The organism is Streptomyces sp. NPDC002884, from assembly GCF_040295245.1.
Lineage (GTDB): Bacteria > Actinomycetota > Actinomycetes > Streptomycetales > Streptomycetaceae > Streptomyces.
Map to the genome: position 1 here is coordinate 460,367 of NZ_JBEOVB010000005.1, position 57,053 is coordinate 517,419.

General features: G+C 70.9%; 49 protein-coding genes (2 of these 49 running past the window's edge). 20 read left to right on the forward strand and 29 right to left on the reverse strand.

Features of this window, described 5'->3' with window-relative positions:
- Positions 1-62, reverse strand: the beginning of a protein-coding gene (locus ABT070_RS14335; RefSeq protein WP_351759658.1) for a carbohydrate ABC transporter permease. Its footprint begins 811 nt before the window's first position; only the first 62 of its 873 coding nucleotides appear in the window; its start codon is at positions 60-62; its stop codon lies off the left edge, out of view.
- A 38-nt stretch (positions 63-100) separates the two neighbouring features.
- Positions 101-1,093 (reverse strand): ABC transporter permease, encoded by a 993-nt coding sequence (locus ABT070_RS14340; RefSeq protein WP_351759435.1) that lies wholly within the window; start codon positions 1,091-1,093, stop codon positions 101-103.
- 270 nt (positions 1,094-1,363) lie between these two features.
- Between ABT070_RS14340 and ABT070_RS14345 the strand changes: the two genes are divergently transcribed.
- On the forward strand, positions 1,364-2,356 hold the full coding sequence (locus ABT070_RS14345; protein WP_351759438.1) for an acetylxylan esterase: 993 nt from the start codon (positions 1,364-1,366) through the stop codon (positions 2,354-2,356).
- Positions 2,357-2,741: 385 nt separating this feature from the next.
- Here ABT070_RS14345 and ABT070_RS14350 read toward each other — a convergent pair whose 3' ends face one another.
- The gene (locus tag ABT070_RS14350) at positions 2,742-3,806 is read right to left on the reverse strand and encodes a lytic polysaccharide monooxygenase auxiliary activity family 9 protein (RefSeq protein WP_351759441.1); all 1,065 of its coding nucleotides are present in this window, start codon (positions 3,804-3,806) and stop codon (positions 2,742-2,744) included.
- A 239-nt stretch (positions 3,807-4,045) separates the two neighbouring features.
- Positions 4,046-5,386, reverse strand: coding sequence for a DUF3500 domain-containing protein (locus ABT070_RS14355; RefSeq protein ID WP_351759444.1), 1,341 nt, complete (start codon positions 5,384-5,386; stop codon positions 4,046-4,048).
- Between the two features lie 181 nt (positions 5,387-5,567).
- Between ABT070_RS14355 and ABT070_RS14360 the strand changes: the two genes are divergently transcribed.
- Positions 5,568-5,723, forward strand: a complete 156-nt coding sequence (locus tag ABT070_RS14360) for a hypothetical protein (protein ID WP_351759447.1) — start codon at positions 5,568-5,570, stop codon at positions 5,721-5,723.
- A gap of 197 nt (positions 5,724-5,920) precedes the next feature.
- On the opposite strand, the gene ABT070_RS14365 is transcribed toward ABT070_RS14360, so the two are convergent.
- From ABT070_RS14365 to acnA, 3 genes are all read right to left on the reverse strand, one after another.
- Entirely contained in the window at positions 5,921-7,405 is a 1,485-nt protein-coding gene (locus ABT070_RS14365; RefSeq protein WP_351759661.1) for a sensor histidine kinase, read from the reverse strand.
- Positions 7,406-7,548: 143 nt separating this feature from the next.
- The gene (locus ABT070_RS14370) at positions 7,549-8,274 is read right to left on the reverse strand and encodes a response regulator transcription factor (RefSeq protein WP_351759450.1); all 726 of its coding nucleotides are present in this window, start codon (positions 8,272-8,274) and stop codon (positions 7,549-7,551) included.
- A 371-nt stretch (positions 8,275-8,645) separates the two neighbouring features.
- The gene (gene acnA, locus ABT070_RS14375; protein WP_351759453.1) at positions 8,646-11,363 is read right to left on the reverse strand and encodes an aconitate hydratase AcnA; all 2,718 of its coding nucleotides are present in this window, start codon (positions 11,361-11,363) and stop codon (positions 8,646-8,648) included.
- Between the two features lie 917 nt (positions 11,364-12,280).
- Here acnA and ABT070_RS14380 point away from each other — a divergent pair.
- From ABT070_RS14380 to ABT070_RS14390, 3 genes are all read left to right on the forward strand, one after another.
- A complete protein-coding gene (locus ABT070_RS14380) occupies positions 12,281-12,481 on the forward strand; it encodes a DUF4236 domain-containing protein (RefSeq protein ID WP_351759456.1) in 201 nt (66 codons plus the stop codon).
- 64 nt (positions 12,482-12,545) lie between these two features.
- Positions 12,546-14,075 carry a UDP-N-acetylglucosamine 1-carboxyvinyltransferase gene (locus ABT070_RS14385; protein WP_351759459.1) on the forward strand — a complete coding sequence of 510 codons (1,530 nt, stop codon included), beginning with the start codon at positions 12,546-12,548 and terminating at the stop codon, positions 14,073-14,075.
- A 242-nt stretch (positions 14,076-14,317) separates the two neighbouring features.
- Positions 14,318-14,716: a TOBE domain-containing protein gene (locus ABT070_RS14390; protein ID WP_351759461.1), complete on the forward strand. Its 399-nt coding sequence runs from the start codon at positions 14,318-14,320 to the stop codon at positions 14,714-14,716.
- A gap of 168 nt (positions 14,717-14,884) precedes the next feature.
- Here the strand turns inward: ABT070_RS14390 and ABT070_RS14395 are convergent, their stop codons facing one another.
- Entirely contained in the window at positions 14,885-15,412 is a 528-nt protein-coding gene (locus ABT070_RS14395) for a molybdopterin-dependent oxidoreductase (protein ID WP_351759664.1), read from the reverse strand.
- Positions 15,413-15,652: 240 nt separating this feature from the next.
- Here ABT070_RS14395 and ABT070_RS14400 point away from each other — a divergent pair, with 240 nt between their 5' ends.
- From ABT070_RS14400 to ABT070_RS14415, 4 genes are all read left to right on the forward strand, one after another.
- Entirely contained in the window at positions 15,653-16,039 is a 387-nt protein-coding gene (locus ABT070_RS14400; RefSeq protein WP_351759464.1) for a TOBE domain-containing protein, read from the forward strand.
- 59 nt (positions 16,040-16,098) lie between these two features.
- Entirely contained in the window at positions 16,099-16,926 is an 828-nt protein-coding gene (gene modA / locus ABT070_RS14405; protein ID WP_351759466.1) for a molybdate ABC transporter substrate-binding protein, read from the forward strand.
- Positions 16,923-17,783 carry a molybdate ABC transporter permease subunit gene (gene modB / locus ABT070_RS14410; protein ID WP_351759468.1) on the forward strand — a complete coding sequence of 287 codons (861 nt, stop codon included), beginning with the start codon at positions 16,923-16,925 and terminating at the stop codon, positions 17,781-17,783. Before modA ends, modB begins: the two co-directional genes overlap by 4 nt.
- Before the next feature lie 140 nt (positions 17,784-17,923).
- On the forward strand, positions 17,924-18,997 hold the full coding sequence (locus tag ABT070_RS14415; protein ID WP_351759667.1) for an ABC transporter ATP-binding protein: 1,074 nt from the start codon (positions 17,924-17,926) through the stop codon (positions 18,995-18,997).
- 196 nt (positions 18,998-19,193) lie between these two features.
- Here ABT070_RS14415 and ABT070_RS14420 read toward each other — a convergent pair whose 3' ends face one another.
- Entirely contained in the window at positions 19,194-19,622 is a 429-nt protein-coding gene (locus ABT070_RS14420; RefSeq protein WP_351759471.1) for a DUF6299 family protein, read from the reverse strand.
- A gap of 229 nt (positions 19,623-19,851) precedes the next feature.
- Between ABT070_RS14420 and ABT070_RS14425 the strand changes: the two genes are divergently transcribed.
- Entirely contained in the window at positions 19,852-20,055 is a 204-nt protein-coding gene (locus ABT070_RS14425; RefSeq protein WP_351759473.1) for a DUF5999 family protein, read from the forward strand.
- 306 nt (positions 20,056-20,361) lie between these two features.
- On the opposite strand, the gene ABT070_RS14430 is transcribed toward ABT070_RS14425, so the two are convergent.
- Both ABT070_RS14430 and ABT070_RS14435 read right to left on the reverse strand, forming a co-directional pair.
- The gene (locus ABT070_RS14430) at positions 20,362-20,763 is read right to left on the reverse strand and encodes a RidA family protein (protein ID WP_351759475.1); all 402 of its coding nucleotides are present in this window, start codon (positions 20,761-20,763) and stop codon (positions 20,362-20,364) included.
- Positions 20,760-21,896 (reverse strand): acyl-CoA dehydrogenase family protein, encoded by a 1,137-nt coding sequence (locus tag ABT070_RS14435; RefSeq protein WP_351759478.1) that lies wholly within the window; start codon positions 21,894-21,896, stop codon positions 20,760-20,762. Before ABT070_RS14435 ends, ABT070_RS14430 begins: the two co-directional genes overlap by 4 nt.
- 375 nt (positions 21,897-22,271) lie before the next feature.
- Between ABT070_RS14435 and ABT070_RS14440 the strand changes: the two genes are divergently transcribed.
- From ABT070_RS14440 to cysC, 3 genes are all read left to right on the forward strand, one after another.
- On the forward strand, positions 22,272-24,071 hold the full coding sequence (locus tag ABT070_RS14440; RefSeq protein WP_351759481.1) for an AMP-binding protein: 1,800 nt from the start codon (positions 22,272-22,274) through the stop codon (positions 24,069-24,071).
- Between the two features lie 15 nt (positions 24,072-24,086).
- Complete coding sequence (locus tag ABT070_RS14445) at positions 24,087-24,914, forward strand: PaaX family transcriptional regulator (protein ID WP_351759484.1); 828 nt, start codon at positions 24,087-24,089, stop codon at positions 24,912-24,914.
- A 108-nt stretch (positions 24,915-25,022) separates the two neighbouring features.
- Positions 25,023-25,664, forward strand: coding sequence for an adenylyl-sulfate kinase (gene cysC, locus ABT070_RS14450; RefSeq protein WP_351759487.1), 642 nt, complete (start codon positions 25,023-25,025; stop codon positions 25,662-25,664).
- A 75-nt stretch (positions 25,665-25,739) separates the two neighbouring features.
- On the opposite strand, the gene ABT070_RS14455 is transcribed toward cysC, so the two are convergent.
- On the reverse strand, positions 25,740-28,079 hold the full coding sequence (locus tag ABT070_RS14455) for a bifunctional salicylyl-CoA 5-hydroxylase/oxidoreductase (protein ID WP_451100214.1): 2,340 nt from the start codon (positions 28,077-28,079) through the stop codon (positions 25,740-25,742).
- A gap of 2 nt (positions 28,080-28,081) precedes the next feature.
- The gene (locus tag ABT070_RS14460; RefSeq protein ID WP_351759492.1) at positions 28,082-28,909 is read right to left on the reverse strand and encodes an enoyl-CoA hydratase family protein; all 828 of its coding nucleotides are present in this window, start codon (positions 28,907-28,909) and stop codon (positions 28,082-28,084) included.
- 312 nt (positions 28,910-29,221) lie between these two features.
- Here ABT070_RS14460 and ABT070_RS14465 point away from each other — a divergent pair, with 312 nt between their 5' ends.
- Positions 29,222-29,680 (forward strand): ATP-binding protein, encoded by a 459-nt coding sequence (locus tag ABT070_RS14465; RefSeq protein ID WP_351759670.1) that lies wholly within the window; start codon positions 29,222-29,224, stop codon positions 29,678-29,680.
- A gap of 197 nt (positions 29,681-29,877) precedes the next feature.
- Here the strand turns inward: ABT070_RS14465 and argF are convergent, their stop codons facing one another.
- A complete protein-coding gene (gene argF / locus ABT070_RS14470) occupies positions 29,878-30,891 on the reverse strand; it encodes an ornithine carbamoyltransferase (protein ID WP_351759495.1) in 1,014 nt (337 codons plus the stop codon).
- Between the two features lie 122 nt (positions 30,892-31,013).
- Positions 31,014-32,237 (reverse strand): arginine deiminase, encoded by a 1,224-nt coding sequence (locus ABT070_RS14475; protein ID WP_351759498.1) that lies wholly within the window; start codon positions 32,235-32,237, stop codon positions 31,014-31,016.
- 208 nt (positions 32,238-32,445) lie between these two features.
- Between ABT070_RS14475 and ABT070_RS14480 the strand changes: the two genes are divergently transcribed.
- Positions 32,446-33,615 carry an SPFH domain-containing protein gene (locus ABT070_RS14480; protein ID WP_351759501.1) on the forward strand — a complete coding sequence of 390 codons (1,170 nt, stop codon included), beginning with the start codon at positions 32,446-32,448 and terminating at the stop codon, positions 33,613-33,615.
- The gene (locus tag ABT070_RS14485) at positions 33,612-34,523 is read left to right on the forward strand and encodes a diacylglycerol kinase catalytic domain-containing protein (RefSeq protein ID WP_351759504.1); all 912 of its coding nucleotides are present in this window, start codon (positions 33,612-33,614) and stop codon (positions 34,521-34,523) included. Before ABT070_RS14480 ends, ABT070_RS14485 begins: the two co-directional genes overlap by 4 nt.
- A 306-nt stretch (positions 34,524-34,829) precedes the next feature.
- On the opposite strand, the gene ABT070_RS14490 is transcribed toward ABT070_RS14485, so the two are convergent.
- The 9 genes from ABT070_RS14490 to ABT070_RS14530 all read right to left on the reverse strand — a co-directional run bounded on the left by ABT070_RS14490 (position 34,830) and on the right by ABT070_RS14530 (position 45,828).
- The gene (locus ABT070_RS14490) at positions 34,830-37,448 is read right to left on the reverse strand and encodes a polynucleotide kinase-phosphatase (protein WP_351759507.1); all 2,619 of its coding nucleotides are present in this window, start codon (positions 37,446-37,448) and stop codon (positions 34,830-34,832) included.
- A complete protein-coding gene (locus tag ABT070_RS14495) occupies positions 37,445-38,914 on the reverse strand; it encodes a 3' terminal RNA ribose 2'-O-methyltransferase Hen1 (RefSeq protein WP_351759509.1) in 1,470 nt (489 codons plus the stop codon). Before ABT070_RS14495 ends, ABT070_RS14490 begins: the two co-directional genes overlap by 4 nt.
- A gap of 461 nt (positions 38,915-39,375) precedes the next feature.
- On the reverse strand, positions 39,376-40,317 hold the full coding sequence (locus tag ABT070_RS14500) for a DUF4232 domain-containing protein (RefSeq protein WP_351759512.1): 942 nt from the start codon (positions 40,315-40,317) through the stop codon (positions 39,376-39,378).
- Between the two features lie 167 nt (positions 40,318-40,484).
- A complete protein-coding gene (locus ABT070_RS14505) occupies positions 40,485-41,408 on the reverse strand; it encodes an LLM class F420-dependent oxidoreductase (RefSeq protein ID WP_351759514.1) in 924 nt (307 codons plus the stop codon).
- Between the two features lie 95 nt (positions 41,409-41,503).
- Entirely contained in the window at positions 41,504-41,983 is a 480-nt protein-coding gene (locus ABT070_RS14510; protein ID WP_351759517.1) for a DUF6099 family protein, read from the reverse strand.
- Positions 41,984-42,248: 265 nt separating this feature from the next.
- Complete coding sequence (locus ABT070_RS14515) at positions 42,249-42,578, reverse strand: nucleotide pyrophosphohydrolase (protein WP_351759519.1); 330 nt, start codon at positions 42,576-42,578, stop codon at positions 42,249-42,251.
- Positions 42,575-43,753 carry an AAA family ATPase gene (locus ABT070_RS14520; RefSeq protein WP_451100202.1) on the reverse strand — a complete coding sequence of 393 codons (1,179 nt, stop codon included), beginning with the start codon at positions 43,751-43,753 and terminating at the stop codon, positions 42,575-42,577. Before ABT070_RS14520 ends, ABT070_RS14515 begins: the two co-directional genes overlap by 4 nt.
- A 458-nt stretch (positions 43,754-44,211) precedes the next feature.
- Positions 44,212-44,601: a cell division protein SepF gene (locus tag ABT070_RS14525; RefSeq protein ID WP_351759522.1), complete on the reverse strand. Its 390-nt coding sequence runs from the start codon at positions 44,599-44,601 to the stop codon at positions 44,212-44,214.
- A gap of 711 nt (positions 44,602-45,312) precedes the next feature.
- The gene (locus ABT070_RS14530; RefSeq protein ID WP_351759525.1) at positions 45,313-45,828 is read right to left on the reverse strand and encodes a YceI family protein; all 516 of its coding nucleotides are present in this window, start codon (positions 45,826-45,828) and stop codon (positions 45,313-45,315) included.
- A 112-nt stretch (positions 45,829-45,940) separates the two neighbouring features.
- Here ABT070_RS14530 and ABT070_RS14535 point away from each other — a divergent pair, with 112 nt between their 5' ends.
- Complete coding sequence (locus ABT070_RS14535; protein WP_351759527.1) at positions 45,941-46,498, forward strand: MarR family winged helix-turn-helix transcriptional regulator; 558 nt, start codon at positions 45,941-45,943, stop codon at positions 46,496-46,498.
- 401 nt (positions 46,499-46,899) lie between these two features.
- Here ABT070_RS14535 and ABT070_RS14540 read toward each other — a convergent pair whose 3' ends face one another.
- Positions 46,900-48,582, reverse strand: coding sequence for an MFS transporter (locus ABT070_RS14540; RefSeq protein WP_351759530.1), 1,683 nt, complete (start codon positions 48,580-48,582; stop codon positions 46,900-46,902).
- A 435-nt stretch (positions 48,583-49,017) separates the two neighbouring features.
- Between ABT070_RS14540 and ABT070_RS14545 the strand changes: the two genes are divergently transcribed.
- A complete protein-coding gene (locus tag ABT070_RS14545) occupies positions 49,018-49,803 on the forward strand; it encodes an LmeA family phospholipid-binding protein (protein ID WP_351759532.1) in 786 nt (261 codons plus the stop codon).
- 42 nt (positions 49,804-49,845) lie between these two features.
- Here the strand turns inward: ABT070_RS14545 and ABT070_RS14550 are convergent, their stop codons facing one another.
- Positions 49,846-50,490, reverse strand: coding sequence for a TetR/AcrR family transcriptional regulator (locus ABT070_RS14550; RefSeq protein ID WP_351759535.1), 645 nt, complete (start codon positions 50,488-50,490; stop codon positions 49,846-49,848).
- A 361-nt stretch (positions 50,491-50,851) separates the two neighbouring features.
- Positions 50,852-52,135, reverse strand: coding sequence for a multidrug effflux MFS transporter (locus tag ABT070_RS14555; protein ID WP_351759537.1), 1,284 nt, complete (start codon positions 52,133-52,135; stop codon positions 50,852-50,854).
- Between the two features lie 64 nt (positions 52,136-52,199).
- On the opposite strand from ABT070_RS14555, the gene ABT070_RS14560 reads away from it, so the two are divergent.
- Positions 52,200-52,709, forward strand: coding sequence for a MarR family winged helix-turn-helix transcriptional regulator (locus ABT070_RS14560; RefSeq protein WP_351759540.1), 510 nt, complete (start codon positions 52,200-52,202; stop codon positions 52,707-52,709).
- A 102-nt stretch (positions 52,710-52,811) separates the two neighbouring features.
- Here the strand turns inward: ABT070_RS14560 and ABT070_RS14565 are convergent, their stop codons facing one another.
- Both ABT070_RS14565 and ABT070_RS14570 read right to left on the reverse strand, forming a co-directional pair.
- On the reverse strand, positions 52,812-54,152 hold the full coding sequence (locus ABT070_RS14565; RefSeq protein WP_351759543.1) for a class I SAM-dependent RNA methyltransferase: 1,341 nt from the start codon (positions 54,150-54,152) through the stop codon (positions 52,812-52,814).
- 134 nt (positions 54,153-54,286) lie between these two features.
- Positions 54,287-56,380, reverse strand: a complete 2,094-nt coding sequence (locus tag ABT070_RS14570) for an APC family permease (RefSeq protein ID WP_351759545.1) — start codon at positions 56,378-56,380, stop codon at positions 54,287-54,289.
- Between the two features lie 413 nt (positions 56,381-56,793).
- On the opposite strand from ABT070_RS14570, the gene ABT070_RS14575 reads away from it, so the two are divergent.
- On the forward strand, positions 56,794-57,053 hold the 5' end (the start) of the coding sequence (locus ABT070_RS14575) for a potassium channel family protein (RefSeq protein WP_020125146.1). Its footprint extends 409 nt past the window's final position; 260 of the gene's 669 nt are visible here — the first part of the coding sequence; its start codon is at positions 56,794-56,796; its stop codon lies off the right edge, out of view.

The following is a 57,053-nucleotide window of genomic DNA, read 5'->3' on the forward strand; positions in this document are numbered from 1 at the left end:
ACGGTGAGGATCACGCCGTTCACGCCCTGGAAAACGCGGTAACCACGCGTCGGCTGGTTCACCGAGGTGCGCGGACGCGGAGCGCGGGACGCCAGGAGGCTCACCACAGACCCGTCCCCACCGTGCGGCGCGACAACTGGTTCGCGCCGGTCACCAGCACAAGACCGATGATCGCTTCGAACAGACCGATCGCGGCAGCGTAGCTGAAACTGTTGGACTCGACGCCGGCCCGGTAGAGGTAGGTCGAGACCACGTCGGCCGTCGGGTAGGTCAGCGGGTTGTAGAGCAGCAGGACCTTCTCGAAACCGACCGCCATGAACGTACCGATGTTCAGGATGAGCAGCGTGATCATGGTGGGGCGGATACCGGGCAGGGTGACATGCCAGATCTGCCGCCAGCGGCTCGCGCCGTCGATCCGGGCGGCCTCGTAGAGGTCCTCGTCGATCGTGGTGAGCGCGGCGAGGTAGAGGATCGTGCCCCAGCCGGCGGTCTGCCAGATCTCCGAGCCGACGTAGATCGTGCGGAACCAGCCGGGTTCCTGGATGAACCGGACCGGATCGTGGCCGAACCAGTCCAGCACATGGTTGACCGGACCGTCCGTGGCCAGCATCTGCATGGTGATGCCCGCGACGATCACGATCGACAGGAAGTGCGGAAGGTACGAAACCGATTGCACGAACCGTTTCAGCGAGCGTCGGCGCACCTCGTTGAGCAGCAGTGCCAGGACGATCGGGATGGGGAAACAGAACACGAGCGTCAGTCCGCCGAGCCACAGGGTGTTGCGGAAGACCTGCCAGAAGGTGGGGTCGGTCAGGAACATCCGCACATAGCGCAGCCCCACCCACTGCTCCCCCAGGATCGACCCACCGGGTTCGAAGCGGCGGAACGCGATGACGTTTCCGATCATCGGCAGATAGCGGAAGACCAGGAAGAACAGCAGCGGCAGCACGGCCAGCGAGTACAGCTGCCAGTCCCGGCGCAGGGCTCGCCGCCAGCCGCGGCGCGCGGTGACCGGACGCGCGGGGCGGTGCCGGGTCCCGGGCGGCGGGTCCTGGGTTCCTGGGGGTGGGGCCGATGTGGTGGAGGTGCTCATGCTCGGGCCTCCCGGGGCGTTCTTCGAAACGCTCGATTCGCAACGCGTGCTCTCGAAACTTTCGTGCCCTTACCGGTAACTCTGCGGCAACGTAAGGGTTCATGGAAAGCGCTGTCAATGGGTGCTGCACGGCGGACCGGTGGGACGGCGCACGGCGTTGGATCCCGTCACCTGCGGGGTAGAAGGGGGAAGTTGAGTGCTACCGTCCCCGCAAATTTCTGGCTGACCTACGCAACGATCGTTCGCCCTCAACCTCTGCGAGGTGCCCTCGTGCCCGCGTTCGACCTACCGCTGCCGGAGTTGGAACGACACCGCCCCGAACCCGACGAGCCCGCTGACTTCGACACGTTCTGGAGGGACACCCTGAACGAGGCCGGGCAGCGGGCCCCACTGGTGTCGGTCCACCCCGTCGAAACCGGTCTCTGCCTCACGAACACCTGGGACGTGACGTTCCGGGGCTTCGCGGGGGATCCGGTGCACGCCTGGTTCAGCCTGCCGGCAAGCGCTCGGGAACCGCTTCCGGCGGTTGTCGAATACGTCGGCTACGGGCGTGGCCGCGGCCTCCCCCACGAACGCCTGACCTGGGTGAACGCCGGTTACGCCCACCTGCTGATGGACAACCGCGGCCAAGGCGACCAGTACGGCAGCGGCGGCTCCACCCCCGACCCGCACGCCACCGCGCCCGGCGGCCCCGGTCCCGCCGTTCGCGGCCTCCTCTCCCCGCACGACCACCACTACCGCCGTCTGATCACGGACGCGGTGCGAGCGGTGACGGCGGCTCGGGCGCTCCCCGGTGTCGACTCCACCCGCACGGTCGCCGTCGGCAACAGCCAGGGCGGCGGACTCGCCCTCGCCGTCGCGGGCCTGGTCCCCGACCTGGCCGCCGTCCTGGTCACAGCCCCGCTCCTGTGTGGGATCCGGCGCGCCCTGGACCTCACCGACATGGGCCCCTACGGCGAGATCGCCACCTACCTCTCGGTCCACCGCGGCGCCGAGGAGGCCGCCTATCGCACGCTCTCCTACCTGGAAGGCATCTCCTTCGCCCGTCGCGCCCAGGCCCCCGCGCACTTCGGCACAGGCCTGCGCGACACGGTCTGTCCGCCGAGCGGGGTGTACGCCGCGTTCAACCGGTACGGGGAGCTGAGCGGTGGCGCCGGTCCCCGGAGGGAGATGCACGCGTACCCGTTCAACGGGCACGAGGGCGGCGAGGCAGAGCAGGTGGCACGCCAACTCCTTTGGCTGGCCGCAACGTTGACCGATTGACGTCCGCGTCGGGCCGCCACCCGCGCGCGACAACCGGAGCCCGTGCGCCACGGCGGATTCCGGGCCCTGCTGCGGAGCGAGGGCTCCATGTGTCAGGCCGAGGCAATCACACATCAGCCTGCGCGAGAGCACACTCAGACCCTTGGGCGACGACAGGCACTTCCCGGCCAACCGCATCCAACTCGGTTGGCTCCTACACGCGTTGACCCGGTAGGGTCATCCGTACGACATCGAGACAACGTTGTCGAACGCGTTCCCTGTCCGTGACACCGTCCGGGCGGGGACACCCCGGACCGCCCCGCTCCCCCCTTGGGGCAGGCCCGGCTCGCGGGCCCGGTGGAGGTGCGGCTCGCCGCCCACCGGGCCCGCCCTGAGCTGCTCTTGCTCAACCGACCCTGCAGGGAAGGCTCGTGGCACTGTCGCCGCCCGAACCGGAGACGACGTATCCGAACGTCGTACTCTGGCCCGGACTCAACGAGCCGTTCCAGTCGGCGTTGTGGACCATCACCGCCTGTCCGTTGTACGTCGCGTTGCCGCTCCACAGACTGGCCACCGACTGACCGCCCGGCAGCGTCCAGTCGACCATCCAGCCGAGCATCGGGACGTCGCCGGAGTTGGTGACGGTCACCTCGGACTGATAGCCACCCGTCCAGCTGTTGGTGGTCCGCCGAGTGGCGGTGCAGGTACCGGGAACGGGCTCGGTCGGGTTGCCCGGTTCATGGATGCCGGTCACCTCGCCGTTTCCGCCGTCGAAAACGACGTCGGAGCAGGAGTAGAAGGTCTCGGCACTGTCCGACCGCTGCCAGACCATGTAGATGATGTGCTGGCCGGACTTGTTCGCCGGGAGTTGGCCGGTCCAGGAGTAGTTGGCCTCGACCGTGCCCGGACTGCCGTTGAGCGGCGGGTGGTCGACGGAGAGGAAGGGCTGGCTCTCCATCGCGTCCCAGGTGAGGGTCTGGGTCGGGTCGAAGCCGTCCTTGGTGACGTAGACGTAGAACCAACCCGGATGCGCCGCCCAGGCGTTGTAGGAGAAGTCGACGCTCGCGCCCGAGGTGAGATGGGTGAGCGGCCAGTCGCTGCGAGCCGCGTTGAAACCGGTGAAGTTGGCGTTACCGCCGCTGCACAGCTGCCCGTCCGGCACGAAGCCGCGGGTGCGGCCCGCCCCGTCGGAGCGCAGCACCGAGAACCAGTTGTAGAACGGCGTGGTACCGCTTACCTGCTGCGCGTTCTTGCAGGCGGGGTTGACCGGCTTGATCTCACCGGTGTCGGTCAGCCCGTCCTGCCAGCACAGGAAAGTGCGGCTGCCGGGTTTCATGGGGGTGCCGTGGGCCTCGGCCTTGCCGCCGGTCGTGACGATCAGGCCCAGAGCGGGGACGGTGGCCAGCAGGGCGAGGAGGACGAGGAGGAGGGCCCGGGTGCGTAACCTTGACTTCGATTCTGACGTGATCATGACAGATTGCATGGCAAATGAGTCCGCCTTCCGTGTACGGACCGTGCGTGCATGGGGTGCACTGCGGATGCGGGTGTGGGGGCGTGAAGTGGGAGCCTCCCGGACCCGAGCCCGACAGGTTCCGGTCCGCCGGACGCGAGCGGATATGGGAGCGCTCCCACCTCACCTGTGGCGGAAGGTAGCGCCGTACGGCCCATTTGTAAACGGGCTCGTACGGCGCTGCTGCGATCCGTCGGCCGTCAGTGGTGGTGCGGCGACGTCTGAAGGTGCCGGCGCAGCAGCTCCTTGCCGTAGTCGTTGCCGTTGGGTGTGCGAACGACACAGTGCAGATGCTGTTGCGTGGGGGCCCCGCCGTTGGTCTCGCCGTAGAGCGAACCGAACGCGAACGGAGACTGGCAGTCGACCTCGATCCAGATGACCGGGCTCTGGATACGGCAGTAGAAAGCGGATTCGGCGGCTGTTCCACCCATCCAGGCGAAGTAGGTCTCGGCGAGATGTTTCCTGATCTCGGCCATCTGGACCTTGGCAACATCGTCCTTGGCCTTGCCGATGAAACGGTCGATCACCGCGAGCAGCAGCTTGCGCTGGGCGGCGGTGAGCCGGCCGGCGAGGATGCCTTTGTACTCGACGACCGCGTTGTCCGTGAAGGCGCCGGCGGTGATCTCGTCGTTGTCCTTCTCGGACTTGAGGATCGCCGTCGACCGCTGGGCGGCGTCGAGGGAGTTGACGACCGCGAGCGCCGCCTCGATCTCCTCCTGCATCACCTCGGTCTTCGTGCCGTCGATCTCCATCGAGGTCGGCTCACAACCCCAAAAACACGGGCTCATGACAACCTGGTCGCCGAGGACGAAGTAGTTGACGACCAGGTGATGGCCGTCGAACTGGAAGCCCCACGGCTCGGTGGCGGAGGGCGTGCCCATGATCGTCCAGTAGTACGCCTCGGCGTACTGCGTGCTGTTGACGGCTTCGCAGGCGGCCTTGTTGATCTTCCGGGTGAGCTGGGTGGTCTCCAGGCCCTGGGCGCTGAGTGCAGCCTTCAGCAGGGCCTCGCCGAGGGCGTTCTTCTCGTCGGAGAGATCCGCGATGGAAACGCCCTGACGCGTGTAGGCATCGGTGTTGCTCCACAGCCGCCACTCGGTGGAGTGGATCGCGAACTGCGCGTCGGATTTCTCGCTGTCGCTCAGCCCCGCGAGGAAGGCCTGGGCAGCGGCGATCACCGGCGCGGTGGCGACCTTCTGCGAGTGGATCGTGTACAGGTCGTCGATTCGCTTGCCGTCCGTGGTGAGCCCGAAGAACTCCTCCGTGATGCTCTCCGTCGGCATGGCCCCGCCGGCCCCGCCCCCCGGCCCGCCGCTGGGCGCACCGCTCGGGGAGGCGGAGGCGGTGGCGTCCGCCGTGCCGGTGGCGTCGTCGGCCATCGCGGCCCAGGCCCCGGCCCCGCCCATGGTCGCCACGGCGGAGGCGCCACTGGCGAGGAAGACCTTGCGCATGAAGTTTCGGCGACCGGCGTGCGCGCGTCGACCGGTTTCGGGCTGCGGTTCCGCCTGCGGTTCCAGTTCCCCGGTGGTGGAATCGGTCATCTCCGCTGGCTCCCTTCGTCGTTGGCACGCCCATGACGGAGTGCCGGGCCGGGGACGACTTTGGGTGCGGAAACTGAGGGAAATCTGAAGAGACGGGCTCTCGGACACCGGAGAAATCGACTGCCGGTCAGGCGTGTTACCGGCTGGAACAGGCTCGACTGGCCGTTCCATCCGTTTCCTGGTGAGACCCGCCGACCCACTGTGGTGGCCCGCCGAGACGATCGATGCGGCCGATGCGACCGTCGTGGCCGATGCGACCGTCGTGGCCGATGCGAACGTTGTGGCCGATGCGACCGATGTCGTCGAACCGGTGTCGTTGCCGACAGCGGTTTCTTGACGTCGGACGGCACCGGCCGGTCGGACGGCACCGGCCGGAGCGAACGGACCGAGGCAGCCCAGCGGAACGAACCTGCTGTGCGTGGTGAGCGGGCCGAGTGAGGTCCCACAGTGGCGTGGTGTGGCGGGGCGCGCGAGCTCATCACTGCGTGGGTGCAGCGGGGCGCGGCCGCCCGCGCGCCTCGGCAGTGCTTCAGCTCATCGCACCGACACCCGTGGACTCCAGGTCAGGGTGTCCGCGCCGGTGTCCCCTGCGAGCGGCAGCTCCACCGTGAACTCCGTGCGTCCCGGTTCGCTGTGCACGTCGATGTGACCGCCATGGGCCGCCGTGATCGCCGCGACGATGGCGAGGCCGAGGCCGGCGCCGCTGCCCGCGGTGGCGCGGGCCCGGGAGGCGTCGGCGCGGGTGAAGCGTTCGAAGACCGTCGGGAGGAGGTCGGGCGGGATGCCGGGGCCGTCGTCCCGGACACGCACCGCGCACCTGCCCCGTCCTGCCTCCACCACCGCCACGACGCTCGTGCCGACGGGTGTGTGCACACGTGCGTTGGCCAACAGGTTGGCGACCACCTGATGGAGGCGTGCCTCGTCGCCTAGGACAAGGGGGGCCTCGTCGAGACACAGTTCCAGTTGCCAGTCGTGACCGCTGCCCGCCGCCCGGGCGTCCCACACCGCCTCCGCGACGAGCGCCGCCAGGTCCACCTCGGCGGATTGCAGCGGCCTTCCCTCGTCCAGTCGGGCGAGCAGCAGCAGGTCCTCCACCAGGCCGGTCATCCGCGCCGACTCGGCCGTCACCCGGCGCCAGGCCAGTCCCGGTTCGATGCGGTCCGTTCCCCGATTCATCAGCTCCGCGTACCCGGCGATGGAGGCGAGGGGGGTGCGCAGTTCATGACTGGCGTCGGCCAGGAAGCGGCGCATGCGTTCCTCGCTGCGGCGCATCCGCTCCTCGCTGCGCTGGCGTTCGGCGAGCGAGGACTCCACATGGTCGATCATGCGGTTCAGGGCGGCGCCTACCTGGCCGGCCTCGCTGCCGGGGTCGGTGTCTCGTTCGGGAACTCTGGTGAGACCGGTTACCTCGCCGCGGCAGAGCGGGGCGTGCGAGACCTCGACCGCGGTGGCGGCGACCCTTCCGAGCGGACGCAGCTGGCGTCGGATGACCACCGCGCAGACACAGCCGGCCACGGTGAGGCCCGCCGCGGCCACGACAGCCTCTACGACCACCAGGCCGCTGATCATGTCCTGGACATCGTCCATCGGGAGTCCGGTGAGAACGCGTACACCGTTGTTGTCGAGTGCGGTGAAGCGGTAGGTGCCGAGGCCGGGGACCGTCCTGGTGTGCAGGCCGCCGCCTGACTCGATGCCTTTCAGGGCCGCGATCTGGGTTTCCGTCAGGTTCTGCGGCGGAGCGTCCTGGCCCACCGTCGCCGCCGCGAGGACGGTGCCGTCGGCGTCCAGGCGGGCGGCGAGCATCCCGGCAGGGTGGCCGCTCTCGTTGAGGAAGGTGAGGTCCCGCGTCAGGTCCGGATGGAGTGAGGCGCCGCCCAGACTGCGTTCCGCGGCGTTGGCGACCCGGTCGTCCAGGTTGCCCAGCAGGTAGGCACGCTGGGCGAAAACGGTGGTGAGTGCCATCGCGGCGCACACGGCGACGAGCACGACGCTGATGAAGATCAGGAGCCGGGTGCGCAGGGAGCCGCCCCGCGGAGCGGCGTCCCACGTACGGAAATCCCACCGGCGGTCGCTCCTCGGACGGACCTCCGCCGCATGTGCCCCCACTGGGTCTGCATCCGTCGGACCGGCATCCATCGGGCGGACGTCACTCGGATGAAGCCTCATCTTCCGTCCTCCACCGGCCTGATGGCGTACCCCAGCCCGCGCACGGTGTGGATCATGGGTGAGCGGCCGCGGTCGAGCTTCCGCCGCAGGCTGGAGATGTACACCTCGACGAGGTTTCCGCCGCCGTCGAAGGAGCTGGTCCAGACGTGGTCGAGGATCTGCGTCTTGCTCAGCACCTGCCGCGGGTGTTCCATGAGCAGGCTGAGGAGTTCGAACTCCTTGGCGGTCAGGGTGATCCGCGAACCGTCACGGAGCACTTCACGGGTCTCGCCGGTCAGCACCAGGTCGCCGAGGACGCGTACGGAGTCGTCGGTGCGGGTCCGTTCGGCACCGGACCGGCGCAGCAGTCCGCGCAGGCGCAGCACGACCTCCTCCAGAGAAAACGGTTTCGTGACGTAGTCGTCGGCCCCGTTCTCCAACCCGTCGATGCGGAACTCCAGGGCGTCGCGGGCGGTGAGCATGAGGATGGGCAGCTCGGGGTTCTCGTAGCGCAGACGGCGCAGCACCTGGATGCCGTCGAGGTCGGGCAGCATGCCGTCGAGCACGACGGCGTGCGGGGCGCAGCCGCGCGCGATCCTGAGCGCGCTGTGTCCGTCGGCGGCCGGATAGGGGCGCCAGCCCGCCTCGGTGACGGCCACGGAGAGCACTTCGGTGAGCGCGGGCTCGTCGTCGACGATCAGAACACGGACCCGTCCGCTTCGGGTACCGGAGATGCCAGCCATGTCCTGATCCTGTCCCGGTTGGCTGAGGGAACCCTGTGTTCCGACTGAGCCGAAGCCGTGTGAACCGGGGTTCTTCCCGCCTGCGCCGATCCGCGGCTTCTCGCGGCTTGCCTCCCAGAGTCCGGGGAGGCCCGGCGACCGTCTGCCAACTGCCGTGTCCAGAGGATGCGTTGACATTCGTCGCCCACGAGGGCTCGGCGTCCGGGCGGCACGACGGAGGGCCGCACCCCCGCTGACGGGGATGCGGCCCTCCACTACCGTGCCGTACTGCTTGCCCTACCGCTTGCCGACGCCGAACCGCTGCTCGACCGTTTACGGAACCGGTTGCCCGAACGGTTCTCGATCGGTTGCGGAACCGCTTGCCCGATCGGTTACTTGCGGATCAGGCTGCGCAGCACGTACTGCAGGATGCCGCCGTTGCGGTAGTAGTCCGCCTCACCGGGGGTGTCGATGCGGACGACCGCGTCGAACTCCACACCGGTGTCGGTGGTGACCTTGACCGTGGCGGGGGTGGTGCCGTCGTTCAGCTCGGTGATGCCGGCGATGGAGAAGGCCTCCTCGCCGGTCAGGCCGAGGGTCTCGGCGGACTGGCCCGCCGGGTACTGCAGCGGGATGACGCCCATGCCGATGAGGTTGGAGCGGTGGATGCGCTCGTAGGACTCGGCGACGACGGCCTTGACGCCGAGGAGCGCGGTGCCCTTGGCCGCCCAGTCGCGGGACGAACCGGAGCCGTACTCCTTGCCGGCCAGGATGACCAGCGGGATGCCCTGCTCGATGTAGTTGCGCGAGGCGTCGTAGATGAACGACACCGGCGCGTCGGCCTGGGTGAAGTCGCGGGTGTACCCGCCTTCCGTCCCCGGCGCGACCTGGTTGCGCAGGCGGATGTTGGCGAAGGTGCCGCGGATCATGACCTCGTGGTTGCCTCGGCGCGAGCCGTAGGAGTTGAAGTCACGCCGCTCGATGCCGTGCTCGGTGAGGTACTTGCCCGCCGGGGTGTCGGCCTTGATGGCACCGGCCGGGGAGATGTGGTCGGTGGTGACCGAGTCGCCCAGCTTGGCGAGGACGCGCGCGCCGGTGATGTCGGAGACCGGGGTGGTCTCCATCGTCATGCCCTCGAAGTACGGGGGCTTGCGGACGTAGGTCGACTCGCTGTCCCACTCGAAGGTGTTGCCGGTCGGGATCGGCAGCGCCTGCCACTGGGCGTCGCCCGCGAAGACGTCCTGGTAGGACTTGTTGAACATGTCCTCGCCGATGGAGTTCGCCACGACGTCGTTGACCTCGGCCTCGGAGGGCCAGATGTCGGCCAGGAAGACCGGCTTGCCCTCCTGGTCCGTGCCGAGGGCGTCGCGCGTGATGTCCACCTTCATGGAGCCCGCGAGGGCGTAGGCGACGACCAGCGGCGGGGAGGCCAGGTAGTTCATCTTGACGTCGGGGTTGATCCGGCCCTCGAAGTTCCGGTTGCCGGAGAGGACCGAGGTGACCGCGAGGTCGTGGTCGTTGACGGCCTTGGAGACCTCCTCCGGCAGCGGGCCGGAGTTGCCGATGCAGGTGGTGCAGCCGTAGCCGACGAGGTTGAAGCCGACCTTGTCGAGGTACGGGGTGAGGCCCGCCTTGTCGAAGTAATCGGTTACGACCTTCGAACCCGGGGCGAGCGTGGTCTTGACCCACGGCTTGCGGGTCAGGCCCTTCTCCACGGCCTTCTTCGCTACGAGCGCGGCGGCGACCATGACGTACGGGTTGGAGGTGTTGGTGCAGGAGGTGATGGCCGCGACCGTCACCGCGCCGTGGTCGAGCTCGTACGTCGAGCCGTCGGGGGCGGTCACGGTGACCGGGTTGGACGGGGCGCCGTTCGGGGCGACGGCCGGGGCGTCGGAGGCCGGGAAGGACTCCTGGCCGGCCTCGTCCACGGAGTCGACGTAGTTGCGTACGTCCGTCTTGAACTGCTCGGCGGCGTTCGCGAGGACGATGCGGTCCTGCGGGCGCTTCGGGCCGGCGATGGACGGGACGACCGTGGACAGGTCCAGCTCGAGCTTCTCGGAGAAGTCCGGCTCGGCCTGCGGGTCCAGCCAGAGGCCCTGCTGCTTGGCGTACGCCTCGACGAGCGCGACCTGCTGCTCGGAGCGGCCGGTGAGCTTGAGGTACTTCAGCGTCTCGTCGTCGATCGGGAAGATCGCGGCGGTGGAGCCGAACTCCGGCGACATGTTGCCGATGGTGGCGCGGTTCGCGAGGGAGGTGGCGGCGACGCCCTCACCGTAGAACTCGACGAACTTGCCGACGACGCCGTGCTTGCGGAGCATCTCGGTGATGGTCAGCACGAGGTCGGTGGCGGTGGTGCCGGGAGTGAGCTCACCGGTGAGCTTGAAGCCGACGACGCGCGGGATCAGCATCGAAACCGGTTGTCCGAGCATCGCGGCCTCGGCCTCGATACCGCCGACGCCCCAGCCCAGCACACCGAGGCCGTTGACCATGGTGGTGTGCGAGTCGGTGCCGACCAGGGTGTCGGGGTAGGCCTGGCCGCCCCGGACCATGACCGTGCGAGCGAGGTGCTCGATGTTCACCTGGTGGACGATGCCGGTGCCCGGCGGGACGACCTTGAACTCGTCGAACGCGGTCTGGCCCCAGCGCAGGAACTGGTAGCGCTCCTTGTTGCGGCCGTACTCCAGCTCGACGTTCTGGGCGAAGGCGTCGTTGGTGCCGAACTTGTCGGCGATGACGGAGTGGTCGATGACCAGCTCGGCCGGGGCCAGCGGGTTGATCTTCGCCGGGTCGCCGCCGAGCTCCTTGACGGCCTCACGCATGGTCGCGAGGTCGACGACACAGGGCACGCCGGTGAAGTCCTGCATGATCACGCGGGCCGGCGTGAACTGGATCTCCTGCGACGGCTGGGCCTGGGAGTCCCAGTTGCCGAGCGCACGGATGTGGTCGGCGGTGATGTTCGCGCCGTCCTCGGTACGGAGCAGGTTCTCCAGCAGCACCTTCAGGCTGTACGGAAGGCGAGCCGAGCCTTCCACCTTGTCCAGCCGGAAGATCTCGTACGACTCGTCGCCCACCTGCAGCGTGCTGCGGGCGTCGAAGCTGTTCGCCGACACGACAGTCTCCTTCTTTGATGTGCGCTTACCACCGCATCCTGCCGCCACGCAGACTTGGCCGATCCGCTAAGGTCAGGCTAAGTTAGGTAACCCTTACTGGGGTGGCGACTGCGGGGCGCCTCGGCAGATATCTCGATGTCGAGATAACTCTAGTACATGGGGGCTGAATGGTCATGCCCGGGCTCGCTGCCCGTCCCCCGGGAGCGCCGGATTCCGCACTCGGCAGGCCCGGCCGACGGCCCCCGCCGGGAAGTGCTGCCGAGTATGCCGCCGCCGAAGCGCACGTCGTCCGTGACCTCGGCCACGCGGCGCACAGACGGAAGGAGGCGGCCGGCACCGACCAGCACCTCTGCCGGTGCCACCGGCGCCTACCCGCGCCTACCCGCGAGTGGCGCCCGGCTCGCCCATCGGCCTCGGGGTGACCCTGCGGCGCGGCGCGGCACGGACGACTGTCGGGCACCGGCCGCGAAGGCCGCCGACGCGATCAGGGAGGCGGACAGGTTCGGCGAGCCGGTGCGAAGACGGTTCGACGGGGAGTGGGCCTACACCCGGGTCACCCGACTGGACCTGGTTGGACCCGACTGGACCAGACGCTTGCCCATGGCATCCTCACCCGCCTTCCGGCCGACCGATCCGGCGGCCGGCCCAGTGGCCGACTCTGCGACCGAGGCGCCGCCCGAGGGCGGGACCGCAATCGATGCGAGGGGCCGCAACTTCACCACACCGCATCACCACACCACGCCGCTTCACCGCACCGCACCGCACTGCACCGCGCGCGACGGTCACGGTGACGGCGGTGCGGGATGTCGACGCCTGAACGGGCCTCGGAGAGAGGGGCATTGGCAGCACACCGGTCATGGGTCCGCCGAGTCGGGGTAGACGTGTGCGAACAGACGCTACGCGACGAAGGAGCCTCGATGCCCCTCACCTTCCGCAAGAGTTTCCGCATCCTTCCCGGAGTGCGGCTGAACATCAATCGGCGCTCCTGGTCCATCACGACCGGCGGCGGCAAGCACGGCCCCCGTCACACGCACAGCAGTACCGGACGCCGTACGACATCGGTGGATTTGCCCGGACCTTTCGGGTGGCGCCGTACGCGTAAGGGCGGGCACCATTGACGGGACGTCACCCGAATGGACCCCCCGAGAGGTGCCATCTCATATCTGAGATAACCTCAGCCCCATGGCAGACGACTACCTCGTACGCATCGGCAAGCTCATCCGTGACGCCCGGCAGCACCGGGGCTGGACACAGGCACAGCTGGCCGAGGCGCTCGCAACCAGCCAGAGCGCGGTCAACCGCATCGAGCGAGGCAACCAAAACATCAGCCTTGAGATGATCGCTCGAATCGGTGAAGCTCTGGACAGCGAAATCGTCTCTCTGGGCTATGCGGGACCGATGCACCTGCGGGTCGTGGGCGGCCGTCGGCTGTCCGGCGCGATCGACGTGAAAACCAGCAAGAACGCTTGCGTGGCCTTGCTGTGCGCTTCGCTGCTCAACCAGGGGCGCACGGTGCTGCGCCGGGTCGCCCGGATCGAGGAGGTCTACCGTCTCCTCGAGGTCCTGAACTCCATCGGCGTACGGACCCGTTGGATCAACGAGGGCGTCGACCTGGAGATCGTGCCGCCGGCCGAGCTGAACATGGCGGCGATCGACGCCGAGGCCGCCGTACGCACCCGTTCCATCATCATGTTCCTCGGCCCGCTGCTGCACCGGATGAACCACTTCAAGCTGCCGTACGCCGGCGGCTGCGACCTCGGTACGCGGACCATCGAGCCGCACATGATCGCGCTGCGCCGGTTCGGGCTGGAAGTCGCGGCGACGGAGGGGCAGTACCACGCCGTCGTCGACCGCGCCGTCCGCCCGGACCGGCCGATCGTGCTGACCGAGCGCGGAGACACTGTTACCGAGAACGCGCTGCTGGCGGCGGCCCGGTACGACGGTGTAACCGTTATCCGCAACGCCTCTTCCAACTACATGGTCCAGGATCTGTGTTTCTTCCTGGAGGCGCTGGGGGTGCGGGTCGAGGGCATCGGCAGCACCACGCTCACCGTGCACGGTGTGCCGAACATCAACGTCGACGTCGACTACTCGCCCTCCGAGGACCCGGTAGAGGCGATGAGCCTGCTCGCCGCCGCCGTCGTCACGGAGTCGGAGCTGACGGTGCGCCGGGTACCCATCGAGTTCCTGGAGATCGAGCTGGCGGTCCTGGAGGAGATGGGGCTCGACCACGACCGTACGCCGGAGTACCCGGCCGACAACGGCCGCACCCGTCTGATCGACCTCACGGTCCGGCCCTCCAAGCTGGAGGCGCCGATCGACAAGATCCACCCGATGCCGTTCCCCGGGCTGAACATCGACAACGTCCCCTTCTTCGCGGCCATCGCGGCCGTCGCGCAGGGCAAGACCCTCATCCACGACTGGGTCTACGACAACCGCGCGATCTATCTGACGGACCTGAACCGACTCGGCGGGCGGCTCCAACTCCTCGACCCGCACCGGGTGCTGGTCGAGGGTCCGACGCGCTGGCGGGCCGCCGAGATGATGTGCCCGCCGGCCCTGCGGCCCGCGGTGGTCGTCCTGCTGGCGATGATGGCGGCGGAGGGCACGTCGGTGCTGCGCAACGTGTACGTCATCAACCGCGGCTACGAGGACCTGGCCGAGCGGCTGAACTCCGTCGGGGCGCAGATCGAGATCTTCCGGGACATCTGAGAGGTGTGAGAGGTGAATGCCGCCGCGTCTGCTTCGACCTGCACGAGTGCGGGTCCGGGAAGGGCGCGGCGGCGCTGCGGCTCTGTCTCGGAGCCTCGGGGCTTCTGAGCCTCGCGGCTTCCGGGGCTCGCGGCTTCCGGGGCTCGCGGCTTCCGGGCTCTCCAGGACTCGGTTCCTCCCGGCTGCGGAGGGGCGAGACCCCTGCACGGTCGGGTGGCCGTTGATCGCCTATCTTGGCGCCTATGCAGTCCTACACGATCGGCCAGGCGGCGCGTCTGCTCGGGGTGAGTCCGGATACCGCGCGACGGTGGGCGGACGCGGGCCGGGTGGCCACGCACCGCGACGAGGGCGGACGACGCCTCATCGACGGCCGGGATCTGGCTGCCTTCTCGGTGGAGCTGGCCAAGAGCGGTGGCGGCGATGAGGGTGCCTCCTCGTACACCTCGGTCCGTAACGCGTTTCCCGGCATCGTCACGGCCGTGAAACTCGGTGATGTCGCCGCCCAGGTGGAGATCCAGGCCGGGCCGCACCGGCTGGTGTCGTTGCTGACGCGGGAGGCCGTGGAGGAACTGGGGCTGGAGGTCGGGGTGGAGGCCACCGCCCGGGTGAAGTCGACCAACGTGCACATCGACCGGACCTGAGACCTGCCGGGGCACCGAACTGTCGGGGCACCGAACTGTCGGGCCACCGAGCTGTCAGGGGCCGAGCTGTCAGGCGGCATCGCGGACGGCACGGGCCAGGAAGGGCTGGTCGGTTCCACCCGGCTCACCGGCCGCCCTCCTGCGTCGCCGGACGGATATCGCCGAGCGTCACGCCCACGAGGTGTAGCCGCCGTCCACGCGGATCGCGCTGACGCCGCTGATGTGCCGGGCGCCGCACCGGTCCTGCGGCAGGACGAGCTGGGGTCCGGCGCGGTCGAGCGGGGTGTCGTCGATGGTGACCGCGAGGAGGACGGGCGCGCGCCCGAAGTCGGGGTCGATCTCCGCCCAGGACAGCAGGGCGTGGTGGCCGTCCGCGCCGGACACCGCGATCAGGAAGCGCAGGCGGTCCTTGCGCCGGGCAGGGTCGAAGCCGGGGCCGGCGTCCGCCAGGACCTCGTGCAGCAGCGGTCCGGTGAAACGGTGGTGCCGGACGCCGCTGGTGGCGCACTCGAAGGTCACGTCGGCCCGGTGCTGCGGCCAGCCGAGCAGGTCGGACACCGAGAGCCGGGCGGGCCGGGTCAGATCACCGGCGAGGACGAGTTCCGCCGCCGGACCGGCATCCGTACCGGCGGTCGCAGGGGCAGCTGTACCGGCAGCCGTGCCAGCGGTCGTACTGGTGGTCGCGCCGGCGGTCACAGGAGCAGCAGTCGTACCAGTGGCCGCGCCGGCGGTCGTAGGGGTAGCCGTACCAGTGGTCGGGCCGACGGTCGGGCCGGTGGCTGCGAGGGACTGGCTCATGGGCTATCACCTCCTGGATGACCGTACCCGGAGCCACCTCCCGTGCAAACGCACATGCCACCCCCGTCGATCGCAGTTCCGGCTCATGCGAAGCGACAGGAGACTTTCCCCTCGCATCTGCGGCAGTATCATCAGCGCATGCACACCTACCGGATCGGGGATGCTGCCGCCTTGCTCGGTGTCAGCGCCGACACCGTGAGGCGCCTGGTCGACGGCGGGAAACTCACCGCCGAACGCGACGAGCTGGGCCGCCGGATCATCCCCGGGCCGGCCCTCGCGGCCTACGCCCGGCAGGTGCACCGTGCGGAATGGGGGTCCACCGGCTCCTCGGCCCGCAACCGCCTCTCCGGCATCGTCACCGACGTGCTCCTCGGCGATGTGTCGGCGCAGGTGGAGATCCAGGCCGGACCGTTCCGGGTGGTGGCGCTGGTCAGCCGTGAGTCGGCCGACGAACTGGAGCTGGAGCCCGGGGTTCCGGCGATTGCCGTGATCAAGTCGACCAACGTGGTCGTCGAGAGACCGTAGACGGTCCGCAAGGACCACACGTGATTGTGTCCGTCAGGACCAGAGGGAGTGGACCCGTGATGACCCGTACCGCGCGCCGGACCGGCCGACCGATGCAGGTGGCCGCCCTGGGAGTCACCGCGCTGCTGGCCCTGAGCGCCTGCTCGTCGTCCGACGACTCCTCGTCGGCGAAGTCGGACTCCTCCGCGTCCGCGTCCGCGTCGGACAAGCTGTCCGGCACGGTCACCGTGTTCGCCGCGGCCTCGCTGAAGGAGAGTTTCACGACGCTGGGCAAGGAGTTCGAGAAGGCGCACCCGGGTACGAAGGTCACCTTCAACTTCGGCGGCAGCGACTCCCTCGCCGCGAGCATCACCGGGGGCGCCCCGGCGGACGTGTTCGCGTCCGCCAGCCCCAAGACGATGGCGATCGTGACGGACGCGGGCGACGCCTCGGGGACGCCCGCCACCTTCGTCCGCAACCAGCTGGAGATCGCCACCCTGCCGGGCAACCCCGACAAGATCGCCTCACTCAAGGACCTCACCAAATCGGGACTGAAGGTCGTGCTGTGCGACAAGACGGTGCCCTGCGGCGCCGCCGCCCAGAAGGCCCTCGACGCCGCCAAGCTGAAGCTCACCCCCGTCTCCTACGAGCAGGACGTCAAGGCCGCCCTGACGAAGGTCGAGCTGAAGGAGGCCGACGCGGCCGTCGTCTACAAGACCGATGTACACGCGGCGGGTGACAAGGTGGAGGGCGTGGAGTTCCCCGAGTCCGCCAACGCCGTGAACGACTACCCGATCGTCCAGCTCAAGGACACCGAGAACGCCGACGCCGCCAAGGCGTTCATCGCGCTGGTGCGGTCCGCCGAGGGCCAGAAGGTCCTGACCGAGGCCGGGTTCCTCCAGCCGTGACCCTCCCGACCGGCAGGTCCGACGTCGCGGCCGACACCGTCCGGGGTGGGCCGCGGCGTCGGCGTGTCCGGGCCCAGGCGCGCGGCGTGCCGCTGCCCCTGCTGGTGCCCGCGCTGATCGGTCTGGCGTTTCTGGTCGTGCCGCTGATCGCCCTGCTGGTACGGGCCCCGTGGCACAGCCTGCCCGCGCTGCTGACCAGCGCCGAGGTGTGGCAGGCGCTCCGGCTGTCGCTGGTCTGCGCCACCGCCGCGACCGCCGTGAGTCTGGTGCTCGGCGTGCCGCTGGCCTGGCTGCTGGCCCGCGTCGAGTTCCCCGGACGCGGCCTCGTGCGGGCCCTCGTCACCCTGCCGCTGGTCCTGCCACCGGTGGTCGGCGGTGTGGCGCTGCTGATGGCCCTGGGCCGCAACGGCATCGTCGGGAAGTGGCTCGATTCCTGGTTCGGCGTCACGCTCCCGTTCACCACCACCGGGGTCGTGATCGCCGAGGCGTTCGTCGCCATGCCGTTCCTCGTCATCAGCGTCGAGGGCACCCTGCGCGCCGCCGACCCGCGCTACGAGGAGGCGGCCGCGACCCTCGGCGCCTCCCGTTTCACCGCGTTCCGCCGGGTCACGCTGCCGTTGATCGCGCCGGGCATCGCGGCCGGAGCGGTCCTGGCGTGGGCGCGGGCGCTCGGCGAGTTCGGCGCGACGATCACCTTCGCCGGCAACTTCCCCGGCCGTACCCAGACCATGCCGCTGGCCGTCTATCTGGCCCTTCAGAGCGACCCGGAGGCCGCCATCGCCCTCAGCCTGGTTCTGCTGGCGGTGTCCGTCGCCGTGCTGGCGGGCCTGCGCGACCGTTGGATGACAGCGGGATGACCGAACCCCAGGACGCCGAGCCCCGGAAGACCGCCGACGGCTTCCCGGCCGTCCACGACGTCCGCCGCGCCGGCCCGTCCGCCGACGCGTCCGCCGACGTGTCCGCCGGCGCGTCCCTGGAGGCGTCCACGAACGCGTCCATGGACGGGCCCGGCGTCCGCGCCGACACCCCCGTGGACGGGCTCGACGCCCACCTGGTCGTGGAGCGCGGCACGTTCCGTCTCGACGTGGCGCTGAGCGTGGCGCCGGGTGAGGTGGTCGCCCTGCTCGGTCCGAACGGTGCGGGGAAGACCACCGCACTGCGCGCGCTCGCCGGTCTGACGCCGCTCACCGGCGGCCGGCTACGGCTCGACGGCAGCGCGTTGGAGGGTGTGCCGCCGGAGTCCCGCCCGGTGGGTGTCGTCTTCCAGGACTATCTGCTCTTCCCGCATCTGACCGCCCTGGACAACGTGGCCTTCGGGCCGCGCTGCCAGGGCGCGACCAAGGCGGAGGCCCGTGCCCGGGCCGCCGCGTGGCTGGACCGCCTGGGTCTGGCGGCACACGCCGGAGCCAAGCCGCGCAGGCTGTCCGGCGGCCAGGCCCAGCGGGTCGCCCTGGCCCGTGCGCTGGCCACCCGACCTCGGCTGCTGCTCCTCGACGAGCCGCTGGCGGCGCTGGACGCGCGCACCCGGCTGGAGGTCCGTGCCCAACTCCGGCGCCATCTGGCTGAGTTCGAGGCCGTCGCCGTCCTGGTCACGCACGATCCGCTGGACGCCATGGTGCTCGCCGACCGGCTGGTCGTCGTCGAGCACGGGCGGGTCGTCCAGGAGGGGGCGCCGTCCGACATCGCCCGCCATCCCCGTACGGACTACATCGCGCAGTTGGTCGGCCTGAACCTCTACCGGGGCGAGGCCGACGGCCACACCGTGCGCCTCGACGCCGGCCCGCCCCTCACCACCACCGAGGTCCTGTCCGGCCCGGTGTTCGTGGCGTTCCCGCCGAGCGCGGTCACCCTCTACCGCGACCGCCCGACCGGCGCCAGCGCCCGCAACCTCTGGCATTGCGAGGTCGCGGGCCTGGAGACCCACGGCGACCAGATCCGCGCCGACCTCACCGGCGAACTCCCGCTCGCCGCGGACCTCACCACGGTCGCCGCGGCCGAACTCGACCTGCACCCGGGCGCGCGGGTCTGGGCGACGGTGAAGGCCACCCAGACCCACGCCTACCCGGTCTGAATCGACAGGCCTGAACCGACACCGGGACCGGCGGGGGCAGGCACGGCGGGGGCGGGAGCGGCAAGGTCGGGAGCGACGGCTCCCGGACCGGCCGGTCCGGGAGCGACGGGGGCGGGAACGGCAGGGGCGGGAACGGCGGCTCCCCGACCTGCCGGTTCGATGAGGCGGGGACGGGGACGGGGGCGGGGGCGGCCGCTCAGCCGGCGGTCAGGGTGATGTCCCGCTCCTGCGCCGCGCGGAAGCGGGGCAACGGCAGGCTGCCCTGCGGGTGGAGTTCCATCAGCGTGGCCTCGACGTGGGCCGCTCCGGGAACGAGGTCCGCCGGGGCGGCCTTGCCGGTGTTCTTCCAGACGTGCTCGGCGCCGTCGCACACGGCACGCGTGCCGCCGATGCCGTGCCGGCCCTTGCCGGAACCCTGGCCGACCGAGGAACTGACGAAAACGGGACCCGTGTTGCCTGCACAGCGGTAGGTGCCCGAGAGGGTGACGGTGCCGTCCGAGGCGATGCCGCCGACCTGGTCGACGGTGACGGACTCAGACGGATCGGCGGCGGCCGTGACCGTCGGGACGGCGAGCAGCAGCAGAACGGCGCCGACGGCCGCGGAGAGGGCGGGACGCAACGACATGGGAGTGCCTCCTGTTGTGGGGGCCTCCACAGGTACCGGGCGGGCACGTCCCGGGCGGTGATCGTCACTCCTTCGGTGGCGAGTCCGCACCGGTCGTCGACGAACGGTCCTGGAGTTGTCCTGGTGCTGTCACGCTTGCGAGCACCCTCTGGAGAAGCCCGCGGGCCGGGCGCATGGTCTAACCATGGGGCCGACCGGACGGCCGACCCCACCGACGTGGAGGTGCTCCATGTGTTCTCACCAGCTTCCCAGCGCTTCTGCCGAGGCCAGCCCGGCACACCTCGCACACATCGTCGCCGCCCACCCCGAGCAGGGCTGGAACCTGCTGTGCGACGGCACCATCGTCTTCGACGACTCCGGCGAACTGCTGCCCGACGGCCGGGTCGTGGACCCGCACCGGGTGACCGCCGGACAACTGGCCGTCGCCGCCTGACCCTGATCACCGAGGCCGGCCCGCCGACCACCCTCGCCGAAGCCGGACGCCGGTGGCGGTTACCAGTAGCGGTTACTGATGGCGGTTACTGGCGGCGGTTACTGATACCTGTTACTGACGCCGGTCGCTGAAGCCGGTCACCGACACCGGTTGCTGAAGCCGGTTACCGACACCGGCCACGGAAACCGGTTACGGACATCGGTTACGGACATCGGTTACGGAACAAGTCGCTGACACCGGTTACGGAAACAGGTCGGCAGATACCGGTTGCGGAAACCGCGTACTGATACCGGTTACGAGCCCGATTCACTGGTCAAGTACCGCGAACCCGTCCAGTTCGACGAGTGCCTGCTCGTCCCAGAGTCGTACGATCCCGACGACCGCCATCGCCGGGTAGTCGCGGCCCGCCACCTCCCGCCAGATCGCGCCCAGTTCAGCGGCCTTCTCGCGATACACGGCGACATCCGTGACGTAGACGGTGACGCGCGCCAGGTCCGAGGCCGTACCGCCCGCCGCCGTCAGCGCGGCCAGCAGATTCGTCAGCGCCCGGGTGAACTGCTCCGGCAGCGACTCCCCGACGATCTTCCCGTCGGCGTCGAGCGAGGTCTGGCCCGCCAGGAAGACGATCCGTCCACCGGTGGCGACGACGGCGTGCGAGAAGCCGACGGGTGGGGAGAGTTCGGGCGGGTTGACGCGTCGGGTGGTCACCTGGCCTCCAGATCTGCGAGTTCGGCGTACAACTCCCGTGCGATGATCCCGCGTTGGACCTCGCTGGCCCCCTCGTAGATCCTCGGAGCGCGCACCTCCCGGTAGAGGTGCTCGAGCAGATGGCCGCGCCGCAGGGCTCGTGCGCCGTGGAGTTGGACGGCCGTGTCGACGACGTACTGCGCGGCCTCGGTGGCGAACAGCTTGGCCATCGCGGCACGCTTCGGGACGTCCGGAGCAGCGCTGTCGTACGCCGTCGCCGCGGCGTGGACCATCAGACGCGCGGCCTCCGTGCGCAGGGCCATCTCGGCGACCTGGTGGGCGACCGTCTGGAGGCCGCTCAACTTGCCGCCGAACGCGTCCCGTCGGGCGGTGTGGGCCAGGGTCGCGTCGAGGGCCGCCTGGGCCATGCCGACGGCGAAGGCGCCGACGCTGGGACGGAACAGGTTGAGGGTGCCCATGGCGACCCGGAAGCCGCGGTCGGGCTCACCGAGCACGTCCTCCGCCGTGACCGGGACGGCGTCGAAGCCGAGGGCGCCGATGGGGTGCGGGGAGAGCATGTCGAGGGTGGAGCCGGTGAGGCCGGCACGGTCGGCGGGAACAAGGAAGGCGGTTACGCCCCGGGCGCCGGCCCCCGGGGTGGTGCGGGCGAAAACGGTGTAGAAGTCGGCCTCGGGCGCGTTGGAGATCCAGCACTTCTCCCCGGTGAGCCGCCAGCCGTCCGGGCCGTCCCGTTCGGCGGCCAGGGACAAGGCCGCCGCGTCCGAGCCCGCACCCGGCTCGCTCAGGGCGAAGGCGGCGATGGCGGTGCCGTCGGTGACGCGGGGCAGCCAGTGCTGCCGCTGGGCGGGGGTGCCGTGGGCGTGGACCGGATGCGCGCCCAGTCCTTGGAGCGCGAGCGCGGTCTCCGCCTCCGTGCAGGCGTACGCGAGGGACTCGCGCATCAGACAGAGATCGACGGCACCGGAGGTGAACAGCCGCGGCAGCAGGCCGAGCCGGCCGAGTTCGGCGACGAGCGGGCGGTTGACGTGACCCGGTTCGCCCTTCTCGGCAAGTGGGCGCAGCCGTTCGGCGGCGAGGGCGCGCAGTTCGGCGCACCAGGCGGCCTGTGCCGGTTCGAGCGAGAATGCGGGCATCGCCTGTCCCCTCTGCCGTGCGCGACCTGCCGTACCTGCCCCTGCCGCGTCTGTTCCTGCCGTGCCTGTCGCTGCGCTACCTGTTTCCGCTGCAACGGACCTGCCGTTGCCGTAAGCGTTTCCGCCATGCTGCTTCCGCTGCGGCGGGCTTGCCGTGAGCGTTTCCGCCGTGCCGGGGAAAACGCGGTTGCCGTGCTGTGTTCGTGCTCCTCATGTTCAGCCCTGCCGTCGGCGTCTCCCCAGCGTCTCCCCCGACGATATCGCGTACCGTTGACTGTCGTCACCAACGCGCTACGCTCCTTGCGCGACCCCAAGACGACGCCCGCCCGGGCAGCCCAGCCGGACAAGTCCCTCCAGGCAAGGGGGCGAACGCCCATGAACGTCTCGGCCCACGTCGACACCTTCGCGCGCGACCACCTTCCGCCGCCCGGCCACTGGCCCGACCTCCGTTTCGATCTCCCCGAACTGGACTACCCCGATCGGGTGAACTGCGCCGTCGAGCTGCTCGGCCACGCCGCCGCGGAACGGCCCGTGTTCCACACCGGCTCCGGGCCGTCCTGGACGTACGGGGAGCTGCGCACCCGCGTCGACCGGATCGCGCATCTGCTCAGCGGCGACCTGGGAGTCGTCCCCGGCAACCGCGTGCTGCTGCGCGGCCCCACCACACCCTGGCTCGCGGCCTGCTGGCTGGCGGTGCTGAAGGCGGGCGCCATCGCGGTCACCGTCCTGGCCCAGCAGCGGCCGAACGAGCTGCGCACCATGTGCGAGATCGCGCGGGTGGAGCACGCGCTCTGCGACATCCGGGCCGTGGACGACCTCGCCAAGGCGGAGATACCCGGGCTCAGGATCACGACCTACGGCGGTGACGCCCCCGACGATCTGCTGAACCGGTCGGCACCGCCGGAGCCGTACCGAGCCGTCGAAACCGCTTCCGACGACGTGGCGCTGATCGCCTTCACCTCCGGCACCACCGGCCGCCCGAAGGGCTGTCTGCACTTCCACCGGGACGTGCTGGCGATCGCCGACACCTTCTCGCGGCACGTTCTGAAACCGCTTCCGGACGATGTCTTCGCCGGCAGTCCCCCGCTCGGTTTCACCTTCGGCCTCGGCGGACTGGTGGTCTTCCCGATGCGGGCCGGCGCCAGTGCGCTGCTGCTCGAACAGGCGGGCCCCCGGCAGCTGTTGCCCGCGATCGCCGCACACCGGGTGACCGTGCTGTTCACGGCTCCCACCGCCTACCGCGCGATGCTCGACGACCTGCACGACCGCAAGGACCGCAAGGACCGCAAGGACCGCAACAACGGCAGCGACCCCAACCACTCCGACGCGTACGACGTCTCCTCTCTGCGCCGCTGTGTCTCCGCCGGCGAGAACCTGCCCGCCGCCACCTGGCGGGCCTGGCACGAGCGGACCGGGCTCCGGCTGATCAACGGCATCGGCGCCACCGAGCTGCTGCACATCTTCATCTCGGCCGCCGACGAACGCATCAGGCCCGGGACGACCGGTGTCCCCGTCCCCGGCTGGCACGCGCGCGTGCAGGACCCGGGCGGCAGGCCCGTGCCCGACGGCGAGCCCGGACTGCTCGCCGTACGCGGCCCGGTCGGCTGCCGCTACCTGGCCGACCCGCGTCAAGAGCAGTACGTGCGCGACGGCTGGAACGTCACCGGCGACACCTACGTCCGCGAGGCCGACGGCTACTTCCGGTACGTCGCCCGCGCCGACGACATGATCATCTCGGCCGGGTACAACATCGCCGGCCCCGAGATCGAGGAGGCGCTGCTGCGCCACCCGGACGTGGTCGAGGCGGCGGTCGTGGGACGGTCCGACGAGCAACGGGGGCAGGCGGTCGTCGCGTTCACCGTCCTGAGAGCGGGCGCCCGGCGCGACGCGGAGGCCCTGCGCACCTTCCTCAAAGAGGAGTTGGCACCGTACAAGTGCCCGCGCGAGTTCGTCTTCCTGGACGCGCTGCCCCGCACGGCCACCGGGAAGCTCCAGAGATTCCGGCTGCGCACCCAGGGCCACGGGGAAGCCCGCGCCGAAGCCCCCGGCGGGAGCCTCGCAGAAAACCATGCCGAGAACCACGTCAAGGACCACGTCGAAGGCCACGTCGGAGGCCACGTCGAGGGCCGCAGTGAAGATCACGTCAGTGATTACACCAATGGTGACCAGCAGTGATACCGAAGACCTAAGATGATCAACGTGTCCGATCAGCCCGCACCCCGGTCTCTCATCGTCACGCTCTACGGCGCGTACGGCCGCTTCGCCCCGGGCCCGGTGCCCGTCGCCGAGCTGATCCGGCTGCTAGCCGCGGTCGGCGTCGACGCGCCCTCCGTACGCTCTTCGGTGTCCCGGCTGAAGCGGCGCGGACTGCTGCTGCCGGCCCGTACGGCGCAGGGCGCTGCCGGATACGAACTGTCCGACGAGGCAAGACAGTTGCTCGACGACGGGGACCGGCGCATCTACGCCACGGCCTCACAGCCGGACGAGGGCTGGGTGCTGGCGGTGTTCTCCGTGCCGGAGTCGGAGCGGCAGAAGCGGCATGTGCTGCGGTCGCGGCTCGCGGGCCTGGGGTTCGGTACCGCCGCTCCGGGGGTGTGGATCGCGCCGGCGCGGCTGCACGAGGAGACCCGGCACACCCTCCGACGGCTGCACCTCGACCCGTACGTGGACCTGTTCCGCGGCGAGCACCTCGGCTTCTCGCCGACCGTCGAGTCCGTCGCCCGCTGGTGGGACCTGGCGGCCATCGCCAAGGAGCACGAGACGTTCCTCGACGGCCACGCACGCGTGCTGCACGCCTGGCAGCAGCGTCCGGACACCCCGCCGGAGGAGGCCTACCGCGACTACCTCCTCGCCCTGGACTCCTGGCGTCACCTTCCCTACACCGACCCCGGCCTGCCCGCCCGGCTGCTGCCCGAGGACTGGCCGGGGGCCCGTTCGGCGGCCGTGTTCCAGGGACTGCACGAGCGGTTGCGGGACGCGGGGGCGCAGTTCGCCGGGGTGACCCCGCCCGCGCCGTGAGTCACTCAGTCAAACCTCAGGCTCTTTGACGGGTCCTCTCAGGTTCCTTGCCTACCGTTCGACGGGTTGTACGGGTTGGACGACGGGCGGGGAAGAGGACTGTTGCGCATGACCGACAAGCCGGGGGCCGTGCCACCGAGGGCTGTGCCACCGAGGGCCGTCCCGCCGCAAGCTGTCCCGCCGCAGGCCGCCGCGCCGAGGGCCGTCACGCCGAGGACGCAGGGGGCCACAGTCTGGCTCACGGGGCTGCCGAGCGCCGGTAAGACGACGCTCGCCCGTTTCCTGAGCGATCGGCTCAAGGCGGAGGGACATCGGGTGGAGGTCCTCGACGGTGACGAGATACGCCGTTTCCTGTCCGCCGGAATCGGCTCCTCCCGGGCCGACCGGCACGTCAACGTGCAGCGCGTCGGTCTTGTCTCGGAGGTCCTCGCGCGCAACGGCGTCCTGTCCGTCGTCCCCGTGATCGCGCCCTACGCCGACAGCCGTGAGGCGGTGCGGCTGCGGCACGAGAAGAGCGGCACACCGTACATCGAGGTGCATGTCGCGACCCCGGTCGAGGTGTGCCGCGAGCGGGACGTGAAGAACCTGTACGCCGGGCAGGCCGCGGGCGAGCGGTGCGGGCCGGCCGGCGTCGAAGACCCGTACGAGGCGCCGGTCGACCCCGAGCTCGTACTGACGACGCAGGACCGGACCCCGCCGGACTCGGCGGACGCGGTGTACGCCGTGCTGGCGGCGCGGGGGCTGGTGTGAACGCGGCCTTCCCGGCTCACGGGACAGTTCACGGGACAGCTCCCGACGCCTCTCCCGACGCTGCTCCCGGGTACCTCAACTCATGAGTGGCAGACGGGGTTTCGGCGCGTCCGCACGTCCGGTGCGAGGCGGCCGGCTGCCTGCCCGGTAGGGGGCGGGCCAGTCGGCGCCCGGTCCGGTGTATCCCTGCTCGGCGGCTGCGTGCAGGGTCCAGTTCGGGTCGTAGAGGTGCGGCCGGCCGAGGGCGCACAGGTCCGTACGGCCCGCCAGGATCAGTGAGTTGACGTCGTCCCAGGAGGAGATCGCGCCGACCGCGATCACCGGCACTCCCAGCTCGTGCCGGATCCGGTCCGCGAACGGCGTCTGGTACGAGCGTCCGAACTCGGGCCGTTCCTCGGCCACCACCTGGCCGGTCGACACATCGATCGCGTCGGCGCCGTGCGCGGCGAAGGCACGGGCGATCTCGACGGCGTCGTCGGCAGAAGTACCGCCCTCGGCCCAGTCGGTGGCGGAGATACGGACGGTCATCGGCCGTTCCGTCGGCCATACCGCGCGGACCGCGTCGAAGACCTCCAGCGGGAATCGGAGCCGCTCGGCGAGCGAGCCCCCGTAGGCGTCGGTTCGGCGGTTGGTGAGCGGGGAGAGGAAGCCGGACAGCAAGTAGCCGTGGGCGCAGTGCAGTTCGAGCAGGTCGAAGCCGGACCGGGCGGCGCGCTCGGCGGCGGCGGTGAACTCCTCGCGTATGTCGACGAGTTGGGATCCGGTGAGCTCTCGGGGCGTCCGGCCGCCCGGCTTGTACGGCAGCGGGGAGGCGGCCACGAGCGGCCAGTTGCCGTCGGACAGCGGTTCGTCCATGCCCTCCCACATCAGCCTCGTCGACCCCTTGCGACCGGAGTGGCCGAGTTGGACGCCGATCGCGGTACCCGGCGCCCGGTCGTGCACGAAGTCGGTGACCCGCCGCCAGGCATCGGCCTGGTGGTCGGTGTAGAGGCCGGTGCAGCCGGGCGTGATGCGTCCCTCGGGAGACACGCACACCATCTCGGTCATCACCAGTGCGGCCCCGCCGAGCGCGCGGGCGCCGAGGTGGACGAGGTGGAAGTCGCCGGGGAGGCCGTCGCCGGCCGAGTACATGTCCATGGGCGAGACGACGACCCGGTTGCGCAGGGTCAGGCCGCGCAGCCGGAACGGGGTGAACATCGGGGGCGTGCCGGGCGGACAGCCGAACTCCCGCTCCACGGCCTCGGTGAAGTGGGGATCGCGCAGACGCAGGTTGTCGTGGGTGACGCGACGGCTGCGGGTGAGCAGGTTGAAGGCGAATCCGCGGGGCGGCTGGTCGAGGTAGAGGCCGATGTTCTCGAACCACTCCAGGCTGGCCCGGGCAGCCCGTTGGGTGGAGGCGACGACGGGCCCTCGCTCCTCCTCGTATGCGGTCAACGCGGTGTGGGGATCGGGGTGTTCGTTCAGACAGGCCGCCAGCGCCAGGGCGTCCTCGACGGCGAGCTTGGTGCCCGATCCGATGGAGAAGTGGGCGGTGTGGGCGGCGTCGCCCAGCAGGACGACGTTGCCGTGCGACCAGCGTTCGTTGACGACGGTCCGGAACGTGGTCCAGGTGGAGTTGTTGGACTGGAGTGAGCGTCCGCCGAGGGCGTCCGCGAAGATCTTGGCGCAGCGCTCGACCGACTCCTGTTCGTCGAGTTCGTCGAAACCGCTTGCCCGCCAGACCTCCTCGCGCATCTCGATGATCACGGTGGAGGAGTCGGCGGCGTAGGGGTAGCCGTGCAGTTGCATCACGCCGTGCGGGGTCTCGGCGATCTCGAAGCGGAAGGCGTCGAAGGCGAAGTCCGCGGCGAGCCAGATGTAGCGGCAGTGGTGGCCGGACACCCGGGGCCGGAACACCTGGGCGTACGCCTCACGGGTGGCGCTGTGCACACCGTCGGCGGCGATGACGAGGTCGTACTCCCGCGCCAGCCGTGCGGGGTCCGGTGCCTCGGCGCGGAAGCGCAGGTCGACGCCGAGGGAGCGGCAGCGTTCGTGCAGGATCTCCAGGAGTCTGCGCCGGCCGAGGGCGGCGAAGCCGTGTCCGGTGGAGGTGTGGCGGGTGTTCCGGTGCACGATGTCGATGTCGTCCCAGCGGACGAAGTCCTGCTGGAGGGCGGCGTAGACCTGCGGGTCGGCGTGTTCGATGCCGCCGAGGGTCTCGTCGGAGAGGACGACTCCGAAGCCGAAGGTGTCGTCGGGGGCGTTGCGTTCCCAGAGGGTGATCTCGCGGGCGGGGTCGAGGCGTTTCAGCAGGGCCGCGGCGTAGAGACCGCCGGGGCCTCCGCCGATGATCGCGATGCGCCGCGGCCCGTGGCCGGGCCGTGTGCCGGTAGCGGCCGGTGCGGTGGTCGCCGGGGTCCTCGCGTCGGCTGTCATGGTCATCGCCCTCGCCACTTCGGCGGTCGCTTCTGCGAGAACGCCGCGTGGAACTCGGCGTAGTCCTCGCCGTTCATGAGCAGGGCCTGGGTGGCGGCGTCCAGTTCGACGGAGGCGGCGAGCGGCATGTCCAGTTCGGCCGTGAGGAGCGCCTTGGTCTGGGCGTACGCCAGCGCGGGCCCGTCGGCGAGGCGGCGGGCGAGCGCCTGGGCGGCCTCGTCGGACCGGCCCTCGTCCGTCAGTTCGCTGATCAGGCCGATGCGCTCGGCCTCGGGGGCGCGGACCGGTTCTCCGAGCATCAGCAGCCGGGTGGCGTGGCCGAGGCCCACGACCCGGGGCAGCAGGTAGGCGGCGCCCATGTCGCCGCCGGAGAGGCCGACGCGGGTGAAGAGGAACGCGAAGCGGGCGCTGGGGTCGGCGATCCGGAAGTCCGCGGCCAGGGCGAGGACGGCGCCGGCGCCCGCCGCCACGCCGTGCACGGCCGCGATGACAGGGAAGGGGCACTCCCGTACGGCGCGCACGACCTGGCCGGTCATCCGGTTGAAGTCGAGGAGCTGGGCGGTGTCCATGCCGAGGGTGGCGCCGATGATCTCGTCGACGTCTCCGCCGGAGCAGAAGCCGCGGCCCTCGCCGGCCAGTACCAGGGCGCGGACGGACCGCTCCCGGGACAGCTCGGCGAGCAGGTCGCGCAGGTCGGCGTAGGCGCCGAAGGTGAGGGCGTTGAGTTTCTCGGGACGGGCCAGGGTGACGGTGGCGATGCCGTCGGCGTGCTCGACGCGCAGGTGGCGCCAGTCGGAGGTGCGGGCGGCGGAGCCGGTGAAGGGACTCATGAGGGCGGCCTCCTCGACAGTCTCTCCCGAAGTTATCACCTCCTTGTGACTGTCGTCATGAGTACGCGATAGAGGCTCCGGGAAGACTCGCTGTGTCACCGCACGGCATGTTCTCGTCACACACGTCACCGGTCGTCAATAAGGCGGTAACAACGGGATCAGGTGCGCGAGAGGGACCGTTGTCGCGGGTAAGTCGCCGGCAGGGGCCGAAGGTCCCGTACGGCGCCCGACGAGCGCCTCTGCCGGAGGCCGCCGTACCATTCCTAAAGTTGAAAGCAGGACCGCCTGATGTCGATCATCGGACCCTGCGCCATGAACGGACTCGCCTTGTACGAACGCCCCTCCGAGCCGGCCGCCTCCTGGCGTATCGCACTGCCGCACTCCGCCGCGGCCGTGCCGGTGGCCCGTGCGCTGGTCCGAACGGCGCTGGCCGAGCTGAAGCACGGGGCGGACAGCGACACCGCGGAGCTGCTCACCGCCGAACTGGTGGCCAACGCGGTGGAGCACACCGCAGGCGACGACCCGATAGAGCTGGTCGTGGAGTTGCAGCCGACCGGCTGCCAGGTCGAGGTGCACGACCCCGACCCGGTACCGCCCGGCGACCTCACCCGTCCCTCCGGCGAGCCCGACCCCTGGCAGGAGCACGGGCGCGGGCTGCTGCTCATCCGCACCCTCAGCTCGTCCTGCGGGCACCGGCCGACCGACCGGGGCAAGGCGGTGTGGTTCAGGCTGGCAGCCGTTCCGCCGCAGTGGCGCCCGCACCCGGCCTGACCTCGGCCGGCCCGGCCCCACCTGGACCCGACCCGACTCGGCCCGACTCAGCCCGGCCCGGTCCGGTCCGGTCCCGACGGGCGTGCCCGCGTCGGCCGCGAGCGGCCGCACCCGTGGACGGGCCGCCGCGCCCGCGGAGACGACCCGCGGAGGCGACCCCGCGGAGGAGACAGGGAGCGCGGGTCCGGCCCGTCCGCTCAGGCGAGCGTCGCCACCAGCACGGCCTTGATCGTGTGCAAGCGGTTCTCCGCCTCGTCGAAGACGACCGAGTGGGCCGACTCGAACACCTCGTCCGTCACCTCGAGGGAGTCCAGGCCGTAGGTCTCGTGGATCTCGCGGCCGACCTTGGTGCCGAGGTCGTGGAAGGCCGGGAGGCAGTGCAGGAACTTGACGTCCGGATTGCCGGTGGCGCGCAGCACGTCCATGGTCACGGCGTACGGGCCGAGGGCGGCGATCCGCTCGCCCCAGACCTCCTTGGGCTCCCCCATGGAGACCCATACGTCGGTGGCGACGAAGTCGGCGCCCGCCACCCCCTGGGCGAGGTCCTCGGTGAGCAGGATCTCGGCCCCGGAGTCCTCGGCCAGCTTGCGCGCCAGCGCGATCACCTCGTCACCGGGCCAGTACCGCTCGGGGGCGACGATGCGGACGTCCATGCCGAGCAGGGCGCCGGTGACCAGGTAGGAGTTGCCCATGTTGAAGCGGGCGTCGCCGAGGTAGGCGAGCACGAAGCCGTCGTCCACGAGGTTCTTGGCGCAGTGCTCGGTCATCGTGAGCACGTCGGCGAGCATCTGGGTGGGGTGCCAGTCGTCGGTGAGGCCGTTGAACACGGGCACGCCCGCGTGGGCGGCGAGCTCCTCGACCTTCTGCTGGCTGGACCCGCGGTACTCGATGCCGTCGTACATCCGGCCCAGCACCCGGGCGGTGTCCTTCACCGACTCCTTGTGGCCGATCTGGGAGCCGGAGGGGTCGAGGTAGGTGGTGGAGGCGCCCTGGTCGGCGGCGGCGACCTCGAACGCGCAACGGGTGCGCGTCGAGGTCTTCTCGAAGATCAGGGCGATGTTCCTGCCGCGCAGGTGCTGGACCTCGGTCCCGGCCTTCTTGGCGGCCTTCAGCTCGGCGGCCAGCTCGATCAGGCCGCGGAACTCCTCCCCGGTGAAGTCCAGCTCCTTGAGGAAGTGGCGGCCGGCGAGGGCGGTCGGGACTGTCGCCATGGGGGTCGCTCCAGAAGTGCGGTGAAGAGATGCAGGCGCACGGGACGTGCACGGGACTGCGGTCGCAGGGACCCTCGGAAGTCTATACGACCCTTGGCATTTTTATACAGACAGCTGTACGCCTATACGGCACTCCGTTCGACCGGGCAGCTCATGCAGCGCGGCCCGCCCCTCCCCCGGCCCAGCTCACTGCCGGGGATCTCTATCACTTCGATGCCCTGTTTGCGCAGATGGGTGTTGGTGGTGACGTTGCGCTCGTAGGCGACGACGACACCCGGCTCCACGGCGAGGACGTTGCAGCCGTCGTCCCACTGCTCGCGCTCGGCCGCGTGGACGTCCTGGGTCGCGGTGAGCACGCGGATCTCACTCAGGCCGAGGGCGGCGGCGATCGCGCGGTGCATGTGCTCCGGCGGATGGTCGGTGACCTTCAGCTCCTTCTCGCCGACGCCCGGTTCGATGGTGTACGAGCGGAGCATGCCCAGGCCCGCGTACTGGGTGAAGGTGTCGCCGTCGACCATCGTCATCACCGTGTCGAGGTGCATGAAGGCACGCCGCTTCGGCATGTCGAGGGCCACGATGGTCTCGGCCGAGCCCGCCGCGAACAGCTTGTGGGCGAGCATCTCGACGGCCTGCGCGGTGGTGCGCTCGCTCATGCCGATCAGCACGGCGCCGTTGCCGATGACGAGGACGTCACCGCCCTCGATGGTGGACGGATAGTCGGCCTGCCCCTCGGACCAGACACGGAACGTCTCGCCGCGGAACAGGGGATGGTGCCGGTAGATCGCCTCGAAGTGGACGGTCTCACGCTGCCGGGCCGGCCAGCGCATGGCGTTGATCGCGACGCCGTCGTAGATCCAGGCGGAGGTGTCGCGGGTGAAGAGGTGGTTCGGGAGCGGGTCGAGGAGGAAGTCGTCGAGGTCCATCACATGGAAGCGCACGGAGGTCGGTTCGGGATGCGCTTCCAGAAACTCCCGCTTGGTCATGCCGCCGACGAGGGCCTCCACCAGTACCGGGGCGGGGAGTGCCTCGAAGGCGGCGCGGAGGTGGTCGGTGGCGAGCACCCCGTACTCCTTCTCGTCGAAGACGCGGTCCAGGACGAGCGCTCGGGCCGCCGGGATCGCCAGGGCCTCGGTGAGCAGGTCGCCGAAGAGGTGTACGGCGACACCGCGGTCGCGCAGCACGTCGGCGAACCCGTCGTGCTCGGCGCGCGCCCGGCGCACCCACAGCACGTCGTCGAAGAGAAGTGCGTCCTTGTTGCTGGGGGTGAGCCTTTTGAGCTCGAGATCCGGCCGGTGCAGGATGACGCGGCGCAGCCGCCCGGCCTCGGAGTCGACATGGAAACCCATGTCTCCATCCTGACCATCGGGGACCACCTTCACCCCCTACTGGACCGTTTCCGCACGAGCTTGTTCCTCCCGGCGCTCCCCTTCCCCGCCTTCCGCCGCCTTCCACCACCCCCCTTTCCGTTCTCGTCCCCTTGACGACAAGAGGAACGCACGGCTATCGTTTTCTTTATCGTCGCATTGACGAGAAACGGAACGAGGGGGGTCTCTCATGGCCGACATCACCCGGCGCCTGGGCTGGCGCCATCTGCGCGGCGCCCCGACGGCGCACGTGCGCCACCACCGCTCCGGCACGCTGGCGCACGACGGTCCCGGGCTCAGCTTCTGGTTCCGCTCACTGAGCGCGGCGCTCTCCGAAGTACCCGTGGACGACCGCGAGTTGGCGATGACCTTCCACGCCCGTACGGCCGACTTCCAGGACGTGGCGGTGCAGGCGACGGTCACCTACCGGATCAGCGACCCGGCCGTCGCCGCCGCCCGCCTCGACTTCTCCATCGACCCCGACACGGGCGTGTGGCGCGGCGCGCCCCTGGAGCAGCTCGGCACCCTGCTGACGGAGACGGCGCAGCAGCACGCGCTGGACGTCCTCGCGCGTACGTCGCTGGCGTCGGCGCTGATGGACGGCGTGAAGTCGGTGCGGGAGCGGGTCGCGGCGGGGCTGGCGGCCGAGCCGCGCCTGCCGGCCACGGGCATCGAGATCGTGGCCGTGCGAGTCGTCGCGCTGCGTCCGGAACCGGAGGTGGAGCGGGCGCTGCGCACCCCGGCACGTGAGCAGATCCAGCAGGAGGCCGACCGGGCGACGTACGAGCGGCGCGCGGTGGCCGTCGAGCGGGAGCGGACGATCGCCGAGAACGAGCTGGCCAGCAAGATCGAACTGGCCCGCCGTGAGGAGCAGCTGGTCGAGCAGCGCGGTACGAACACCCGCCGCGAGGCCGAGGAGAACGCGGCGGCCGACAAGGTACGGGCCGAGGCGGAGGCGACGCGGTCCGTACGGCTCGCGGAGGCGGAGGCCGCGCGGGCGGTGAAGCTGGCGGAGGCGGAGGCCGCGAAGCAGGTGCGGCTGGCGGACGCCGAGGCACAGCGCACGGAGCGGCTGAGCCAGGTGGAGGCGGCGCGCACGGTCCGGCTCGCGGAGGCGGAGGCGGCCCGCTCGGTCCAGCTCGCCCACGCCGAGGCGCAGGCGGCGCGCGAGGTCGGCGAGGCGCGGGCCCAGGCACAGGCGGCCTGGCTGCGCGTGCACGCGGACGTCGACGTGGCGACCCTGCACGCCCTCACCGGGTCACGTCTCGCCGAGAACCTGCCGCGCATCGACAGCGTGACGATCTCGCCGGACGTCCTCACCGGCCTCCTGTCGAGGTTCGGCGCCGGGGAACACGAATGAGTCTCGCCCCGCGGGCCGTGCTGGTCCACCGCACCACGGAGTACGAGGAGTTGGTGGCCCGGCACGGCACCCACGGCCAGGTCGCCTTCTTCCTCTCCTCGCGGGGCCGGGACATCGAGGAGGTCGCCGAACGCCATCGGCGCACCAGGCGGGCCATGGCCGAGGTGACAGCGGCCGTTCCCCTGACCTGGCGTCAGACCCGGGTGGAGCGAGCGGACTTGGACCGTTTCCTCTTCGCACCCGAGGACGTGGTGGTCGTGGTCGGCCAGGACGGACTGGTGGCGAACGCCGCCAAGTACCTGGCCGGTCAGCCGGTGGTGGGCATCGACACCGACCCCGGCCGCAACCCGGGCGTCCTGGTCCGCCACCGCCCCGCGGACGCCCGGCTGCTCCTGCCCTCCGTGCTCGCGGCGGGCACCGGCACGGACGGGCTGACCATGGTCGAGGCGGTGGCCGACGACACCCAGCGGCTGCTGGCCCTCAACGAGATCTATCTGGGCGCCGCCGGGCACCAGACCGCCCGCTACCGCCTGGGCCTCGACGACGACGGGGGTGCCGTCGAGGCCCAGGCCTCCTCCGGGGTGCTGGTGGGCACGGGTACCGGGGCGACCGGCTGGATCCGGTCGGTGTGGCAGGAGCGGGGCGCGGGCGGTGTTGCGGGCCTGCGCCTGCCGGGCCCGACGGAGGACCGCCTCGTGTGGTTCGTGCGGGAGGCGTGGCCGTCCCCGGCGACCGGCACCTCACTGGTCGCGGGCGAGCTCGCGGCGGGCGGCCGCCTGACCCTCACCGTCGAGTCGGAACGGCTCATCGCCTTCGGGGACGGGATCGAGAGCGACGCGGTGGAGCTGACGTGGGGGCAACGGGTACGGGTGGGGCGGGCGGAAGCGGCACTGCAGCTCGTCGGCTGACCGGCACCGCCGTCCTCACCGGCCGGGCCGTGCCTCGCCCGGCAGCGCGCCCGGGCGTCCGGCCTGCGGGTACGCGGCCGGCCGGGCCGGTGGTGCGGAGAACCGAACATGACATGCCCGGGAGTCGCCCATGGGCCGAACGGTCACGCGCCCCCGCCCGCCCGCGCCACGGCGTTCCGCGGAGGCGGGGCGGGGCGGACGGGGGCGCAGCCGTCGGGACCCGGTCCGCGCGGGGGCACGGACCGGGCGGGGGCACGGACCGGGCGGAGGCACGGACCGGGCGGAGGCACGGACCGGGCGAAGGACTCACAACCGCGGGTCCACCGGCTCCGACTCCAGGGCCAGGACACCGAAGACCGCCTCGTGGACGCGCCACAGGGGCTCGCCCTCCGCCAGACGGGCCAGGGCCTCCAGGCCGAGGGCGTACTCGCGGATCGCCAACGACCGTTTGTGGTTGAGGAAGCGGCCGCGCAGTCGGGTGAGGTTGTCGGGGCGGGTGTACTCCGGACCGTAGATGATCCGGAGGTACTCGCGGCCCCGGCACTTGATGCCGGGCTGGACCAGACGGCCCCCGCCTCCCCCGCTCCCGGCCTCGCCCGATCGGGGGGACCCCTGCCGGACCAGCGCGCCCAGGGGCTTGACGACCATGCCCTCGCCGCCTCGGCCCGTCATCTCCAGCCACCAGTCGACGCCGGCCCGGACCGACTCAGGGTCGGCCGTGTCGACGTACAGACGCCGGGTCGTCTGGAGCAGGCCCGTGTTGTCGTGTTCCACCAGCCGGTCGAGGAGCGACAGCTGCTGGTCGTGGGGCAGGTCGGTGAGGCTGCGCCCCTGGACCGCGAGGATCTGGAACGGGGCCAGGCGTACGCCGTCCAGGCCGTCCGTCGTCCAGCAGTAGCGCCGGTACGCCTCGGTGAACGCGGCCGCGTCAAGGGCGCGTTCACGCTGGCGGGACAGGAGGCCCCCGACGTCGACGCCCCGCGCCGCCGCGCCCTCCAGCGCGGACAGGGCACCCGGGAAGACCGCGCGGGACGCGGCGCCCACGGCCGCGTACTGCGAGCGGAGCAGACCCGAGGCCTTCAGCGACCAGGGCATCAGCTCGGCGTCCAGCAGAAGCCAGTCCACCGTGCCGGAGGCGCTGTCGGGTGCGGCCAGCTCCGACCAGAGGCCCGCCTCGTCCACCGCCGTCCGTATCCGGCCGAGGATCTCCTCCGTCACGCTCTCGTCGTCGAAGAACGGCCGGCCCGTGCGGGTGTAGAGGGATCCGGTGGGGCCGTCCACTCCGAAACGCTTTCGCGCTGTTTCCGCGTCCCGGCACACCAGGGCCACCGCCCTCGAGCCCATGTGCTTCTCCTCGCACACGACCCGCGCGACACCGTCCTGCGCGTACTGCGCGAACGCCTCCGCCGGGTGCTCCAGGTAGCCCTCGACGTGCGAGGTGGCCGTGGGGGCCATCGTCGGCGGCAGGTACGGCAGCAGCCGCGGGTCCACCGCGAAACGGCTCATGACCTCCAGGGCCGCGGCCGCGTTCTCCTCGCGGATCGAGACACGGTTCTGGCCGTCGTAACGGGTTTCGACAATGCGTCGGCCGTGCACGTCCGCCAGGTCCAGCGGGCGTCCGTCGTGCCCGCCGGGAGCCTCGGAGCGCAGCGGCTTCGTCGGCTCGTACCAGACCTGCTCCGCCGGTACGTCGACCAGCTCGCGCTCCGGCCAGCGCAACGCGGTCAGCTTGCCGCCGAACACGGCGCCGGTGTCCAGGCAGATGGTGTTGTTCAGCCAGGTGGCCTCCGGGACGGGCGTGTGGCCGTAGACCACCGCCGCGCGGCCCCGGTAGTCCTCCGCCCACGGGTAACGCACCGGCAGTCCGAACTCGTCGGTCTCGCCGGTCGTGTCGCCGTACAGCGCGTGCGAGCGGACGCGCCCGGAGGTACGGCCGTGGTACTTCTCCGGCAGACCCGCGTGGCAGACCACCAGCCTGCCGCCGTCGAGGACGTAGTGGCTGACGAGACCGTCGATGAACTCCCTCACCTCGGCGCGGAACTCCTCGCTCTCGCTCTCCATCTGCTCGACGGTCTCGGCCAGGCCGTGGGTGTGCTGGACCTTGCGGCCGCGCAGGTGACGGCCGTACTTGTTCTCGTGGTTGCCGGGAACGCAGAGGGCGTTGCCCGACCCGACCATCGACATCACGCGGCGCAGGACGCCCGGGCTGTCCGGTCCCCGGTCGACCAGGTCGCCGACGAACACGGCCTGCCTGCCGTCCGGGTGGACGCCGTCCGCGTACCCCAACTTGCCGAGGAGGCCCTCCAGTTCGAAGGCGCAGCCGTGGATGTCGCCGATGATGTCGAAGGGGCCGGTGAGGTGGGTCAGGTCGTTGTAGCGCTTCTCGGTGACGACCGAGGCGTTCTCGATCTCCTCGACACCCCGCAGGACGTGCACCTTGCGGAAGCCCTCGCGCTCCAAGTGGCGCAGCGAGCGGCGCAGTTCGCGGGTGTGGCGCTGGATGACCCGGCGGGGCATGTCGGCGCGGTCGGTGCGGGCCGCGTTGCGTTCGGCGCACACCTCCTCCGGCACGTCCAGCACGATGGCGATGGGCAGCACGTCGTACTGTTTCGCCAGCTCGATCAGCTGGCGGCGGGAGTCCTGCTGCACGCTGGTGGCGTCGACGACGGTCCGGCGGCCGGCCGCGAGCCGCTTGCCCGCGATGTAGTGCAGGACGTCGAAGGCGTCCCGTGTCGCGCTCTGGTCGTTCTCGTCGTCGGAGACCAGACCTCGGCAGAAGTCGGAGGAGATGATCTCGGTGGGCTTGAAGTTGCGGCGGGCGAAGGTGGACTTGCCGGACCCCGACGCGCCGATCAGGACGACGAGGGAGAGATCGGTGACGGGCAGCACACGGCCCTGCTTCGGGGAAACCTGAGTCTCGGTCATGCTGCCTTCGCCTCCTTCTCGTGGACGCTGCTCATGGTGAAAACGGCCATCTGGGTGGGCGGGCCGACCTCCGGGTCGTCCAGGCCGACCGGGACGAACTCGACGGCGTAGCCGTGCCGTTCGGCGACCGCGGCCGCCCAGCCGCGGAACTCCGCACGGGTCCACTCGAAGCGGTGGTCGCCGTGCCGGACGTGACCTGCCGGGAGGCTCTCCCAACGGACGTTGTACTCGACGTTCGGGGTGGTCACCAGGACCGTGCGCGGACGGGCCGCACCGAACACCGCGTACTCCAGAGCGGGCAGTCTGGGCAGGTCGAGGTGCTCGATCACCTCGCTGAGCACGGCCGCGTCGTACCCCTTCAGGCGGGCGTCGGTGTAGGCGAGCGAGCTCTGGACGAGCTGGACGCGGGAGGCCTGCCGCTCGCCCATCCGGTCCAGCTTCAGCCGGCGGGAGGCGATGGTGAGCGCGCGCATCGACACGTCGACGCCGACGATCTCGGTGAAGCGCGGGTCCTTCAGCAGCGCCTGCACCAACTGGCCCTGTCCGCAGCCGAGGTCGAGGACCCGGGCGGCGCCGGACTCCGTCAGCGCCGTGACGATCGCCTCGCGGCGCAGCACGGCCAGCGGGGTCGGCCGGTCCTCCGTCTCGGCCTCGGGCTCGACCGCGTTGTCGATCTCCTCGACCTCGCTGTCGTCGGCCTCGGCGAGCCGGACCAGTTCCAGCCGCTCCATCGCCTGCCGGGTCAGCGACCAGCGGCGGGAGAGGAAACGGCTGGTGATCAGTTTCTGCTGGGGGTGGTCGGACAGCCAACCCTCACCGGCGCGCAGCAGCTTGTCGACCTCGTCGGAGGAGACCCAGTAGTGCTTGGCGTCGTCGAGGACGGGCAGCAGGACGTACAGGTGGCGCAGGGCCTCGGCGACGGTGAGCGTCTCCGACTCCAGGACCAGGCTCACGTACCGCGAGTCACCCCACTCCTCGAACTCCGTGTCGAGGGGCACCGGTTCGGCGCTCACGGCCCAGCCGAGCGGCTCGAAGAGACCGCGTACGAGGTCGACGCCGCCCCGGGCGGGCAGTGCGGGCACCTCGACGCGCAACGGCCTCGCCTGCGCCGGGAGTTCCGGCTTGGCCGCGCACACGCCGCGCATCGCGCTGCTGAACACGCCGCTCAGGGCGACCGCGAGGAGCGAGGAGGCCGCGTAGGGGCGGTCGTTGACGTACTGGGCGAGGGCCGCGTCCGGAGCACCGCCCCGGCCCTTGCCCTTGCCGCGCCGGACCAGCGCCACGGCGTCCACCTCCAGCAGCAGCGCCGCCGTGCAGCGCTCGGCATCGGCCTCGGGGTAGAGGACGTGGGCCTTGCCGTAGGAGGTGGAGAACGCCTGCGCCTTGTCGGGATGCTTGTGCAGCAGGAAACCCAGGTCGGTGGCGGGGCGTTCGGGAGTGCCGGTGGTGCTGATCGTCAGGAACACGTGGGTGCCTCGGTAGGGTTCGGAAGGAGGAGCGGAAGCGCTGATCGTGCGCTCGCGCACCCCTACAACGTACAGAGAACGCTTCCGCGCCACTCGCGATTTTTCAAGCCACCCGACACCTGTCCGCGCTGGTCAGACACCGGTCCGTCGGGGGCGACGCGGCGGGCCCGCCCCTCGGCCGGGGCCGTCCGGGGCGTCCGGAAATACCGGCGGCATCCGGTTTCCGACAGTTTCCGGAATCCGAGGGCATCCAGTATCCGAAAGCGTCCGGAATCGGAAAGCATCTGATTTCTGATGGAATCCGGTTTCTGGTGGACTTCGGTTCCTGGCGGACTTCGGTTCCTGGTGGAATCCGGTTCCTGGTGGAATCCGGTTCCTGGTGGCATCCGGTTCCTGGTGGCATCTGCTTCCGGACGGCTACCCGGACCTTCCGGCGGGCCGCCGTTCCGGCCCTCCGCCGGCTACTCCGGCGTGGATCGCCAGGGGCTGACGCCCAGCTTTCCGGTGGTGCCGAGGTCCAGGTGGGGGGTCACCATCACCGGCGCGGCGTCGGAGGTGGCTCGCACCCTGACGTACGGGACGTCGACCGCGGTGCCTGAGCCGGTGGTGTTGCGCCACATCAGGCCGGCGCTCGCCCGTTCGCCGGGCTTCAGGGTGACGGGCCGGGGCGGGTCGTCGAAGCCTGTGACGGTGGAGATGCCGCCGCTGCCCTTGAAGATCTCGACGCCGTCGACCGGCTCATGGTCCTCGTCCAGGAGGCTCACCTGCGGATAACCGTCCACGGTGTAGTCCCGCTGTCCGCAGTTCTCCAGGGCGAGTCCCACGACCCGCAGCCCCATCGCCGCGTCGCCGTCGTCGGCCGAGACGCGGATCCCCGAGGGCGGGCAGACCCCGGCCTCGGCCGGCGCCTCGGCCGCCGGGACCTTGGTCACCTCGCCGACCTTCACCGTCGTCACCGGGGACGCTCCCGGTACGAGCGTCCCCGGTCGGACGGTCCCCCGTACCGTCCGGCCGGCCCCCACCGAGCGCACGGTCACCTTCTCGTTGCTCATGACCTCGCCCGCGCTTGTCGTGAAGTCGAAACGGACGGTGTACGTCAGCTCTTCGGCACCGGAATTGGTCACCTCGTAGGCGGCCGAGATGCCGGAGTCGGCGGCGAGCCCGGTCGGGAGGCGTTCGGCCTTCACGGGACCGCCGCCGGATGCGCCGGGGGTCGCGGCGGCGGAGGGGACGGTCACCGAGGTGATCCGGACCCCGTCCACGGCGGGCTCGGTGACCTGGGTCCGCGGCGTCGAGCCGCTCGCGCCGACGCCGCCGTTCTGCGTACCGGCGTGTTCCGATCCGCAGGCCGTGGCGAGCAGCACGGCGGCGAGGGCCGGGAGAAGGGCGAGGGGTCTGCGCATCCGGCCACCTCATCAGGGCCCGGCCATGCCGACTGTGACGGAGGCCACACCTCCGGTCACAGCCGTGTCACAGAAGATCGGCGCCGCGCCTTCGCCGCCGGACGAGGAGGACAACGATGTCCGAGCCGGGCCGGGGTGCGCCGCCCTCCACGTCCCCGATCGCCGTACTAGGTCAGCTGAGCCTGCACCTGGGCGGAGATCAGCTCCAGGTGGTCCAGGTCGTGCAGGTCGAGGACCTGGAGGTAGAACCGCCGGGAGCCGGCCTCGGCGTACCGGCCGATCTTGTCGACGACCTCGGCCGGGGAACCTGCCAGCCCGTTGGCCTTCAGCTCGTCGACCTCTCGGCCGATCGCGGCGGCGCGCCGGGCGAGTTCCTGGTCGTCCTTGCCGACGCAGACGACGAGGGCGTTGGAGAAGGTGATCGCGTCGGCCGCCCGGCCGATCTCCTGCGCGGCGGCCCGCACCCGGCCGAACTGGCGCTCACTGTCCTCGACCGAGCCGAACGGCATGTTGAACTCGTCGGCGAACCGGGCGGCCAGCCGCGGCGTGCGGGTCGCACCGGTGCCGCCGATCAGCACCGGGATCTTCGCCTGCGCGGGCTTGGGCAGCGCGGGCGAGCCGGTGAGGTCGTAGTACGTGCCGTGGAAGTCGTAGGTCTTGCCGAGCTCCGTCGCCCACAGGCCCGTGACGATCTCCAGCTGCTCCTCCAGCCGGCCGATCTTCTCCTTCGGGAAGGGGATGCCGTACGCCGTGTGCTCCTCCTCGAACCAGCCCGCGCCCAGGCCCAGTTCGACACGCCCGCCGGACATCTGGTCCACCTGCGCGACCTGGATGGCGAGGACGCCGGGCAGCCGGAAGGTGCCGGCGGTCATCAGCGTGCCGAGGCGTATGCGCCGGGTTTCGCGGGCGAGCCCGGCGAGGGTGGTCCAGGCGTCGGTGGGGCCCGGGAGGCCGCTCACGTCGCCCATCTTCAGGTAGTGGTCGGACCGGAAGAAGGCGTCGAACCCGAGGTCCTCGGTGGCCTTGGCCACGGTGAGGAGAGTGTCGTAGGTCGCCCCCTGCTGGGGCTCGGTGAAGATACGCAGATCCATATCTCCATCCTGCACTCCGGCCCTCCCGCCGACCCCACCGGTCCCCTGCCCACCCCCACCCCCCTCCGCCGAGCGCCGGGCTGGGTCGGCTTTCCTCACCTCTCCGGCAGGGCGCCCTCCCTCTCCTCCCGTTCCTCCCTCGCCGCCAGCTTGCGCAGCATCTCCAGGACCCGGTCCCTGGACTCGTCCGCCGCGTCGATGGCCTCCATGCACTTCCAGTACGTGCCCTGGTCGTCCGCCGAGCTCGCCAGGCCGACGAGCGCGATGCCGACCTCGCCCAGCAGGCCGCTCAGATCGAGCAGGGCCCGGCGGGCGTCGTCCAGTTCGGTGAGCCGAGCGGCGAGCAGATCACCGGGGTCGAGGTCCGGCGCACCCAGCACACCGCAGCCTCTGCCCGCCAGTTCGGTCAGTCCCAGTGCCTCGCCGCGCAGTTCGGGCGGGCCCGAGACGGCCAGGCGACTGCCGATCGCCTGCGCCAGGGCCTGCGCCTGCCACACCTCCGCGAGGATCCTCGCTCCTTCGCCGCCGCCCGCGAGCGCGCGCCTGCTCGTCAGGATGAGCCGCACCGCGTCCATGCGCTGCCCCCGTCTGCCCCGACGTGCTGCTCGCACGTCCGCCCGAACACCCGTGTCCATCAGTCCACTACCCAGAGTGAGGGCCTGTGGGGCGAAAAGCCAGAGGAAGACCGAAATCTGTGGACAACAAATCGATTTCGGTCCGCCAGATGACTCCGGAGAGTGAAAACGGACTGTTCGGCTCACCTCCGAGGTGCCACTACGGCAGCGCTACGGCGCTGCCCCGACGCTGCCATGCGACCCCTACGGCGTCGCTACGGCGCCGCTACGGCGCCGGGAACCTGTGCTCGTTGCGGTCGATCTTCGCGTCGAGGGCCGCCAGCGGATCGACACCGAGCACCTCGCACAGCTGGAGCAGATAGGCGAGCACGTCGGCGACCTCGTCCGTCACCCGGTGGGCGGTGTCCGGGTCCTCCATCACGCGCGCCGACTCCTCGGGCGTCAACCACTGGAAGATCTCGACCAGTTCGGACGCCTCCACACTGAGTGCGGAGACGAGGTTCTTCGGGGTGTGGAAGGGCTGCCAGTTCCGCGCGGCCGCGAACTCGGCGAGTCTGCGCTGGAGCTTCGCCACGTCGAGGTGTTGTTCTGTCACGGACCCAGGTGTACCACCGTCACTCCCTCCGTCCCGGTGGCCCCGTATCCGTCGCCGACCGCGCCGACGCAGCGGATGTGCCCGCGCTCGGCCATCCGCACCGCCAGCCGCAGCAGTTCGGCGCGCTGTCGTACGTCGAGACCACGGTCGAGGCCGTCCGCGAGCAGGGTGAGGGTCTGCATCGCGGCGGGCACCTCACCGGCCGGGTCCACGTCGAGAACGCCCGGCCCGGTGAGCAGCACCAGGGCCAGGGCGACGTACCGCAGCTCGCCGTATCCCAGCCGGGCGAGCTCCGTGCGGCTGCCGTCGGCGCGGTGGAGCAGCGCGCGGACCGTGCCGTCGGCCAGCGGCTCGGCGCGCAGGTCCACGACCGGTCCGGTGGATCCGGCCGACAGCGCGGCCACCAGTTGCGCGTGCCGCCGTCCGCACTCCTCGCGGGTGCGCCACAGGACGTCGGCGAGGTTGTCGCAGCCGGCGAGCAGCCGGCCGGAGCCGGTGGGGACGGGGACTCCCATCCAGTCGGGCTGCGGATCGCAGGCGAACACGGACCGCAGGGCGACGACCATCTGCTCGGCCGCGGCGAGCACCTGCCGTTGTCCGTCGGTCCTGCCGGCCACGCGCAGCGGCAGCAGGGCGGTGCCGAGCCGGTCGTCGGGCAGCGGGGCGCGCGTCACCGGTGCGGAGCCGCCGGTGTGCCAGGCCGCCTGCACCGTGCGGCGCCCGGGATCGCGCAGCGCCGTCTCCAGCAGCACGACACCCGCCGCGCTCAGCCGCTCCCCCACGATGCGCAGCTCGGGCTCGGCCTGCACGGCGACATCGAGCCGAACCGGTCCGCCGGGTCCGTCGGCCGTGCAGCCGATGCGGAATCCCCGACGACGCTGGGCATCGGGCCGCGCGCCGTGCGGCACACAGGCGGCCGGATCGACGAACACCTCACCCAGCGGGGCGCCGCCCCCGAGCCGCGCCAGTGCCTCGTACGCCCGCAGCGCGCTGCTCTTGCCGCTCCCGCTGGCCCCGACGAACAGCGTGACCGCCCCCAGCGGGAACCGGGCCCGCCGATGCCCCGCGAAGGCGGAGAGCCGCAGTTCGGTGACGCAGGGCCTGACGTACCGCACCTGGGCGGACGCCGTTCGGGGAACCTGCGCACCGGAGGACGGAACCTGTCGCTCCGCCACGGAAGGCGCCTGCGCGGGCACGGTATGCGCCGGCACGGCAGGGACGGGCGCGGCAGAGGCGGGCGCGGCAGGGGTGGATCCGGTATGGGCTACGCCCTCAGACGGCTGCCCGTCGGCAGCTGTGGACGCGGTGGACGCGGTGGACGCCGCATGGGTTAAGCGGACGGAAGAGGCAGCGGAAGGGGCAGGAGAAGAGGCAAACGGCGAGGGCATATCCGGACCGTAGGGCTCCGCCATCAGACGAACCGTTCCGCCCCGAAAAGCTTCCTACGATCGAGCGACCCCGGCGTCGGTCACGGAGCGCGACAAACAGCGAGGGAGACGAGGAAGGCGCGCCGACGTGCCCGAGATCGCCGGGTGCTGGGCGCCGAGCGCCGAGCGCCGCGCTCGGCGCCGGGGCGCGGTCACTCGCGGTCACTCGCCATCCGAGGTCGGCTCAGAATCCGCTCAGCATGCGCTCAGACTCCGGGAACCCCCGCCCCCTGCATGATTCCGCTGACCTCGGTGCCCGGCGGGGTCAGCAGGAAGACGTTGCGGTCGACCCGGTGCATGCCGCTGGCCAGGCCGAAGACGACTCCGGTGGAGAAGTCCAGGACCCGCTTGGCGGTGTCGGTCTCCGCGCCCGTCAGGTCGAGCAGCACCGGGATGCCCGACATCAGCGTCTCGGCGACCTCGCGGGCGTCCGCGAACACGTTGACCCGCAACACCACGAAACGGCGCCGGGTCTCCGTCTCCGCGTCAGGGAGCGAGCGGTGGCTCACCGCCGACGGCCACGCGTCCCGGCCTCGCAGCGGAACAACCTGAGCGAGCCCTTCCCACTGTTCATCGGTGACGTCGTAACGGTTCACCGGCACCCCCCGAACTGACTCGCCTTCAATGCCTGCACCAGCCATTCTTACGCCAAGTCACCCGTTCAGCCCAACAGCGACACGGACCGCCACCGTCTCCGGTGCCGCGCGGCGGGTTCCGAACGCGGCCGCACGGGAATCTCCACGTCCGGGAACACCCCGCCCACCAGCGACGATTACGTTGCGAAACCGTGTACTCGACGGAATCGCCTCTGATGACATCCGGCCGAAAGCCGGAACGGGCGGCGTCCGCCCCGCAGAGTCCACCCGGGCGGTGACATCACGTCCTGCCACTGTCTCCGCCGTCGTCCGTCGTCCGTCGTCCGCCGTCCGTCGTCAGCGGACCCGGCTCGGCGGAATCACTCCCGGTGACGCGGCCCAGTTCGGGAACTGCCCGGTGGCGGCGGCGTTGGGGGCGGGGGCCGTGCCGGTCACCCCTCCCGGCTCCGGCGAGCACGACGGGTCACGACGGTCACGACGGGTGATGGCGGTCACGACGGTCGCAGCGGTCGCGGCGGTGGGTCACGCCAGAGCGACCTACGAACTCCGGCCGCCCGCAGGGAAGTCGACCCTGCGGGCGGCCGGACGTCCGGATCCCCTACTGCGGGCTTCCGCGCTCGACACCGTGGACGTCGTCGAGCGGGGGCACGGGCAAAAGCCTGCGTACAGACATGCGTCGACGTCGCGTCGGGCGACGACTCAGACGACGACTCAGGCGACCGTGCGCGTGAAGCGGAGCGTGGTGGTGATCGTCGTCAGGCCACCCATCATGCCGAGCTGGTTCAGGGTCACGCCGAACTCGTTCCGGTCCACGGTGAAGGTCGCGTCCAGGGTGACCGCGTCGGCGTCCGCCTGGCTCAGGCGAGCGGTGAAGGACTGCGGCCGGCTGATGCCGCGCACCGTCAGCTGGCCGGACACCTTCACGGCCCCGTCGGCGCCGAGTTCGGCGGCGCGCACCGCGAAGGTGATCTCGGGGTGCTTCTCGACGTCGAAGAAGTCCGCGCTGCGCAGGTGCGTGTCCCGCTTGGCGTTCTTGGTGTCCACGGAGGCCGCGTCCAGGACCAGGGTGCCGGTGACGGTCCCGTCGGCGGCCACCTCGCCCCCGCCGCCGACGGTGGCGAAGACGCCCTTGACGGCGACCAGGCCCCACATCGCCTTGTGCTTCAGGGCGACGGTGGAGGCGCCCGCGTCAAGCTGCCACAGTCCGGTTTCCACGGCGACGGTCATGGACGTTCTCCTTGGTGTTCCACATCTGGATAAGGGTCACGGCCACGCTAGCCGGTTATCCAAATCTGAACAACAGGGTCATGCAAATTTGGACTAGAGATACACTCGAACCATGGCAGACTCCCCTGAACACCCCGCCGACCTGCCCGCATGCCCGTCAGCGCAGGGCGCGGGGGCCGGTCTGCTGCCGCCGGAGCTACGTGGCTGGATGTTGCTGCTGGCCGCGACCGGCGCGGTGGAGCAGCGGCTGCGTTCGGTGGTCAAGGAGCGGCTCGACGTCTCGCACGACGAGTTCCTGGTCCTGTGCCTCCTGGCGGAGCAGCCCCAGGGCGGCCTTCGCATGACCCGGGTCGCGGAACTGCTGGGGCGACCCAAGACCCGGCTGACGTACCAGATCGCCTGCCTCCAGCACGCCGGTCTCGTCACCCGCAGGTCGGTGTGCGAGGACAAGCGCGGCGTGGAGGTCGCCCTCACCGAAAAGGCCCGCGGCTTGCTCCGGGAGGCGTCCGGCGCCCTGGCCGAGACGGTGACGGGGGCGCTCGCCCATGTCATGGGACCCGAGCAGTGCGCCGCGATGAGCGGGCTGATGCCGAAGGCGGCGACGGACGCGGAGGCGGAACCCGAGTCGAAGTCTGAGCCGAAACCTGAGCCCGCCACCGTCTCGGACTGAAGTCCCGGACGCCGCTCGGCCCTCTCCAGCCCCTGGCGTCGCTGGGCACCCTGAGCCCCTGGGCATCTCGGCACCGCCCCGTGCACACCGGGAGCTTGCCGACCGTCGCCCGCTGGGCCCGACCGCCGCCCTCCCGGCCCGACGGTTGGCCACTCGGTCTGACGGCCGCCCGCTCGGCCCGACCGTCACCCGCTCGGCGCCGCGAGGAACTTGCCCGAGATGACCTGCGGGATGCCGGACGCCCCACCGGCGGAGTTCCGAGGAACACCACGGCGGGGCGGGACGAGGCGGGGCGGCGCGGGGCGGGGCGGGGCGACCGGCAGACGGGAGAGCGGGCAGCTCGGCAGCTCGGCTGCCCGACTGCCCGACTGCCCGACTGCCCGACTGCAGAACGAGCCGACCTACCGGGCGGCGTCGGAGTACTCCTCCGCAGCCGCGCCCTCGTCCGACCTCTCGGACCCTTCCAACCCCTCCGGCCGCTCCGACCCTTCCGGCCTCTCCAGACCCTCCGCCCCCTCCGACCCCTCCGTGTCCGTGGAGGCCTTGCGGCCGGGCAGGACCGCGAAGACGATCAGCGTGCCGGCGGCCATGATGATCCCGCCGACCAGGCTGGTCTGGGCGACGCCGTGCGCGAAGGCCTCGTGCACCGCCTCGACCAGAGCCTGCGCCTGCTGCGCCCCACCGGCGGGGTCCTTCGCGACCTGCTCGGCGACCGCCAGGCCGCCGCCCACCGAGTCCTTGGCGGTCTCCAGCGCGGTTGCCGGAAGGTTGCCGCCGACCAGGCCGGTCAGCTCGTCGCGGTACGCGGTGCCGAGGAGCGAGCCGAGGATCGCGATACCGAGCGAACCGCCCAGCTCCAGCGCGGTGTCGTTGGCCCCGCCGCCGACACCCAGCTCGCCCTCCGGGAACGAGCCCATGATCGTGTCGGTGGCCGGGGACACGCTCAGGCCGATCGCGAAGCCCAGCATCATCATCGGCGCGAGGAAGTCCGTGTACGTCGAACCCGTGTCGACCCGGGTGAGCAGGAAGACGCCCGCCGTGCCGATCACCATGCCGGACACGACCATCGCCCGCACGCCCAGCTTCGGGGTCAGTCGCCCGGTCACCACGGCGCCGACGAAGACCGCACCGGCCAGCGGCAGCAGTCGTACACCGGTCTCCAGAGCGTCGTAGTCGAGCACGAACTGGAGGAACTGCGTGGAGTAGTAGATCGCGCCGAAGGTGCCGAAGAAGAAGAACAGCACCGCCAGCATCGAACCGCTGAAGGGGCGCAGCCGGAACCTGCGGACGTCCAGCATCGGGTGCGGATGCCGCAGCTCCCAGGCCACGAACCCCGCCAGGCCGACCCCGGCGACCACGGCCGCGCCGATCGGACCGGCGCCCCAACCGAAGTGCGGGCCCTCGATGGTCGCGTACACCAGGGAGCCGACGGAGACGATCGACAGCAGTCCGCCGACGTAGTCGATCCGGCCCATGCCCGCCGCCTTGGACGGCGGGACCAGCGCGAGCGCGCCGACGACGGCGACGACCGCGATGGGGACGTTGATCAGGAAGGTCGAGCCCCACGCGTGGTCCTGGAGCAGCCAGCCGGCGACCAGCGGACCGACGGCGATGGCCAGTCCCGAGGTGGCCGTCCAGGCCGTGATGGCCTTGGCCCGCTCACGCCGCGGGAAGATCGCGACCAGCAGCGACAGCGTGGCCGGCATGACGACCGCCGCCCCGACACCCATGATCGCGCGGGCCGTGATGACCAGCCCGGTCTGGTCCACCAGGCTGCCCATCACCGAACCGCCCGCGAAGACCACCAGCCCGGTGACGAGCGCTCCACGACGGCTGTACTTGTCGCCGATCGACCCCAGCACCAGCATCAGCGCGGCGTACGGAACCGTGTAGCCGTCGATGACCCACTGGAGGTCGCTGCTGCTCAGGCCCAGGTCCGTGGTCATGTCCGGCGCGGCCACGATCAGCGAGGTGTTCGCCATCACCACGATCAGCAGACTCAGGCAGAGCACGATCAGCGCGGACCAGCGCTTGGCGTACGGGCCGGTCATCTTCTCGACGGGTGTGTCGACGGGGAAGGGCATGGGGGCTCCTAAAAGGACGAGTTAATTGCCCGTTGACGTGCAGACTAGTTTATTGCCCACCAGTGTGCAAATATTTTGCTCACCGTCCCCACCGTCCCTACCGGCTCTACCGTCCCCTCCGGCCCACTGCCCCCTGGACCCGAACCCTTGCCCCGCTGACCCGCTGACCCGCCGCTCCGCCATTCCGAGCTCGGACCGGAGGAGACGCAGGGGCGGTCGGCCGACCGACCGCCCCTGCTGAACCGCAGTGGCCCAGCGCCGCACTGCCGCAGCGCCGCGCCTCCTCACACGCGCACCCGACGGCGGCCTCGCCGCGACCGCCGAAGCCACGGGTGCCCTGGACGCGCCGCCTTCACCTCGTGGGCGGCGGACGACGGCCACCGCACGCACCTCGGGCTCATGGCACAGCAAGCCGCCTGCCCCGAAGGAGAGTTGATGTACCAGCCCACGTACGCGACCGGCGCGTCCCACGGCACACCCGAAGCACCCCGCGCCCGGGTCCGGCGGCGGCCGGCCGCCACCACCATCGCCCTCGCCGCCCTGCTCACGCTGATCCTGGTCCCTGTCACGGTCGACCGGCTCGTGACGGAACGGGTGGAGTCACGAACGGCGGAGGCGTTCCAGGAGGGCATGGACACCCCCGCGCGGCCCGAGGTGCACGTGCGCGGGTTCCCCGTCCTGACGCAGGTGGCCTCCGGCACCCTGCGGCGGGTGGACATCACCGCCCACGACATCCCCGCCGACGGGTCGGCCCGCCCGCTGCCGCTGTCCGAACTCCACCTACGACTGGACGGGCTGACCACATCCGACGACGACAGTGAGGCGCGGGCCCGCTCTGCGGAGGCGACCGCCCGCCTGTCCTACCGGGACGTGTCCGACGTGCTCGGCCTGGAGGTCTCCCAGGGCGGCGGCCCGGGCCGGATCGGCGCGGAGATCCTGCTGCCTCTCGGCGGCGGGCGGATCACGGTGACCACGGCCGTCTCGGCGGCGTCCGGCAACCGGATCGCGTTCGACGACTTCCAGGTCGAGGGCGCAGCGCTGCCCGCAGCCGGGGAAGCGGTGCTCGACCAGGTCTTCGCGCAGCCGATCCAGCTGCGGAACATCCCCGACGGCCTGAGCCTGCGCTCCGTGACCACCACCGCCACGGGCCTCGACGCCCGCTTCACGGGCAGGTCGGTCACCTTCCGGCCGGACGGGGCGTCGTCGGACCACGGCCTCTGAGCGCGGAGCCGAACGGGTGGGGCCTACGGCGATCCGGACGCTTCAGGCCCCCGGCGCGGCGACCGCCGCCGCCGACGCGACATCGCCGACCACTGCCAGGGCCCGCTCCTCCGGCACACCCGCCGCGACGAGCGTCACGACGGCAGTCCGGGTCCCGTCGTCCTCCAGCGCCCCGGTGTTGACCTCCTCCAGCAGCGCGACCTGCATCGCCTCGAGCCCCGCGCTCAGCACGGCGGGCGGCAGTTGCGCGTGGAAGACGCCGTCGCGCTGCCCGCGCGCCAGGATGGCGGTGACCTCGTCGCGGGCGGGGGCGAGGATGTCTGCGACCCGCTCGTCGCCCAGGTCACGCCGGGCCAGCGCCAGGAGCAGCCGGTAGCGGTCGCCCACCGGCCAGATCGTGTGCACGAAGTGCGCGAGCGCCCGCTCGGCCGGCTCCTGCGGCGCCGCCGCGACCGCCAGCGCGCCCCGCAGCGCCTCGGACGCCTCCTCCGCGAGCGCCTCCAACAACGCCGCCCGCCCGGGAAAGTGACCGAAGAGGGTCCGTCGTACGACGCCGGAGGCCCGCGCGATCTCCTCCAGGGTGACGTCCGGATTCCGGCCGAGCTCCTGCCGGGCCGTGGCCAGGATGCGCGCCCGGTTGGACCGCGAATTACGCCGCTGCGGCTCGCGGGCCACGGAGTGGGTCACGGGAAACCTCGGGTGGTTCGGTACGGACGAACGGTCGACGGGCGCCCATTGTGGCGGATCTTCGCCGCGGGGGCGACTCGGATGCGACCTGGGTACGGCTCGGGCACGGCTCGCGCACGCCCCGAGAGAAGGCGGCGTCACGCCGACGGCAGGATGCGACCCGACGCCAGGATCCGACCTGACAGCAGGATCCGAACCGACGGCAGCGCCTCACTACCGGCGGCACCTCACTCCGGCGGCGCCTCACAACCGGCAGCGCCTCACTCCGGCGGCACCTCACTGCCGACAGCGCCTCACCGCCGGCAGTCGCAGAACCGACGGCCGTCGCAGAATTCCGGCAGTCGCAGAACCGACGGCCGGGTCAGCCCGAGGTCGGTTCCCCGTGTCCCTGCCACGGCCGCGCCAGGCCGACGAGGGCCAGTCCCGCCCCCGCGGCGGCGACCAGCATGATGAGGGCCATCGGCAGGGAGCTGTCCTCGCCGAACAGCCCCACCAACGGCGAGGCGAGCGCTCCGAAGAAGAACTGGAGGCCGCCCAGCAGCGCGGACGCCGCTCCCGGTGCCATCCGCCCCACCGTCTGTCCGATGCTCATGCCGCTCGGAAAGACCAGCCCGACGCCGCTCGCGGTCACGAACAGCGTGACCCACGTGCCCACGAGGCTCTCCCCCACGGACAGGACCACCAGAACCTGCCCCAGCGCGCCCGAAAGCACCACACCGACACCGGCCGTGAGCAGCGTGTTCAGCCGCACGCCCCGGCCGGCGAGCCGGGAGAAGACCGCGCCGGCGAGCAGCATGCCGACCGCGTTGGTGGCGAAGATGAGGGAGTACGTCGTCGAGGAGACGCCGTGGAGGTTCTCGAAAACGAAGCTGGAACCGCTGATGTAGGTGAACAGGGCCGCCGCGACGAAGGCGACGACGAGGACGTACCCCATGAACGCCCGGCGGCCGAGCAGCGTTCCCATGGCACGGAAGGTGTTCACGAACCCGCCGTTCTGACGCCGTTCGGGCGGCAGGGACTCCGGCACCCCCCGCACCACCGCGAACAGCAGCAGTCCGCCCAGCACGGCCAGTACGGCGAACACCGCACGCCAGGTGGACACGCCGAGGACGACCCCGCCGAGCACCGGCGCGGCGATCGGCGCCACGCCCATGACCTGGGAGAGCACCGCGAAGTGGCGTGGCAGTTCGGCGCCGTGGAAGCGGTCGGTGAGCACGGCCCGGGCCAGCACCATGCCCGCCGCGCCGGCCACGCCCTGGAGGAAGCGGGCGCCGGTCAGCAGACCGACGTTCGGAGCGACGGCGCACAGCAGCGAGAAGAGAACGAACCCGGCCGACCCGGATATCAGCAGCCGGCGCCGTCCGAGCCCGTCGCTGAGCGGCCCGATCAGCAACTGCCCGACGACCAGTCCGGCCAGGAACGCGGTCATCGTCAGCTGTACGGCCGAGCTGCTCGCCCCGAGCGCGTCCCCCATGGCCGGGAAGCCGGGGACGTACATGTCGGTCGCGAGCGGGGCGACCGCCGTCAGGGCGCCGAGGACGGCGACAAGCGCGCCGGCCGAACGCTCCCCGGGGGCCGGGGCGGGGGCGGGGGCGGGGGCGAGCGACGCGGCGGCGGCGGCAGGGGAGGATGACGGAGGTACCATGAAATAAAGATAACCAATAGTTCACTAGCTAACAAATAGCGACGCAGGTCAGAAGGCGAGCCGCATGCCCACCCACCCCGCCTCCCCCGCCGACGTCCGCGCCCAGTGGGCCGCGCACCACCCCGGCCTCGACACCTCCCCCATGGAAGTGGTCGGCCTGCTCAAGCGCGCCACGGGCCTGCTCGACCGTGCCGTCGAACCCCTCTACGCGGGCGCCCCCCTCACGGCCCCCGAGATCGACGCGCTCATCCCCCTGCGTCACGCCACCGAGCCGGTCATCGCCCGCAGCCTCGCCGAACGCCTCGGTCTCTCCCGCGCGGGCGTCAGCAAGACCCTCGCCAAACTGGAGAAGCGCGGCTTCATCACCCGCACCCCCAACCCCGCCGACCGCCGCGCCGCCCTGCTCGCCATCACCGAGTCGGGCGCCAAGGCCGTCGACGACCTCTTCCCTCGTCAACTCGCCGCCGAGGTCCGGTTGCTGGAGGGCCTCGGCGACGACCGCGACTGGGTCCTCAGGGCGTTGGGGCGGCTGGTGGAGACGATGGAGGGACAGGGACGCCGCGAAAACGGGTGACGGCCGGACGCCCACCCGCCTCCGGCGCAACAGCCCCGACGGGACACCTTCGGCAGCGATCCGCGGCTGTGGGACACCCCTGACGGGCTCAGATCCGGGCGGTCAGGCCCCCTTGGCCACCGGCTCCAGGATCGCCACGCACTCCACATGGTGCGTCATCGGGAACAGGTCGAACGCCCGCAGCATCCGCACCTTGTAGCCCCCGTCCCGGAAGTACGCCAGGTCGCGGGCGAGGGCCGCCGGGTCGCAGGCCACGTACGCGATCTTGCGCGGCTTCAGGGACGCCAGGTGCTCGACCGTCTTCTTGCCCGCTCCCGCGCGCGGCGGGTCCAGGACGACGAGGTCGACCTCGGTGATCCCGGTGCGCGGGAGTACGGCCTCGACCTTGCCCTGCTCGATCCGCACCCGCTCGAACCCGGCGAGGTTGTGCCGGGCGTCCTCGACGGCGCGCTTGCCGGATTCGATGCCGAGGACCGCTCCCTTGTCGCCGAGGCGGTCGGCGAGGGCGCCGGCGAAGAGGCCGACGCCGCAGTACAGGTCGAGCGCCATGTCGCCCTTGCGCGGCAGCAGGCCCTGCATGACCGCCTTGACGAGGGTGTCGGCGGCCTGCGGATGGACCTGCCAGAAGCCGCCGCTGCCGACGCGGTGCGTCCGGCCGTCGGCACGCTCACGGACGAAGCCCCGGCCGTGGACGCGGTGGATGCCGCCGTCGTGCTCCTCGACGCGCATGACGGAGACGGGCTTGTCGAGTTCGACGAGGGGAAGGCGGGCGCCGGGCCGGGGCTCGAGGATGACCATGCGGTCCTGGGAGCCCGTCGCGGCGATCGCTTCGACGGACGCCATCCCGGACCAGTCGCGGTCCTCGATGCCCAGCTCGCTGACGCCAGGCGCCGCGATCATGCAGTGCTCGATCGGCTCCACCTCGTGCGAGCGGTGGCGCCGCAGACCGGCGTTGCCGTCGGCGTCGACCGCGTACTGGACGCGGGTGCGCCATGCGGGCACCTGGCCGGGCGGCAGCTTGTCGCCCTCGGCCGGCATCACGGTGCCGTCCCAGCCGGCCTCCTCGGGCGTGAGGCCCGCGAGCCGCTGCAGCTGCTCGGTGATCACCTCGCCCTTGAGGCGGCGCTGGGCGCCCGGCTTGGCGTGCTGCCAGTCGCAGCCGCCGCAGCGGCCGGGGCCGGCGTACGGGCAGGGCGCCTCGACCCGGTCCTTGGACGCCTCCAGCACCTGCACCGCGTCCGCGCGCAGGTACCGGGCACCCTCCTCGCCCTCGGTCACCCGGGCCACGACCCGCTCGCCGGGCAGCGCGTGCCGGACGAACAGCACCTGGCCGGCTTCCGTCCGGGCGATGCAGTGGCCGCCGTGGGCGACGGGGCCGATCTCGACCTCGTACTCCTGCCCCACGAGCGACACCGCCTGCGACTTCTTCGGTTCTGCCTGCATGGCGGGGTGACTCCACAACGTCGAACGAGGAACAGCCGGACAACAGCCCACCAGTCTACGTGGCTGTCGTCCGGCCGTTCACCATGCGCCGGGCGGGGGCCGGGCACCCGCCCGGCCCCCGCCCGGCGCGTGGGTCAGTTCTTCGTGTCCGGCTTCGAGGAACCCGGGGCGCTGCCGGAACCGGTGCCCGACGGCTGCTTCGGGCGCCCCTCCTGCAGGGGACCGCGTCGCACCGCTCCCGGAGCGTTCCACTCCGAGCGCCTGCGGGCCCGCTTCTTCGCCGCCTCGGAGGAGTGGAGCTGGTAGGGGACGGACGTGACCATGACGCCCGGCGTGAACAGCAGCCGTCCCTTGAGCCGGAGCGCGCTCTGGTTGTGCAGCAGGTGCTCGTACCAGTGGCCGACCACGTACTCCGGGATGATCACCGACACCGCGTCGCGCGGCGACTCCTGGCGCAGGCTCTTGACGTACTCGATGACGGGCCGGGTGACCTCGCGGTAGGGCGAGTCCAGGACCTTCAGCGGTACGTCGATCCCGCGCCGTTCCCACTCGTCGCGCAGCGTCTTCGTCTCGGCCGGGTCGACGTTGACGGTGAGCGCCTCGAGGGTGTCGGAGCGCATCAGCTTGGCGTAGGCGAGGGCACGCAGCGTCGGGCGGTGGATCTTGGAGATCAGCAGCACCGAGTGGACGCGCGAGGGCCGGACGGTGTCGTCGCTGGGTCCCTCGGGAGCGGCGATCTCCGCGGACACGCGGTCGTAGTGGCGGCGGATCGCGGTCATCGTCCCGTAGAAGATCACCATGCCGAGCAGGGCGACCCAGGCGCCGTGCGTGAACTTGGTGACCAGGACGACGACCAGGACCAGGCCGGTGAAGAAGGCGCCGAAGGTGTTGATCGCGCGGGAGCGGACCATGTGGCGGCGCTTGAGCTGGTCGGTCTCGGTCGCCAGGAGGCGGTTCCAGTGCCGGACCATGCCGATCTGGCTGAGCGTGAAGGACACGAACACGCCGACGATGTACAGCTGGATCAGGCGGGTGGAGTCCGCGCCGTAGATGACGACGAGCAGCATGGCCGCGCCGGCGAGGAGCACGATGCCGTTGGAGAAGGCGAGGCGGTCGCCGCGGGTGTGCAGCTGGCGGGGCAGGTAGCGGTCCTGGGCGAGGATCGAGCCGAGCACCGGGAAGCCGTTGTAGGCGGTGTTCGCCGCCAGGAACAGCACCAGGGCCGTGGCCGCGGCGAGCACGATGAAGAGGAAACTGTCCTTGCCGAAGACGGCCTCGGCGACCTGGGTGATCACCGGGTTCTGGACGTATCCGGAGCCGACCGCGGTGCCGTCCTTGAGCAGGTCGACGGCCGGGTTCTCGGCCATGCGGACCTTGGTGAACAGGGCCAGCACGATGATGCCGCAGAACATGGTGACGGCCAGCAGGCCCATCGCCGCGAGGGTGCTCGCCGCGTTCTTCGACTTGGGCTTGCGGAAGGCCGGGACGCCGTTGGAAATCGCCTCCACACCGGTGAGCGCGGCACAGCCGGAGGAGAAGGCGCGCAGCAGCAGGAAGACCAGGGCGAAACCGGCCAGGCCCTGGTGCTCGGCCTTGATCGTGTACTCGGCCGTCGGCGCCCGCATGGTGTCGTCGAGCACCAGCCCGCGGAAGGCGCCCCAGGCGATCATGATGAAGACGCCGGCGACGAAGACGTAGGTGGGGATGGCGAAGAGCTTGCCGGACTCCTTGACGCCGCGCAGGTTCATCAGCGTCAGCAGCACGATCACGGCGACCGCGCAGGCCACCTTGTGCTCGACCACGAACGGGATCGCGGAGCCGAGGTTCTCGATGCCGGAGGCGATGGAGACGGCGACGGTCAGGACGTAGTCGACGAGCAGCGCGCTCGCGACGGTCAGGCCGGCCCGGGGGCCGAGGTTGGTGGTGGCCACCTCGTAGTCGCCACCGCCACTGGGGTAGGCGTGGACGTTCTGCCGGTAGGAGGCGACCACCGTGAACATCAGCACGACGACCGCGAGAGCGATCCAGGGGCTGAAGTGGTAGGCCGACACGCCCGCGATGGACAGGACCAGCAGTACCTCCCCGGGCGCGTAGGCCACGGAGGACAGCGGGTCGGAAGCGAAGACGGGCAGGGCGATGCGCTTCGGCAGGAGCGTTTCTCCGAGCCGATCACTGCGCAGTGCGCGCCCGATCAGAATCCGTTTGGGCACGTCGGTCAGTTTGGACACAACAGAGGATCGTAGGCCTTCGAACACGGGACCGCCCACCCTCCCCCGGCCTCAGCCGGGTGATGGCGTGCCGCGTCTGCCTCCCGGGTGAAATCGGCCATGCCCGCGCTGCGGATTCCGCGACCGCGCCGATCCCCATGCCTATATGACAATCCCCGCCCGCTGCCGCCCCCTTGGAGGGTCCATGCACACGACCGCGGAGATCATCGGCGCCGTCGGCACCCTCGTCGGCCTCGGAATCCTTACCTTCCTCAGTCTCTGGAGCATCAGCCGCCGCTGATCACGCAAAGCGTGCACGGGGGTGCCCTGCGCCGACCGCACGTGTGTAGCTTGGTCGACGGTCTGAGACCCTGTTCAAAGCCAGGCCAGAATTTTTATTGACTTCTTGACTTCTTGACCTCGGAAGGACGGTCGTGCACATCGTCATCATGGGCTGCGGCAGGGTGGGTTCCGCCCTCGCGCAGACCCTGGAGCAACAGGGGCACACGGTCGCCGTGATCGACCAGGACCCCACCGCCTTCCGACGGCTGGGCTCCGGTTTCGGTGGCCGGCGGGTCACCGGAGTCGGCTTCGACCAGGACACCCTGCGCGAGGCGGGCATCGAGGAGGCCGGCGCCTTCGCCGCCGTGTCCAGCGGCGACAACTCCAACATCATCGCCGCCCGGGTGGCCCG

What these genes read in the sequence shown, in the direction of transcription:
- ABT070_RS14340 (WP_351759435.1), bottom strand. Translation starts at nt 1,093, where the DNA reads ATGAGCACCTCCACCACATCGGCCCCACCCCCAGGAACCCAGGACCCG.
- ABT070_RS14350 (WP_351759441.1), bottom strand. Translation starts at nt 3,806, where the DNA reads ATGATCACGTCAGAATCGAAGTCAAGGTTACGCACCCGGGCCCTCCTC.
- ABT070_RS14355 (WP_351759444.1), bottom strand. Translation starts at nt 5,386, where the DNA reads ATGACCGATTCCACCACCGGGGAACTGGAACCGCAGGCGGAACCGCAG.
- ABT070_RS14370 (WP_351759450.1), bottom strand. Translation starts at nt 8,274, where the DNA reads ATGGCTGGCATCTCCGGTACCCGAAGCGGACGGGTCCGTGTTCTGATC.
- ABT070_RS14380 (WP_351759456.1), top strand. Translation starts at nt 12,281, where the DNA reads ATGCCCCTCACCTTCCGCAAGAGTTTCCGCATCCTTCCCGGAGTGCGG.
- ABT070_RS14385 (WP_351759459.1), top strand. Translation starts at nt 12,546, where the DNA reads ATGGCAGACGACTACCTCGTACGCATCGGCAAGCTCATCCGTGACGCC.
- ABT070_RS14390 (WP_351759461.1), top strand. Translation starts at nt 14,318, where the DNA reads ATGCAGTCCTACACGATCGGCCAGGCGGCGCGTCTGCTCGGGGTGAGT.
- ABT070_RS14400 (WP_351759464.1), top strand. Translation starts at nt 15,653, where the DNA reads ATGCACACCTACCGGATCGGGGATGCTGCCGCCTTGCTCGGTGTCAGC.
- modA (WP_351759466.1), top strand. Translation starts at nt 16,099, where the DNA reads ATGACCCGTACCGCGCGCCGGACCGGCCGACCGATGCAGGTGGCCGCC.
- ABT070_RS14415 (WP_351759667.1), top strand. Translation starts at nt 17,924, where the DNA reads ATGGACGGGCCCGGCGTCCGCGCCGACACCCCCGTGGACGGGCTCGAC.
- ABT070_RS14420 (WP_351759471.1), bottom strand. Translation starts at nt 19,622, where the DNA reads ATGTCGTTGCGTCCCGCCCTCTCCGCGGCCGTCGGCGCCGTTCTGCTG.
- ABT070_RS14425 (WP_351759473.1), top strand. Translation starts at nt 19,852, where the DNA reads ATGTGTTCTCACCAGCTTCCCAGCGCTTCTGCCGAGGCCAGCCCGGCA.
- ABT070_RS14435 (WP_351759478.1), bottom strand. Translation starts at nt 21,896, where the DNA reads ATGCCCGCATTCTCGCTCGAACCGGCACAGGCCGCCTGGTGCGCCGAA.
- ABT070_RS14440 (WP_351759481.1), top strand. Translation starts at nt 22,272, where the DNA reads ATGAACGTCTCGGCCCACGTCGACACCTTCGCGCGCGACCACCTTCCG.
- ABT070_RS14445 (WP_351759484.1), top strand. Translation starts at nt 24,087, where the DNA reads ATGATCAACGTGTCCGATCAGCCCGCACCCCGGTCTCTCATCGTCACG.
- cysC (WP_351759487.1), top strand. Translation starts at nt 25,023, where the DNA reads ATGACCGACAAGCCGGGGGCCGTGCCACCGAGGGCTGTGCCACCGAGG.
- ABT070_RS14455 (WP_451100214.1), bottom strand. Translation starts at nt 28,079, where the DNA reads ATGACAGCCGACGCGAGGACCCCGGCGACCACCGCACCGGCCGCTACC.
- ABT070_RS14460 (WP_351759492.1), bottom strand. Translation starts at nt 28,909, where the DNA reads ATGAGTCCCTTCACCGGCTCCGCCGCCCGCACCTCCGACTGGCGCCAC.
- ABT070_RS14465 (WP_351759670.1), top strand. Translation starts at nt 29,222, where the DNA reads ATGAACGGACTCGCCTTGTACGAACGCCCCTCCGAGCCGGCCGCCTCC.
- argF (WP_351759495.1), bottom strand. Translation starts at nt 30,891, where the DNA reads ATGGCGACAGTCCCGACCGCCCTCGCCGGCCGCCACTTCCTCAAGGAG.
- ABT070_RS14475 (WP_351759498.1), bottom strand. Translation starts at nt 32,237, where the DNA reads ATGGGTTTCCATGTCGACTCCGAGGCCGGGCGGCTGCGCCGCGTCATC.
- ABT070_RS14480 (WP_351759501.1), top strand. Translation starts at nt 32,446, where the DNA reads ATGGCCGACATCACCCGGCGCCTGGGCTGGCGCCATCTGCGCGGCGCC.
- ABT070_RS14485 (WP_351759504.1), top strand. Translation starts at nt 33,612, where the DNA reads ATGAGTCTCGCCCCGCGGGCCGTGCTGGTCCACCGCACCACGGAGTAC.
- ABT070_RS14490 (WP_351759507.1), bottom strand. Translation starts at nt 37,448, where the DNA reads ATGACCGAGACTCAGGTTTCCCCGAAGCAGGGCCGTGTGCTGCCCGTC.
- ABT070_RS14500 (WP_351759512.1), bottom strand. Translation starts at nt 40,317, where the DNA reads ATGCGCAGACCCCTCGCCCTTCTCCCGGCCCTCGCCGCCGTGCTGCTC.
- ABT070_RS14505 (WP_351759514.1), bottom strand. Translation starts at nt 41,408, where the DNA reads ATGGATCTGCGTATCTTCACCGAGCCCCAGCAGGGGGCGACCTACGAC.
- ABT070_RS14510 (WP_351759517.1), bottom strand. Translation starts at nt 41,983, where the DNA reads ATGGACGCGGTGCGGCTCATCCTGACGAGCAGGCGCGCGCTCGCGGGC.
- ABT070_RS14530 (WP_351759525.1), bottom strand. Translation starts at nt 45,828, where the DNA reads ATGACCGTCGCCGTGGAAACCGGACTGTGGCAGCTTGACGCGGGCGCC.
- ABT070_RS14535 (WP_351759527.1), top strand. Translation starts at nt 45,941, where the DNA reads ATGGCAGACTCCCCTGAACACCCCGCCGACCTGCCCGCATGCCCGTCA.
- ABT070_RS14540 (WP_351759530.1), bottom strand. Translation starts at nt 48,582, where the DNA reads ATGCCCTTCCCCGTCGACACACCCGTCGAGAAGATGACCGGCCCGTAC.
- ABT070_RS14545 (WP_351759532.1), top strand. Translation starts at nt 49,018, where the DNA reads ATGTACCAGCCCACGTACGCGACCGGCGCGTCCCACGGCACACCCGAA.
- ABT070_RS14555 (WP_351759537.1), bottom strand. Translation starts at nt 52,135, where the DNA reads ATGGTACCTCCGTCATCCTCCCCTGCCGCCGCCGCCGCGTCGCTCGCC.
- ABT070_RS14560 (WP_351759540.1), top strand. Translation starts at nt 52,200, where the DNA reads ATGCCCACCCACCCCGCCTCCCCCGCCGACGTCCGCGCCCAGTGGGCC.
- ABT070_RS14565 (WP_351759543.1), bottom strand. Translation starts at nt 54,152, where the DNA reads ATGCAGGCAGAACCGAAGAAGTCGCAGGCGGTGTCGCTCGTGGGGCAG.